The organism is Pseudomonas sp. LBUM1646, assembly GCF_059716165.1.
In genome coordinates, this window is sequence record NZ_CP166810.1 from 2,683,143 (window position 1) to 2,738,361 (window position 55,219).

Here is a 55,219-nt window from a genome sequence, read left to right on the forward strand (position 1 = left end):
CAAACCGGTGGCCGCCAGCACAAACACCCCGGAGCAGATTGACAGCAATCGCGCGCCTCGGGCATGGGCCTGTCGCAGGGCGCAGAGCAAGACTTCAGGCACCGGCGCCTGGCGGTCGCGCCAACCGGGGATGAGGATGGTCCGGGCCTGCTCCAGCAGTTCCATGCCGCCGTCCGCCAGCACCTGAATGCCGCCCATGGCGCGCATCGGGCCTTCATCCACGGCGACGATCTGATGTTCGTACCACGGGAAATCGAACTCCGGCCGGGCCAGGCCGAAGATCTCCACGGCGATGCCGAACTCAAAGGTGCAGAGGCCGTCGTAGGCCAGAATCGCGACTAATCCAGGGTTGGGCTGCATTTGGCGGAAAGTTCCCGGTGGGTGTCTTGTGCGCCACTGTAGCGGCAAGCGCCGGGCAGATAAAGTCTGCCTACACCCACCCAGACGTAGGACTACACCCCATGACCAGCCTGGTTCGCCAAATTCCTGCTGCCCCGTCCGCCATTGCCCTGATGCATTTCAGCAATCGCCTGACGTTTGAAACCGATTGTTCCGACGTTTATGGCAGCCAACAGGCCGGCGAAGTGGATTTCGTTCTGGTGGACACACGTGGCCCGCTGGCCTTCGAGCGTGGCCATGTGCCCGGGGCTATCAATATTCCGGGGCGGCTGATGACCGCCGACACGTTGGCGGCTTATCCGACATCCAGTGTGTTCGTGGTTTATTGCGCCGGCCCTCACTGCAACGGCGCCAACAAGGCCGCGGTGAAACTGGCGGCGCTGGGTTACCCGGTCAAGGAGATGATTGGCGGGGTGACGGGGTGGCTGGATGAGGGGTTTGAGTTGAGTGTTGAGGTGGCTCGGCCGGCCAGTGCGGTGGTCAGTTGCGAATGTTGAGGTAGCTGAAAAGATCGCAGCCTCGTTTCACTCGACAGCTCCTACAGGGGGGCGTGTTCACCCGCCTCGTTGCGACGAACGCCGAACCCGCAGGAGCTGCCGCAGGCTGCGATCTTTTGATCCTGCCTCTTCAACCCTCAGCCCACCACTGATCCAGCGCCCCCCGCAACCACTCAAACACCGCTGCATGCGCAGCGCTGTCGTCCTGGTCCCGTGGCAACGGCGAATCATCGCCAAAATGCTCGTTCAGCAGAATCACCGACTCGGCATTCCACTCCGGATGAAACTGCAACCCCACCCGCGTCGGCCCAACCCGATACATCTGCTGCTCACATGCCTCACTGCTGGCCAGCAACTGTGCGGCTGGCGGTAAATCGATCGCGTCTTCATGCCATTCCAGCACCTTCAGCGTCTGGCCATCAGCGAAGCGCACGCCCGTCCAGCCGGTTTCAGGACGGGCCATGCGCCGTACCTTCCCGCCCAGACTCAACGCCAACAACTGCGCCCCCAGGCAAATGGCGAACACCGCCGCGCCTTGCTCCAGGCTGGCCACCAGCCACTGACGCTCTGTTTCCAGCCACGCAGGTCCGGCGTTGGATTCGTAGGGCCCGCCCAACACAATCACCGGCCCCGCACCCACCGGCGGTAACTGCCCGAGATCGGCGCGAAAGACGTTCAGCGTGATCCCGCGCAACCTGGCCCATTCGGCAATGGCACCGGGGCCTTCGGCGGGGTGGTGCTGGATCAGGTTCAACTCGGGCATCAGGTTTCTCTTGTCGGGGGCTGGTGGCGCTCAATGTGCCGCAAAACAGCCTTCATCGCCAGTGAGGTTCCGCGCCTGTTTCCATTGCGACTATTCAGTCGGATCAGCACCCGAACTCCGTAGGTTTTATCTGAAACCGAGTCTTGTCCTACAGTCTTTGCACTGCCTTGGCGCACAGATTTAAACAGTCCAATAGGTCGGCCACTTTTCTATAAGTATTTGTCGCATAAACATAATTTGCTGGCCGAAAGCCACTCTAGACTGCGGGCCACTTCGGCTTTCATTCGCCGAAACTGCCAATCGAAAGCTGCCAATAAAAGCCTCCGCACACATGGAGTTATAAATGAAGAAGCTAGTGATGCTCGGTGCCCTGGCACTGTCGATGTTGTCCCTGACCGCTGTGGCCGAAGACGCCAAGCCGATCCGCATCGGTATCGAAGCCGGTTACCCGCCATTCTCGATGAAAACCCCTGACGGCAAACTCACCGGTTTCGACGTGGACATCGGCGACGCGCTGTGCGAGCAGATGAAAGTGAAGTGCGTGTGGGTCGAGCAAGAGTTCGACGGCCTGATCCCGGCCCTGAAAGTGAAGAAAATCGACGCGATCCTGTCGTCCATGACCATCACTGACGACCGCAAGAAAAACGTTGATTTCACCATCAAGTACTACCACACCCCGGCGCGCTTCGTGATGAAGGCAGGCACCGACGTGAAGGACCCGCTGACCGAACTCAAGGGCAAGAAAGTCGGTGTGCTGCGCGCCAGTACTCACGACCGCTTCGCCACTGAAGTGCTGCAACCGGCCGGGATTATCCTGGTGCGCTACGGCTCCCAGCAGGAAGCCAACCTGGACATGGTTTCCGGCCGCCTCGATGCGATGCTGGCCGACTCGGTCAACCTGGACGACGGTTTCCTGAAAACCGACGCCGGTAAAGGTTTCGCGTTTGTTGGCCCGACCTACGAAGACGCCAAGTACTTCGGCGGCGGCGCCGGTATCGCCGTGCGCAAAGGTGACAAAGAGCTGGCGGACAAATTCAGCACCGCCATCACCGACATCCGCGCCAACGGCAAGTACAAGCAAGTGCAGGACAAGTACTTCAACTTTGATGTGTACGGCGGCGAGTAATTCGGCCGTTTAAAAAAGTGGCCACCGTTAACGCGGTGGCCACTTTTTTTATGGCCTCATGATCTATCCTGCGAACACAAAACATCACATGTAGGCGCTGGCGAAGGCTGCGATCTTTTGATCTTGTTTTTAAGATCAAAATCAAAAGATCGCAGCCTTCGGCAGCTCCTACGGTCTACAGGACCTTTCGCTATGCAACGCATCGACCATCCACTGCCGTGGAGCCATTTGGGCACCGAACGCAGCCTCAGTGTGTTTCGTTATGGCGCGGGCACTCGCAAGGTGTACATCCAGGCCAGCCTGCACGCCGATGAACTGCCGGGCATGCGCACCGCCTGGGAGCTGAAACAGCGCCTGGCCGAACTCGAAACCCAAGGCCAGTTGCAGGGTGTTATCGAGTTAGTGCCGGTGGCCAACCCGATCGGCCTCGACCAGCACTTGCAAGGCGCGCACATGGGCCGTTTCGAACTTGGCAGCGGCAAGAACTTCAACCGCTCGTTCGTCGAATTGAGTGCGCCGGTGGCCGCATTGATCGGTGCTCAGTTGGGCGACGATGCCGAGGCCAACATCGCGCTGATCCGCCAGACCATGGGCCAGGTGCTGGACGGTCTGCCAGCAGCGGCTTCGCAACTGGAAGCCATGCACCGCTTGCTGTTGCGCCATGCCTGCGATGCTGACATCACCCTGGATTTGCATTGCGACTTCGACGCGGCGATTCACATTTACGCCTTGCCGCAACAGTGGCCGCAGTGGCAATCCCTGGCGGCGCGCTTGAAGGCGGGCGTGGGGTTATTGTGCGAAGACTCCGGGGGCAGTTCGTTCGACGAATCCTGTTCGACGCCGTGGTTGCGCCTGGCGCGGGCCTTCCCTGAGGCGGTGATTCCACTGGCGAATCTGGCAACGACCGTGGAACTGGGCAGCATGGGCGACACCCGGGTCGATCAGGCCCAGGCAAATTGCGAGGCGATTCTGGGCTTTCTCGCCGAACAGGGGTTCATCAAAGGCACCTGGCCGGCGGCGCCGAGCGAATGCTGCGAAGGCATGCCGTTTGCCGGCACCGAATACCTGTTCGCCCCGCACCACGGCGTTGTCAGCTTCCTGCGCGAGGCGGGCGAGTGGGTAGAGCAGGGGGATGCGCTGTTTGAAGTGGTCGATCCGTTGAACGACCGGGTCACGACCGTGAAGGCAGGGACCAGTGGCGTGTTGTTTGCGATTGACCGTGGGCGCTATACCCAGCCGGGGACATGGCAGGCGAAAGTCGCGGGGCGCGAGCCGTTTCGGGTTGGGAAGTTGACCAACGATTGATGACCATTTCTCACTGTAGGAGCTGCCGAAGGCTGCGATCTTTTGACTTTGATTTATAAAAGCAAGATCAAAAGATCGCAGCCTTCGGCAGTTCCTACAGGGTGATGTATCAGCTGGAAGAGGTGTTAGGGTGTCAGTCGAATCCTGCGCCCCTGTAAGGAAGGTTTATGCTGAAGTTTCTCGCTCTGTTCATGCTCCTGGCCTCCGCCACGGCCCACGCTCAAACCCCGCTGCACACCGATCTGCCGCTCAAGTACCTGGAGCAGGCCAACCCTGATTCCCACGATCAGCCGCTGGTGATTTTTCTCCACGGCTACGGCAGTAACGAGCGGGATCTGTTCGGGATCAAGGATGAATTGCCGACGCACTACAACTACCTGTCGGTGCAGGCGCCGGTGGCGTTGGAGGCGGACAGTTACCAGTGGTTTCGCAAGAAAGGCGACGGTGCTTATAACGGTGAGACGGATGATCTGAAGACCAGTGGCAAGGTATTGCTGGACTTCATCGCCCAAGCGGCGAAGAAATATCACACCGACGCCAACAAAGTGTTCCTGGTGGGTTTCAGCCAGGGCGCGATCATGTCCTACGAGGTGGCGTTGCGTCATCCCGAAGCGGTGGGTGGGATTGCTGCGTTGAGCGGGCGGATTCTGCCGGTGCTCAAATCCGAGCTAAAACCGGATGAAAAACGCCAGAAGCTGGCGATTTTCATCGGTCACGGCACCGTGGATAAGCGCTTGCCCTTTGTCGACGGCACCGAGGCCGACAGCCTGTTGCAGCGCCTGTCACTCAAGCCTGAGTTTCATGCCTACGAAGGCCTGGGCCACAGCATCAGCGCCGCCGAGATCCAGGATTTGAACGCCTGGTTGCAGCGTCTCAATCCCTGAGCTTTTACTTGCCTGTGATCTGCTTGACCAAGGTGTCGTGGCCAGCCTTGTCGGCCGGGCGAGAGATGATCTGAATCACCGCCATGCGGTTGCCGGAACCGGCCATCAGCGTGGTGTTGAGGGTTTTGCCGCCGCCCTGGGTGGCGGTGCTGTCGACCTGCCGCAGGCCCAGCCCGGTGCCTTTCATCGTCAGGCTTTTTTCGCTGAGCTTGGTGAAGTCCGGCAGGGCCTTGTGTTCTGCGGCGTCGAAGTCGGCGGCTGTGCTGTCGAGGAATTCGCCGTCGTTGTCTTTGACGGTGACGCCAGGTGCCAGGTTGTTTTCAGCCGCGATCACTACAGTCTTGGTGGTCTCGTTGGCGTACATGGTGCCGGTCGCACCGGTCGCGCCCGGCGGCAGCGGGTTGGCGGCGAAGCCCTTGGGCAGGGTGAATTTGAACTTGCCGCCGAGCATCGAGACTTTGATGGGCGCGGCGTCGCTGGTGGTGGCCTTGGCGGCATACACATTCATGGCCCCCAGGCTGGCAGCCACCGTCAACAACAGGACAACGGCTTTTTTACGGAACAATGACATAGAAACTCTCCAGGGATGGTCGCGCTAGAGGGCGATCATCCCATGGAATGCCCCCCCGTAGCAGCTGTCGAGCCCCAGCGAGGCTGCGTTCGGCGGCGAAGCCGTCGTGAAATCAGCCACCGCGGTGTTTCAGGATGACATTGCATGCCGGGTTTACGACGGCTTCGCCGCCGAACGCAGCCTCGCTGGGGCTCGACAGCTGCTACGGGGACCTGAAGGGTGAGAGTTAAGACACCTGATTCTGCGGAAACAGATTACGCCGGGTTTCTTCGTCGAATTCAGCCTTGAGCACCAGTTTCTCCTTCAGGCCATGGGCACGCAGGGCCGCCGGGCGAGCGCTGATTTCGTCGAACAGGCGCTTGACGTTCGGGTACGCCGCCAGCCCGCTCTCGCCGAGGATGTACGGCGCGTAGTTGGCCCAGCCCCAGAGCGCCATGTCGGCGATGCTGTAGGTGTCGCCAGCCAGGTACTGATGATCGGCCAGGCGCTGGTCGAGCACGTGGTAGTGGCGTTCGACTTCTTTCAAATAACGGTTTTTTGCGTAGGCCAGGTCTTCCGGCGCGTGATGCAGGAAGTGCACCGCTTGCCCGGAAAACGGCGACAGGCCGGTGGCGATGAACATCAACCAGGACAGCAACTCGGCCTGACCGGTCACGCTGGTCGGTAGGAAGCGCTGATGTTTTTGCGCCAGGTGCAGCAGAATCGCCTGGGAATCGAATACCGTAGCGTCGCCGTCCACCAGGGCCGGGACCTTGGCGTTCGGGTTGATCGCCAGGAACGCCGGTAAGTGCTGCTCGCCTTTGAAGGTGTCGACGCCGATCAGCTCGTAGGGCGTTTGCAGCTCTTCAAGCAACAGGGCAACTTTCATCGGGTTGGGCGAAGGGTGGAAAAAGAATTTCATCGGATAGGCCTCAGTCAGTGGGTTTGAACTGAGGCTGATGGTGGGCGGAACCTGTTCGATTGACGTACGAGGTTCTTGGTCTACTCGTTCGAGATGCTCGAACGAGTGGTCATTGCCGGTTTTGCCAACAAGCGTCGGGTCACCCCGAGCATGCCCACGGACACCGCCACGCCAAGGGCAAACGCTGCCAGGCCAAGGCTCGGTAAGGTCAGCGCCAGCACCAGGCAGAACGCCGCGAACGAGTACATACCGGTGGCGGTGGCGCGCAACAATGCGGCGGTGAACGCCGGGCCGCGGGTTTGCTGGGAGAACACCGCCATCACGCTGCCCAATACCGGGAACACCGCCAGCAAGCCGCTCCAGCGTTCGCCCACGGTACTGGCCAGCAGCGTGACGGCCAAGGTCAATAGCGCGCCGGCCACCATGCGCAGCAGCAGTTTGTCGGACTTGGGTCTGGGGCCTGAAACAATCGGCTGTACGGACGGGAACAGGTAAGGTGCGGCCAATAGGGCGATGGCGGCGGCGATCACCGAAAGCGTCAGGGACGGCGGGATCAGTGAGAGCACAACGGCCACCGTGGCCCACACCACCATGGAAATCGTCAGCGCCCAAGGCCAACCGGCCCGTTGCGCGACCTGAGCGTAAGTCACGCAGAAAGCAATCATGGCGAACATCGCGGACAAGGCAGCGGTCGCGGCTTGGGCGGCGAATATCTGGCCTTGCTCGATGGCGAGGAAAAACAGAATCGGCCCGACCACCACCGGCAACCCCGACAGCCAACCGGCCACGCTCGGTCCCCAGCGTTTGCCCGCCAGGGAAATCAGCAGCAGAAACCCGGGAATCACCAGCAACTTGAGCAGCAGCACGCACGCACCTCCGACCTGTGTGAGGCGGCAACGTTAGCATTGCAGATGGCGGATTGCTCTAGGAATAGCCGAATGTTGTATACAAAACGCGGTTCCCTCGTTGGCGCAGCCTTCGGCAGCTCCTACGCAGGTTGCGTGTATAGCCTGTAGAGGGTCGAAACGTCTAAGCTGCGCCTTTCCAATTGTTTCTGGATGTTTGAGTGAACTTCAGTTTTTTGCCCAAACTCGCCACGGCGCCGTTTTGCCCGCCGGAAGTGGCTGGCAGTGTTGCGGTTGATCCGAGCGCTTCATTCTTCAAGCGCCTGCTGCGTTTTGCCGGCCCCGGTTTGCTGGTGTCGATCGGTTACATGGACCCCGGCAACTGGGCCACGGCCATCGAGGCCGGTTCGCGGTTTGGCTACAGTTTGTTGTTCGTGGTGCTCTTGGCGAGCCTGGCGGGGATGGTGGTGCAGTGTTTGTGTTCGCGGCTGGGCATCGCCACCGGGCGGGACCTGGCGCAACTGTCCCGCGAACGCTACAGCACCCGCACCGCGCGCACCCAATGGGTGCTGGCGGAAATCTCGATCATCGCCACGGACCTGGCCGAAGTGCTCGGCTGCGCGTTGGCATTCCATCTGCTGCTGGGCTGCTCGCTGACCTTCGGCATTGCCCTGACCGCATTCGACACACTGCTGGTGCTGGCCTTGCAGAATCGTGGCTTTCGCCGGCTGGAAGCGATCATGCTGGTGCTGGTCGGCACCATCGGCGCGTGTTTCTTCGTCGAACTGCTGCTGATCAAACCCTACTGGCCGGACGTTGCCCGCGGTTTTACCCCGTCACTGTCGGCCATCGGCGATGCCGCGCCGCTGTACATCGCCATCGGCATTCTCGGGGCCACGGTGATGCCGCATAACTTGTACCTGCACACCTCGATCGTGCAAACCCGAATGATCGGCAAGGACCTGGCCAGCAAGCAGGACGCGGTCAAACTGGCACGCATCGACACCATCGGCTCCCTGGCCCTGGCGTTGCTGGTCAACGCGGCGATCCTGATTCTGGCGGCGGCCGCGTTCCACGGCACCGGGCACAGCGACGTGGTGGACATCCAGGATGCCTATCACCTGCTCGATCCGCTGGTGGGCGGGGCCTTGGCCAGCGTGCTGTTTGGTGTCGCGCTGCTGGCCTCGGGGCAGAGCTCGACCTTTACCGGCACCATCGCCGGCCAGGTGATCATGGAGGGTTACCTGAACCTGCGGATTCCCTGCTATCAACGGCGTTTGATCACCCGCGGGCTGGCGCTGATCCCGGCGTTCATCGGCGTGTGGCTGATGGGCGACAATGCGATTGGCAAGTTGTTGGTGTTGAGTCAGGTCGTGTTGAGCCTGCAACTGCCGTTTGCGTTGTACCCGTTGATCAGCATGACCAATGACCACAAGCTGATGGGGCCGTTTGTGAATCGACTGCCGACGCGGGTGCTGGCGTGGGGGTTGTTTGGGGTAATCAGTGCGGCGAATGCGTGGTTGATTTTGCAGTTGGTGGTTTGACGCCGATCGTTCCCACGCGGAGCGTGGGAACGAACGGTCAGCCGCCGAACGCGTCCATCACAAAATCAATAAACACCCGGGTCTTGGCCGGCATCAAGGTGCGGCTCGGGTAGTACAGCGAGATCGGTCCCGCATCCGCATGCCAGTCCGGCAGCAGGCGCACCAGTTCACCACGCTGGATCTGCGTGACCACATCGGGCAGCACCAGCAGCGTCACCCCGAGGCCGAGCAGGGCCGCTTCGCGCATGGCTGCCGGGTCATTGAGCACGATGTTTTCATTCAGGCTGGCGCTGGCTTCATGGCCCGCACCATCGCGCATCATCCACTGACGAATCCGCCCGGTACGAATGCCGCGCATCACGATGCCGGTGTGCCCAAGCAAGTCCGCCGGGCTGGTGGGCAGGGTGCGTCCAGCCAGATAAGCCGGTGACGCGACGGCAACCACATCCGCCGCCGCCAACGTCCGCGAGATGACCCCCGGCGTCAATTCGAAACCACCACCGATGGCCGCGTCATAGCCTTCGGCAATCAAATCCACCTGGCGATTTTCGAAGTGCCACTCCGGCCGAATCAACGGATAGCGCGCCAGGAACGCCGGTAGCAGCGGCAACACATGGCCGATGCCAAAGGTCGGCGCCAGGCTGACCTTGAGCACACCGGCCGGCTCGCCACGATCACTGCTTAGCGCACTGATCGCCGCCTGCAACCCCTGCAAATTGCCGCTGATACTCGCCAGAAAACTTTCCCCGGCCTCGGTCAGGGAAAGCTTGCGCGTCGAGCGCTGGAACAGCCGCACACCAATGTTGCGCTCCAGCATCGCCACGTTGCGGCTGACGGCGGCGGTTGTCAGCGCCAGCAATCGCGCGGCGGCGGAAAAGCTGCCGGTTTCGGCACTGCGCACAAAGGATTCGAGGTTGGCGAGGGTTTCCATGGAACGGCACCTGATACTAATGCTTGAAGATAATTCAAGGCATTACCAGCTAATCAAGACCTAATGGCAAGCGCAGTATTCACTCCAACGACAACCTGATCGGAGTGAACAACCATGAGCACTATCGGAATCATCGGCGCGGGCGCCATCGGCTCAGCCTTCGCCCGGGCCTTGTCCCGTCAAGGGATTGAATTGGTCATCGCCAATAGCCGTGGCCCGCAAACCCTGGCGGCGCTGGCGGAAGAACTCGGGCCGACCGCCCGTGCGGGTACCCGTGAAGAAGCGGCCGCACAAGACATTGTGCTGGTGGCGGTCAACTGGTCGAAATTACCGACGGCGTTGGGGGGGCTGCCGGATTTCGGCGGGCGAATTGTCCTTGATGCCAACAACTCGATTGAGGCGCCAGCGTTCAAGGCGGTGGATTTGCAGGGCCGTACATCCAGCGAAGTATTCACCGAATGGGTGCCCGGAGCGCGGGTGGTGAAGGCGTTCAATCACCTGGCGGCGCGGTTGCTGGAGAGTGATCCGGCGGCGGAGGGGGGCAAGCGCGTGTTGTTTTTATCAGGGGATGATGCCGAGGCGAAAGGGCACGTAGCGGACTTGATCGAGCGCCTGGGGTTTTGCGGGATTGATCTTGGGGAACTGAGTGTCGGCGCGCGGCTGGCACAGTTCCCGGGTGGGCCATTGCCAACGCTGAACCTGGTGAAGTTTGGCTGAGTGTTATGCGATCGGTGTAGCAGCTGCCGAGCCCCGGCGAGGCTGCGTTCGGCGGCGAAGCCGTCGTAAAATCAGGCAGTGCGGTGTTTCAGGATAACCGCGTATGTCGGGTTTGCGACGGCTTCGCCGCCGAACGCAGCCTCGCTGGGGCTCGACAGCTGCTACGAATAGGGCGTTGTGGCAGAAACTCTAATTTGATAACCCGGTGCGACGTGAGTCGCACCGGGTGTTTTGCCAGACAGCGAACGGATATTCGTGGGTCCCCGCGCTGTCTGTTGAACGCTAGAACGATCAGAGTGAGGACTAGCGTTCGATTGCCAGTGCCACGCCCTGACCACCACCGATGCACAGGGTGGCGAGGCCTTTCTTGGCGTCGCGCTTGATCATTTCATGCAGCAAGGTCACCAGCACCCGGCAACCCGAGGCACCTATCGGATGGCCCAGCGCAATGGCGCCGCCGTTGACGTTGACTTTGTCCAAGTCCCATTCCAGGTCCTTGGCCACCGCCAGGGATTGCGCGGCGAAGGCTTCGTTGGCTTCGATCAGGTCCAGTTGGTCGATGGACCAGCCAGCCTTGGTCAGGCAACGGCGAGTGGCCGATACCGGGCCGATGCCCATGATTGCCGGGTCGACGCCCGCGTTGGCGTAAGCGGCGATTTTCGCCAGTACCGGCAGGCCCAGGGCCTTGGCTTTTTCGGCGCTCATCAGGATTACAGCGGCGGCACCGTCGTTCAGGGACGAGGCGTTACCGGCGGTCACCGAACCATCCTTCTTGAAGGCCGGTTTCAGTTTGCCCAGGGCTTCGGCGGTGGTGCCGGCCCGTGGCTGTTCGTCGGTGGCGAAGGACAGCGGATCGCCCTTGCGCTGCGGGATCAGGATCGGCGTGATCTCATCGACAAAACGCCCGGCTTCGATGGCTGCCGTGGCTTTTTGCTGGGAGGCCGCGGCGAAGGCGTCCTGTTGCTCGCGAGTCAGGCTGTACTTGTCAGCCAGATTCTCGGCGGTGATGCCCATGTGGTAATCGTTGAACGCATCCCACAGGCCGTCGCTGATCATGGTGTCGACGATTTGTGCGTGACCCATGCGCAGACCGGTGCGCGCGCCGGGCATCACGTAGTTGGACAGGCTCATGTTTTCCTGGCCGCCAGCAATGATCACCTCGGCATCGCCGCAGCGAATCGCCTGGGTCGCCAGGTGCAGGGCTTTCAGACCCGAACCGCAGACCTTGTTCAGGGTCATGGCCGGCACGGTAAACGGCAGGCCAGCCTTGATTGCCGACTGGCGCGCAGGGTTCTGCCCGGCACCGGCGGTGAGTACCTGGCCCATGATCACTTCATCGACCAGAGCCGGGTCCAGACCAGTTTGCGCCAGCAACTGACGGATCACCGCAGCGCCCAGATCAACGGCGGACACACCGGCCAACGCACCCTGGAAACTGCCGATGGCGGTACGGGTGGCGGCAACAATAACGACGTCTTGCATGGAATGATTCCTCACTGGGCAGCGAACTGCATTTCCGGTACGTGATCCGGCACGATCAGTTTACCGGCGGTCTTGGCGACAATCTCTTCGACGCTCACGCCTGGCGCACGTTCTTTGAGAATGAACGCGCCGTCCTTGATTTCGAGGTAGGCGAGGTCGGTCAGCACGCGTTTGATGCATCCGGCGCCGGTCAGCGGCAGGCTGCATTTGGCCAACAGCTTGGACTCACCGTCCTTGGACGCGTGGGTCATGATGACGATGATGTTGTCTGCGCCGGCCACCAGGTCCATGGCGCCGCCCATGCCCTTGACCAGTTTGCCGGGGATCATCCACGAGGCGATGTTGCCTTCGACGTCGACTTCAAAGGCACCGAGCACGGTCAGGTCGACATGGCCACCGCGGATCATCGCGAAGGATTCGGCCGAGGAGAAAATCGAAGCGCCGATCCGTGCGGTCACGGTTTGTTTGCCGGCGTTGATCATGTCGGCATCGATGGTTTCTTCAGTAGGAAAAGGACCCATGCCGAGCAGGCCGTTTTCCGACTGCAGCATGACTTCCATGCCTTCAGGGATGTAGTTGGCGACCAGGGTCGGAATGCCGATGCCCAGGTTCACGTAGAAGCCGTCCTGCATTTCGCGGGCGACGCGTTGAGCCATTTGTTCGCGGGAAAGTGCCATTGTTGTTATTCCTTCATTCGGTCCGGGGGCAGGGGATCACTTACGCACGGTGCGCTGTTCGATGCGCTTCTCGAACGTGCCGCAAATGATCCGGTCGACGTAGATGCCAGGGGTGTGGATCTGCGACGGGTCCAGCTCGCCGGGTTCGACGATTTCTTCGACTTCGACCACGGTGATCTTGCCGGCGGTGGCGGCCAGCGGGTTGAAGTTCTGGGCGGTGTGGCGATAGATGACGTTGCCGAAATGGTCGGCTTTCCAGCCTTTGACGATGGCGAAGTCACCGGTGATGGACTCTTCCATCAGGTACTTGCGGCCATTGAACTCACGCACTTCCTTGCCTTCGGCAACCGGGGTGCCGACGCCAGTGGCGGTAAAGAAGGCCGGGATGCCGGCGCCGCCCGCGCGCATTTTTTCGGCGAGGGTGCCTTGAGGGGTCAGGTCGACTTCGATGGCGCCGCTGAGCAGTTGCTCTTCGAACATCTTGTTCTCGCCCACATACGAGGCCACGACCTTGCGGATCTGCCGGTCTTCCAGCAGCACGCCGAGGCCGAAACCGTCGACGCCGCAGTTGTTGGAAACCACGGTGAGGTCACGGGTGCCTTTGCGCTTGATCTCGGCGATGAGGTTTTCCGGAATGCCGCACAGGCCGAAGCCACCAGCGATCACGGTCATGCCGTCTTCAAGGCCTGCGAGGGCTTCCTCGTAGGAACTCACGCGCTTGTCGAAACCTGCCATATGCACCTCTTTTATTCTTTATGGGCGGCTGGCTAGCCGTAGTGGAAGTGAGTGTCGCGCCGGGCCATTCATTTGTTAAGTTGATTTTTAAGGTTGATTGATAGATAAAACTCACTAATCGCTGCTTCAATCTTGCAGCTTGAGGCTTATAGCTTACAACTGGAGCAAAGCGACTTGACCATCAAGCAGATCCGCGCCTTCCTGGCCGTGGCCCAGAGTCTGAGTTTCGCCGTGGCCTGCGAGCGGTTGCACCTGTCGCAATCGGCGTTGAGCCTGACCATCAAGGCCCTCGAAGAAGGTTTGGGCGGGCGCCTGTTCAGCCGTAATACACGCAACGTCGCGCTGACCCCGGAGGGCGAATCGCTGGTGCCGCTGGCTCGCCGGCTGATCGCCGATTGGGACAACGCCGAGGACGAACTGCGCCAGCGTTTCACCCTGCAGCGCGGGCGCGTGACCGTGGCGGCAATGCCGTCGTTTGCCGGCAACCTGCTGCCGCCGATCCTCAAGACCTTCCGCGCGCGTTACCCGAAAGTCAACGTCACGGTGAACGACGTGATCAACGAGCAGGTGCTGGAAATGGTCCGGGATCGGCAGGTGGAACTCGGCGTGTCGTTCGAGCCGGCCCACAGCACGTCGCTGGAATTCACGCCGTTGTACATCGACCGCTTTGTCGCGGTGGTGCCCCATGATTCACCGTTGGCGAAACTGGACGAGATCGACTGGGAAACCTTGTTGAAGGAACCGTTCATCACCCTGCAACGACCGTCCACGGTGCGGGTGATGCTCGAAGAACACTTGCAGGCCCGGGGTATGAAGTTGCCGGTGGAATTTGAAAGCCATCAACTGGCGACGGTCGGCCGGATGGTTGCCAGCGGTTTGGGCGTGAGCGCGGTGCCGGCGCTGTGCGTGCAGCAAATGCAGGAGTCGGGCGCGCACTGCATCACCTTGCGCGACCCGGTGGTGGAACGGGCGATTGGCGTGTTGACCAAACCGGGGCATGAGCTGTCGGCGGCGGCGCAGGCGTTGTTTGATATTTTCAAGGAGGCCAACCTTGGCCAGCGCCTCATGCCTTGAGAACGGAACACGGCTTCTGCGTGATCGCGTGATCGTTCCCATGCTCTGCGTGGGAATGCCGCCGGGGACGCTCTGCGTTCCGCTTCCGGATGTGACGCAGAGCGTCACGGGATGCATTCCCACGCGGCGCGTGGGAACGATCAGAGGGTAAGGTGTTGTGTCAGCAAGGGCAGGAGTTTTTCGCAGGAACCTTCAATTTTCATATCGAGGATGTCATCCGCCCGGGTTTTGCCCAGATTGATCGCAATCAACGGCTTGCCCTGATCCACCACCGCCCGGCACAAGCGAAACGCCGAATACGCCATCAACGACGACCCCACCACCAGCAACCCCGCCGCTTGCTCAACCGTCGCCATGGCCTTGGCCGCCGTCACCTGCGCGACGTTCTCGCCAAAAAACACCACATCCGGCTTCATCCGCTCTTCGCCGCAATGCGGGCAATGCGGCACCTGAAACCGCGCCTCAAACGCTGGGTCGAGCAGGGTATCGCCATCCGGCGCCTGCACCGCATCGACGCCCGCCAGGTACGGATTTTGCGCTTCCATCAGTTGCTGAATGGCATCGCGTTCACTGCGCTGGCCGCAGTCCAGGCACAACACTCGGTGCAGGCTGCCGTGGAGTTCGATGACGTCGTGGCTGCCGGCCTGGTCGTGCAGGGTGTCGACGTTCTGCGTGATGAGTCCGTCGATCTGCCGCGCACCTTGCAAACTGGCCAACGCTTCGTGTGCCGCGTTGGGACTGGCCAGGCGCACCCGTGGCCAACCGAGCATCGCCCGTGCCCAGTAACGGCGCCGGGACTCGGGGGCGGCGAGGAACTCCTGATACATCATCGGTTGTCGGCCACGGCGCACGCCCTGGTTGTCGCGGTAGTCCGGAATGCCCGACGGGGTGCTGATGCCGGCGCCCGTCAGGACCGCGAATGGCTGGTGGGCCATTAACTGCTGAAGACGGTCGAGTTGTTCGCGGATGGGGCTGCCTTGCATGTTCAACACTCCGGGAAGGCCTTGAGTGTTTGCAGGGTAGCATTTGCCGATCACGACGCGACGCCCGCCGATAACGCAACTTGTAGCAGCTGTCGAGCACCGCGAGGCAGCGTTCGACGGCGAAGCCGTCGTGAAATCAGGCAACGCGGTGCATCAGGTGCACCGCGTGCGCAGGGTTTACGACTGCTTCGCAGCCGAACGCAGGCTTCGCCAGCTGCTACAAGTTTCGCGTTCCCCCCGGTGTTTATTTACGGGCTTCAAGAATCAGGTTGAACGGCGTTTCCGTGGCCCGGCGGAAATGCTTGAACCCGGCCTCGGTAAACACCTTGCGCAACCGCGCTTCACCGGCCTGGGCGCCGAGCCCGAGGCCGACTTCCTGGGACAGCGAGTTCGGGGTGCAGATGAACGTCGAGGCGGCGTAGAACAGCCGACCCACCGGATTGATGTTGTCGTCGAGGGAATCGTTGGCGTAAGGCTCCACCAGCAGCACCGTGCCGTCCGGTTTCAGCGAATCGTAGGCGTGCCGCGCCGCGCCTACCGGGTCGCCCATGTCGTGCAGGCAGTCGAAGTAGCAGACCAGGTCATAGTCGGTGCCCGGATAACTTTTCGCCGTGCCCTGGAAGAACCGCGCCCGACCGGACACGCCACCGGCCTCGGCGCGCTGGGTGGCCACGGTGACGGAGGGCGCGTGGTAGTCGAAGCCGACAAAGCGCGAATCCGGGAACGCCTGGGCCATGATCACCGTGGACGCGCCATGGCCACAGCCGATGTCCGCGACCTTGGCGCCGGACTCAAGTTTGGCGACCACGCCTTCCAGCGCCGGCAACCATTCGGCGACCAAATGTGCCTTGTAGCCGGGTCGGAAGAAGCGTTCCGTGCCACTGAACATGCACGGATGGTGTTCGCCCCAGGGCAGGGCGCCGTCGCCGCGAAAAGCATTGATCAGTTTGTCCTTGTCATGGAAAAACGACGCGACCACCCCGATACCGCCGGCGATGTACACCGGCGAGTCTTCGATCGCCAAGGCCAGGGCTTGCTCTTCGGGCAGGCGGAACTGGCCGTCCTGGTGTTCCATGTACCCGGAAGCGGCGTGGGCGCTGAGCCATTCGCGCAGCAGGCGGGGGTGGCAACCGGTCTTCTCGGCGAGGGTTTCGGGGCTGATCGGCTGGCTGTCGGCCATGGCCCGGTACAGGCCGAGTTCTTCGCCGAGAATGACATTGGCCAGCATCGCGGCGCCGCCCATGTCGTTGACCAGTTTGCCCATGAAATCGTTAAGTCTGGCCTCGTCCATCACGTGTGCTCCTGTGGCAGGATCACGGTCCAGAGGCCTTGTTTGTCGAGGCGTGCGCCACTGGGCGGTGGTCGTGGGAATGGACAGGACGCTGACGGCGTCCTGCGTGCGTTAAGTTTAGTTCGGCCCCCGCGCACTGCGGTGTGGGGCGACGAAAGCCACATGGCCCACAATCCCTTTAGGAGCAAGGCCTGCCCGCGATGGCGGCGTGTCAGTCGACAAAGATGTTGCCTGGGATACCGCCATCGCGGGCAAGCCTTGCTCCTACAGAACTTGGTGTGGTTGGGTGTTGTGTATCGCAGTGTGTACGGTGCGGCGGTTGATACATGCGCTGCCGATTTCTGCAAAAGCCGAACACAGGTCCGATACATCTCATTGGTTAACTCGACGCTCATTTATCCACACAGAATGAGATCGACATCATGCAGACCTCTGATTTATCAACGAAGGCCAGCGTCGGCCTCGGCCTGCGTCGCGGCCTGATGAAAGACCTTCAGGCCGCCCCGGCTGGAAATTTCGACTTTCTGGAAGTCGCCCCGGAAAACTGGATCGGCATTGGAGGTGCCCATGGCGCGGCGCTGCGGGCCTTGGCCGAGCGCTATCCGTTGTCTTGCCACGGTTTGTCCCTGTCGTTGGGCGGGTCGGCGCCGCTGGACGTCGGTTTTTTGCAGGAGGTGCGGGGTTTTCTCGATCACTACAACGTGCCGCTGTACAGCGAGCACCTGAGTTATTGCAGCGATGACGGTCATCTGTACGACCTGCTGCCGCTGCCGTTTACCGAAGAAGCGGTGCACCACGTGGCTGCGCGGATTCGTCAGTCCCAGGACATTCTCGGCCGACGGCTGGCGGTGGAAAACGTCTCCTATTACGCCGCGCCCCGGCAGGATATGGATGAGCTGACTTTCACCAATGCGGTGCTGCGGGAAGCCGATTGCAACCTGTTGCTGGACGTCAACAATGTGTATGTGAACTCGATCAATCACGGCTTTGATCCGCAGGCTTTTCTGGCGGGGATCGATTCGGGGCGGGTGGTGGCGATGCACGTCGCCGGGCACTTCGATGAGTCCGATACGTTGAAAATCGACACCCACGGCGCCTCGGTGAAACCGGTGGTCTGGTCGTTGCTGGCCGAGGCTTACGCACGTTTTGGCGCACAACCGACGCTGCTGGAGCGAGACTTCAACTTCCCGGCGTTTTCGGAGTTGGTGGCCGAGTTGCAGACCATTCGCCGCTTGCAAGGCGTGGAGGTGAACCGTGGATAAATCTTCGCTGCATCAGCAACAGGATGCCCTGACCCAATATCTGCGCGATCCCGAGCACTGCGCGCCGCCAGCCGAAATGGATGCCGCGCGGGTCCAGGTTTATCGGGATCTGGTGTTCAACAATCTGTCGTTGTTGCTCAGCGGGACGTTCCCGGTGCTGGTGAAGATTCTGGGGGATGAGGAATGGTGCGCACTGGTGCGGATCTTCCTGCGGGACTACCGCGCTCGCACGCCGAAATTTGGTGAGATCGCCCAAGAGTTTGTCGCGTTTCTGGCGTCTGAACCGCAAGGGCTAAGCGAAGGGGATTGGCCGCCGTTCATGGTCGAACTCGCGCATTACGAGTGGGTCGAGATGGCGTTGCAACAGACTGACGACGAGCCGTTGCCGATAAGCGATGCCGAGTTGTTGCTGGAGCGGCCATTGCGGGTTTCGCCACTGGCCTGGCCGTTGGCGTATGGCTGGCCGGTGCAGCTGTTGGGGCCGGATTATCGGCCTCATGCAGCGCCGGATCAGCCGACGTTGTTGCTGGTTCGAAGGACTGAGGACTGGAGCGTGAAATTCTCCGAATTGAGCCCGTTGGCATGGCGGTTGTTGCAGCGGATTGGGGAGTTTCCCGAGTTGGAGGGGCGTGCGCAGCTGGAAGGGCTGGCGGTGGAGGCGGGGGCTGCTGGGGCCAGCGAGTTCATGGACAACGGCTGGGCGTTGTTGCGGCAGATGCATGCCGAAGGTGTAGTCGCCTGATCGTTCCCACGCTCCGCGTGGGAATGCCTCAACGGACGCTCCGCGTTCGGCTCTGGATGGGACGCGGAGCGTCCCCGGCTGCATTCCCACGCGGAGCGTGGGAACGATCAGGTTAGAAGTCTGGAGCGTGGGAACGATCAGGTTAGAGGTCTGGAGCGTGGGAACGATCAGCTCTCAACGAGGCAATTTGAGTTCTGCGCTGAGGCCACCGCCTTCACGATTACTCAACGTCAATGATCCCCCGATCGCCAACGCCAACTGCTGCGCAATCGCCAACCCCAACCCGGTCCCGCCGGTGCTGCGGTTGCGTGAGTTTTCCACGCGATAGAACGGCTCCATCACCTGGGCCAATTCCTCTTCGGCAATCCCCGGCCCGCGGTCCATGACTTTGACCGACAAGCTGCCATCGGTTTTTGCTTCGACCTGCAACTCGGCGGCCCCGGCGAATTTCAGGGCGTTGTCGGTCAGGTTCACCAGCACCCGGCGCAAGGCGTGGGGGCGGGTGTCGATCACGGCGGCGCTTTTGCCGCTCAGTTGCACGTCCTTGCCCATGTCCTGATAGTCGAACACCAGGCTGTCGAGGAACGAATCCAGATCAGTGCGCCGGCTCTCTTCGGTGGCACCATGGATGCTGCGGGCATAGGCCACGCCTTCGCGCACCAGGTGCTCCATCTCACTCAGATCGTTCCAGAGTTTGTCCTTCTCGCTGGAATCGTCCATGAATTCGGCGCGCAGTTTCATGCGGGTGATCGGGGTTTGCAGGTCGTGGGAAATCGCCGCCAGCAGTTGCATGCGTTCTTTCAAATAAGCGGCAATTCGCGCCTGCATGGCATTGAACGCCATGGCCGCATGGGCGACTTCGGTCGGTCCTTTTTCATCGAGGTGTACGGCGTGGGTGTTGGGGTCCAGAGTTTCTACCGCCGTGGCGAGGCGGGTGAGGGGGCGAATGGCGATGCGCACGGCCAGCCAGGTGCAGGCGAGCATCAGCGCCAGCTGCCCCAGCAGCGCGATCGGCAGCCACGGCGACAACGGCACCATCGCCGGCCGCACATCGATAGTCACCGGGCTGCCGTCCGCCAGTTTCAGGTGCACCTGGAAGTGTTTCTGCGGGCCGGGGATGTCGGTCACGGTCATCGGGTAATCCTTGCCGATGGCGTCTTTGATCGAGGTCACCGCGATGGGCGTGTCGCGCATGGCCGTGCCCGGTGAGCCGTCGTCCAGCATGTAACGGTAGTTGCGCCGCTCCAGTTGCTGCAACCAGCCCGCCCGTTCTTCAGCCGGCAAGCGGTCGAGGATGGCGATGGAGGTCGAGACGTCGGTTTCCAGATTGCCGAGCATGGTGTTTTTCGCGCTTTCGTAACGCTCGTAGTACTGCGCGCCGAAGGACAACGCTTGGGCGAGAATCAGGCCGACCAGGAAGATCAGCGACAGCCGTGAGGCGAGGGTGCGCGGCCAGCGCAGTGCGAGATTCATGCGGGCGCTCCCTGTACTTCAACCGGCAGGGAAAACACGTAACCCTCGCTGCGTACGGTCTTGATATAAGCCGGCTCCCGCGCATCGTCGAGCAAGCGCTGGCGCAAGCGGCTTACCAGCAAATCAATGGAGCGGTCGAATAGATCGGCGTCGCGGCCCTGGGTCAGGTTCAGCAACTGATCGCGATTGAGCACCCGTTGCGGATGGTCGAGGAACACCCGTAGCAAGCGATATTCCGCGCCGCTGAGGGCAACCATGGTGCCGTCGGCGTCGAGCAGGTGCCGGGCGGAAGTGTCCAGGCGCCAGCGCCCGAAGGCCAGCAGACGCCCGCTTTCGGTCACCACCAGGTTCGGCGGCAGCATCCGCGTGCGGCGCAGTACGGCGTTGATCCGCGCCAGCAGCTCACGGGCGGCGAACGGCTTGACCAGGTAATCGTCGGCGCCCATTTCCAAACCGATGATGCGGTCGGTTTCGTCGTTGCGCGCGGTGAGCATCAGCACCGGCGTGGCCTTGTGTTTGCCGGCACGCAACTCGCGGCAGAGCATCAGCCCGTCGTCGCCGGGCATCATGATGTCGAGCACGATCAGGTCCACCGGCGTGGATTCCAGGAACGAACGCATTTGCCGGCCATCTGCGACGACGGTGGTGCGCAGGCCATTCTTCTTCAGGTAGTTGCCTACCAGCTCCCGAATCTCGCGGTCATCGTCGACGATGAGAATGTGATCGACATGTTCCATGGGGCCAAGCCTCTAACAGTGGGGGATGTCGCGCAGTCTATCGAGCCTTGGCCCGTTCGCCCGCAGCCCTTTGTATTGCAGTGTATCTGGCGTCTCGGCGGATACATACAGACGCAAAAACGCGATTTTTTCGGGGTTTTGTATCGCTGTGTATCGGGCGGCGGTTTTGATACGTAACGATTGACTCAGGGGTTTTCCCGACACAGACGGGATACCTCGCAGGCTTCTAATGGGTTCCATCGAGGCAAACCAACCTGCCTCGGACCAACTAATCATTGAAGCCTTGAGGAAACCGCCATGAACACCAAAGCCATCTACGCCGCTTGCCTGTTTGCCGCCCTGAACATCTGCACCTTGTCGGCCCGTGCCGAAGCCGATGTCACCCCGCAAACCTACACCTACGGCACCCATCTGGACATCCAGAAAGTCGTGTCGCTGACACAGGACACCGGTCCTTCCTGCGGGATTGTGAATGCCCGGCTGACTTACCTCGATTCCCAGGGCAAGACCCAGGCCCTGGACTACAGCAAGTTTTCCGATGACTGCCACGACGGTAACTGAGCCAGCCTCTCAATCCCACTTTGAAACAGGAAGAACATCATGAACAACGTGACGCGTTATCTGACCGCCATTGCCTTCTCCGTCGCCGGCGTCGCCGCCCATGCCAACGCGGCGGTTGAAAAGGTCGCCTGTGGCAGTGCCACTTGTTTTCAACTGACCCCACTGGAGAAGGGCGCTGCGGCGCTGGCGGAGGATGGTTATAGCCGCACGCCGCAAGGGGAAGCGGTGGCGGAGAACGGCTCCAGCCGCACGCCCCAGGGACAGTTGCTGGATAGCCAGACTGTTTGAGGCGTCATCAAGAACCACCCCTCGCCCCAGCCCTTCCGAAACGTCGGACCGCCCCACTGGGGAGAGGGTTAGGGTGAGGGGTGGATTTCGAGCCTAACCACTAAATCTAGGAATCCCCCATGTTTCTCATCGCATTCCTGGGCGGCATTTTGACCGTCCTCAGCCCGTGCATCCTCCCGGTCGTGCCGTTCCTGTTCGCCGGCGTCGAGCGCACCCGTTCCTCGATCCTGCTCACCCTCGGCGGCATGGTCCTGACCTTCGCCCTGATTGCCAGCCTGGCCGTGGTCAGCAGCGAATGGGTGGTCCAGGCCAACAACACCGGTCGCCATGTGGCGCTGTTCGTGATGGTGCTGTTCGCCCTGTCGCTGATTTCCGCCCGCATCGGTGGCTGGCTGGCACGTCCGTTCGTGTTGCTGGGCAATCGCCTCGACCCCAACACCCGCAAAATGTCCGGCCCGCTGAGTTCGCTGATGATCGGCGTCGCCACCGGTTTGCTCTGGGCGCCATGCGCCGGGCCGATCCTCGGCGTGATCCTCACCGGCGCGATGCTGCAAGGCGCCAACGCACAAACCAGTCTGTTGCTGGTGGCTTACGGCCTGGGCAGCGCCTTGTCCTTGGGCACGCTGATCTTCGCCGGTCGCGGGTTGGTCAATCGCTTGAAAGCGTCGATCCCGGTCACCGGTTGGTTACGTCGTGGCGCAGGGGTTGCCGTCCTGGCAGCGGCTGCGGTGATCTCCACCGGCGCTGACAAAACCCTGTTGGCCGGCACCTCGTCCGAGGGCGTCAGCAGCGTCGAACAAGGGCTGCTGGAAAACGTACCGAAAGTGGTCGATTACTTCGTCAGCAAGGTCAAGGCCGACACCTCGATGGACAATGCCAAAGGTGCGATGCCCTCACTCAACGGCGCGGTGGAGTGGCTCAACTCGCCGGCCCTGACCAGCGAATCCCTCAAAGGCAAAGTGGTGCTGATCGACTTCTGGACCTACGACTGCATCAACTGCCAGCACACCTTGCCGTACGTGAAGGATTGGGCGAAGAAATACGAGAAGGACGGCCTGGTGGTGATCGGCGTGCACACCCCGGAATACGGCTTTGAACGCATCATCGATAACGTCAAGGATCAGGTGAAGAAACTCGGCATCACCTACCCGGTGGCCATCGACAACAACTACGCGATCTGGCGCAACTTCGACAACCAGTACTGGCCCGCCCACTACCTGATCGATGCCAAGGGCCAGGTGCGTTACACCCACTTTGGCGAGGGTCGCTACGACACCCAGGAACAGATGATCCAGCAGTTGCTGCAAGAGGCCAAAGCGCCCGCCGCGTAACCCTTCAAATCAAAGGCTCACAGGTCTCGCACCATGAGCCATTGTTGTTTGTCCCAGGCATGAAAATTTTCCAGTACCGTCCAGCCACGCTTGGCGTAGTAGTCGTTCTTGTCCTGGGTGTGCAGGTACATTCGCGCCACACCCTTGGCTTTCGCCTCAGCGCAAATCCCTTCGATCAAGCGTTCCGCCAGGCCTTGGCCCCGCGCCTCCGGGCTGATGAACACACAGGCCAGCCACGGGCCGAGATCCGCTCGATGGGCCAGGTCAGCCTTGGCCAGGGCCGCTCCACCCAACAGTTGATCCCCCTCCAGCGCAATCAGGCATTGCCAGTCGCCATTGCTTTGACCGTCAGCAAACTCCCGCTGCCAATCCGCCAAGGGTTGCGAGGCGTATTCGTAATGAAATTGCCGGTGAATCCACGCAGCGAAGGTGTCGCTGTGCTGCAGGTGATGGGCGAGCCAGTCCAGGCGGGGCATGGGTGAATCCTTTCGAAGAGGTATGCCCCATGAGAGCCGATTTCAGGGTGGACAGGCAATCCCGGGTTTTGCATCAACGACGGCCTGATTGCGTCGCCATGCCGCCGGCGGAGCACCAAATTCGCGGCGAAAGGCTCGACTGAACGCCGTGTCGGTCTGATAACCGACTTCCTCGGCAATCCGCGCCAATGAGGTGTTACTGCGGCGTAACAGGTTGGCGGCGAGCAACATCCGCCATTGGGTCAGGTACTGCATCGGTGAGCTGCCCACCAGTTGCTGGAAACGCTCAGCGAGGACCGACCTTGAGGTGCAAGCGGTACGTGCCAGTTCTTCCAGCGTCCAGCAATGACCAGGGTTCTTGTGCAGTGCGTTGAGGGCGCCACCAACAATCCGGTCGCCGACGCCCGCCAGCCAACCGGTGCGACCTTCGGCCTGTTCGTTCATGTACAGGCGCAACACCTCGATGAACAGCACCTCGGCCAGTTTCGCCAGCACACCTTCGCCGCCAGGCCTGGGCGATCGAGCCTCGGCCAAGGCGTAGCGGACCGATGATTCCAGCCACATACCGGCATTCGAACCGCGCACGTTGACCCTGATCACAGCCGGCAACCCCGTCAGCAGCATGCCCGCCAACCGCGTATCGCACGCCAGGTAACCGCACACCAACCGCGTGACGGCACCGCCACCGCCATAACTCAATTGCCGCGGCCGGCGCGCCAGTACCACGTCCAGCCGCGCACCACTGGCCGGCGCAATGCCCGGTGTCGAGCACATGCGATGGGCATCGCCCTGGGGGAAAACCACCACGTCGCCGGCGTTCAGCAGCAGTGGCGGGTCGTTACCCAGTTCGACATAGCACTCGCCTTCGGTAATCAGGTGGAAAATCACCACCCGCTCAGCACCGGGCTCCAGAAACGGTGCGGCGGTATCGGCACTCGGCGACTGGTAGCACCAGGGCGCGGTGAACCGGGCGTTGATGAAAATCGCACCGACCAGGTGGACAACACGCAGGGTTTGCGAGAGCGCGTCCATGGTGATTTCTCGTAGGAACGGGTGCTGTTAAGTGTGAGCCCGTCGCCGCGCGGCGTGAAACCTCCGGACGATCGGGCAGTGTTGGCCGACGATCGGGCAGGACGCCAGCACGCGCCAGCGCGATAGTTGGTGTACAGGGTCACTGCCGACCCTGTGTCCATAACAAGAAAAGAGAGGTTGCTATGCCGAAGTTCGTCATAGAGCGGGACATTCCGGGTGCCGGAGCACTGTCCGATCGGGATCTGAAAGCCATCTCGCAAAAGTCCTGCCGGGTCTTGCGCGATTTACCTGAAGTGCAATGGCTGCAGAGTTACGTCACCGGCGACAAGATCTACTGCGTGTACATCGCGCCGAACGAAGAGCTTGTCCGGGAACATGCCAGGCAGGGCGGTTTTCCGGCCAACAGCGTTTCACAGGTCATGAACATCATCGATCCCACCACGGCGGAGTAGTTTTCCGTCAGAGCCTGGACTGTGTTTCAACCCGCGAGGGAGCCACATTTCATGAGTACACCCATTGATCTTACTGCCCTGAAAAACCGTCAGATGGCCGCCTGGGCCAGTGGCGATTACGCCGTGATCGGCACCACGTTGCAAATTGTCGGCGAACAACTGGCCGAAGCCTGTGACTTGCTGTGTGACGAGGAGGTGCTGGACGTCGCCGCCGGCAACGGCAATGTCACACTGGCCGCAGCCCGGCGCGGCTGCAAAGTCACGTCCACTGATTATGTCGCGGCGCTGCTCGAGCGTGGTGAAGACCGCGCCAGGGCCGAACGGCTGGAGGTGATTTTCCAGGTGGCCGACGCTGAAGCGCTGCCCTTCGAGGATGCCAGTTTTGACGCCGTGCTCTCGACCTTCGGCGTGATGTTTGCGCCGGACCAGCCCAAGGCCGCTGCGGAACTGGGACGGGTCGTTCGCCCCGGTGGCCGCATCGGCCTGGCCAACTGGACACCCGAAGGCTTTGTCGGCCAGATGTTCAAGATCCTCGGCGGCCACCTGCCGCCACCGCCCGGGGCACTCCCGCCATCGAACTGGGGCAATGAAGCCTGGTTGCGCACGCATTTCGATGAGCAGGATTTCCTGACCCAGGTGACGCGCCGCACCTTCAACTTCCGCTACCGCTCGGCCGCGCACTTCATCGACACGTTCCGCAGCTGGTATGGGCCGGTTCACAAGGCGTTTGCGGTGCTGCCGGTAGACGGCGCCATGGCGCTGGAAAGGGACTTCACCGAGTTGCTGAACAGCCTGAATCGGGGCGGCGAGGCATCGCTGGTGGTGCCGAGTGAATACCTGGAGGTGGTGATCTCACGGCGTTTGTGACGGGTAATGCAGTCAATGCAGGAGCGGCCGAAGGCTGTGATCTTTTGCTCTTGATCTTTTTCGGACCCGCTGAAGATCAAGACCAAAAGATCGCAGGCTGCGCCAGCTCCTACAGGGGTTGGGGTGGCAGTAAGTTTCAGAGCCGTCCGGCCAAGTCTCTTGGCACCGGGATGTTCGCCTCCACCTTTTTGCCCATGCTGATGCGCGGCTCCACCGCATAGCCCAGCGATTCATAAAAGCTCTTCACGCTTTCATTGGCGCTGACAATCTGCAAATTGATTTTCATGCAGCCGCGAGCCGTCAATGCTTGCTCGGCGTGACGAACCAGTCGAGCGCCCAGCCCCTGTCGGCGCTGTGCCGGATGCACCGCAACCGAATACAACCAGCCACGATGACCGTCGTATCCCGCCAGCACGGTGCCAACGACCACATCGCTATTCAGCGCCACAAAAAACAAACCATCGGCGATGGCCAGTTTCTTGTCGATCACCAGGCTTGGGGTGTTGTGCGCGGTTTCATAGCCGAACGCGGTTTCCCAGAGTTCGATGACAGAGGCTCGATGCTGTTCGTTGGCGTAATCAACGATGGGGATCATGGTCAGTCCTTTGAATGGGATGGGCTGACGCTATCGTCATGCGTGGTGTACTGTCCACTCCCTGCGAAACAAGTGCACCCGATGACCGCCACTGCTTTAATCGAGGCGCCGGACAATCAGGACGCCCGCGCAATGGGTGCTTCGAATGCAACAACACTGCAGAACCTGCTCGCCCGCCGGCGCAGTGTCAGGAGTTACACCGACGAAACTGTCCCTTTGAGTGCCTTGCTCAACATCCTGTCCGCCGGGCAAGGCTGCACATCCACGGAGGGAAAACGTGCAACGCCCTCGGCACATGCCTTGTAACCGCTGACGCTGGGCACTCATTGGATACCGATTTTCGACACTGGTAGGAGCCACTTCGCACCATGAAAAATACCGATGCACTCTTTCAACCTGATCGCAGTGATGCTTTCGCCGAGCCCGCCATGGCGCGTGCAGCCATTGCTTGTATCGAAGCATTCACCGACGCCTTCAACGCACGGGACCTGGCGGGTATGGATCGCTGTCTTCATTTTCCTCACGTCATCCTTTCCGGGGAAAACCTGGTCATCTGGGACCGCGCGGGAAAGTTGCCGAATGATTTTTTTAGTGAGCTGACGCGTCAAACGGGCTGGGATCATACGGTTTACCAGGACAAACGTGCTGTCTTGGTGAGCCCTCGCAAGGTTCATCTGTATGTGCGGTATTCACGCAATCGTGCGGATGGGTCCGTCATCACGCTTCATGAAAATCTGTGGGTGGTGACTTGGGACGAAGACCGCTGGGGGATAAAACAGCGTTCGTATTGAGTGACTGGCCATCGCGTTCGCGAGCAGCTCGCTCCCACACTCAATCAGGGATCAAGCGCCGCTCCATGATGATGGTGCGTTCGGCACCATGGAATTCATCGCGAACTTTTTGAAACCCCAGCTTCAGGTAAAAGCCTTCGGCGGTAATGGAGGAGGGGACGCGCAAGATTTCGATGTGTGCATCGCTGGCGATGGATTGAAGCGTTGCCATCAGCTTCCTGCCGAGTCCAAGTCCTTGATGGACTGGGTGGACGAACACGCTGCGCACAACGTCGCGGTCGAGACTGGCGGTCGCAACGACCTGGTGGTCAAGGGTCGCCACAAAGATCTGGCGTTGGTCCATCAAGGCGAGGATTGATTCGGTAGAAAAGCTTTTCTCCACCTGCGCAATGATGTCGGGCGGGTAGTCTCGGGCATTGGATTGGCGCAGGGACTGGATGATGATCTGGCTGATGGCTGCTGCATCTTGCCGGGTTGCACGTCGAATCGGGTTGTTCACGTTCTCACGTCTCCTTGTGACTGATCTGCGCCCCCCGTGCTTGCAGCAGTTCGCGCAAAACGGAGCGGTGGCAATGCGCCTCATCCTCGCAGTAACACCCCACCGCCAGCGCCGTTTGATGGGACAACGCCGCCAACAAATCCAACAGGTGACTGGGTGCAGGGTGGTTCATCTCGGCCTTGAACTTGCGCTTGAACGCGTCCCAGGCCTTGGCGTCCTGCGCCGCTTGGGCTTGGGCGACCAGTTCCGGGCTAGGGGACAGCAGTGGCTGCCAGACATCATAAAAGTCACGGCTGGCAAACTCGGCTTTCGGTACGCCGCGAGGTGGGCGGCGTACCGTGCCGATGCGCAGGCCTTCATCGGGCCTGCGCGGTGAGCCGAGCCTGACGATGCTAATGGCCATGGGCGTTTACTTGTGCCGTGAGCTGTCAAACCACTCCATCGCCGTGCGCCAGATGCAGATGCCCAGGAAGTACGCCGACATCAGCAGCCAAAGCCCCATCACCATCGGGTTGATCACCGGATGGTTGACCACCAACGACAAACTGCAGAGCAGCCAGATGGCGGTGACCGCGATGTTGATCGGCATGAACTTGCGCACGCGGAACGGGTGGAGGAATTTCATCCGGGTCACGGTCAGCAGGGCCAGGCCGATGACGGTGAGCAGCGTCACCCACGGCGACGGGCCAATGATGTACAGGCACAACGCGACCACGTTCCACGCGGCGGGGAAGCCCTGGAAGTAGTTGTCCTTGCTTTTCATGTTGACGTTGCAGAAGCAGAACAGCGATGAGACCAGGATCAGCGACACGGTCAACAGCAGCGTGTAGTCCGGCAACGGGATGTAGCGGTAGATGAACAGCGCCGGGATGAACACGTAGGTCAGGTAGTCGATGACCAGGTCCAGAATCGAGCCGTCGAAACTCGGTAGCACCGATTGCACGTTGACCTTGCGTGCCAGCGCGCCGTCGAGGCCGTCGACAATCAGCGCCACACCCAGCCACAGCAGGCAATGGGTGGCCTGGTTTTCCAGCAGCGCGAGGGTGGCCAGGAAGGCCGTGACCACGCCAGTCGCGGTAAAGCCATGGGCGCCCCATGCTTTGAGCCTGGCAATGTGTAAGGTTGATATCACGGGGGCGTTCTCCAAAAAGTGAAGCAAGCCAGTCAGCACCCTTCTATTGGGGGCGTCGGCAAACCGGGTCGGGTTGCAGGTATCGACCGGGAATCCGGGGATAAGGTTCACCACCTATGAATCTTAGCTGTGCTGTGGAAAAAAAACCCCGGTTAAATCTGGCGGATGACTTAATGATGACGCTGCTGGCACCTCGCCACATGTTTACAACGCTTTGCTCATGAACACCCGGCTGGTGCCCTCTGGCATGCACGGCACCTCGCCAAATCGCTGCCAGCCCTGCTTCTCGTAAAACGCCGGGGCTTGAAAACTCAAGGTGTAGAGCACCGCAGAACGACAGCCGCGACGGCGGCCTTCGTCCTCATAGGCTTTGAGCAGTCGAGCGCCCAGCCCGGAGCCGCGCAGCGCCTCGGGCAAGTAGAACAAATCGAGAAACAGCAGGCCCAGAGACGTCCGCCCGGTTATTCCCCCCAGCACCTGTTGGGTGTCAGGGTCGCGAACCGTCACCGCCAGCGCCTGCCGGTCGCTGACCCCGGTGGCCTGATCATTGAAAGCGCTGAGCCCGGCGCTGAGCACGTGCTCGACTTCGGGTTCGATCACGTCGCTGACGACGATTTGATGCTGATCCATGGCGGGGCTGATCCTCTGGGAAACGGGTTAGCGAGGGTAGAACACTCGCAGCCGATGGTCATCGGGGTCAAGCGCGACGAAGGTGCGGCCGAAATCCAGCTCAGTGGGTGGTTGCAGGATGCTCAAGCCCAGGCTCGACCATTGGCCGAACAGCGCATCGACCTCTGCGGCCGATTCCACCGGAAACGCCAGCTCCATACCGCCGCCGGTCATCCCGGCGGCAGGTTCGGCGGTGTGCCGCGACCAGAGCCCCAGTTTGTAGCCGTCCTCTAGCACGAACAGGGCGAAGGTCGGGGATTCTTCCACGGGTTTGCGGCCCAGCAGGAATTCATAGAACCGTGCACTGACCGCAGGGTTTTCGACGAACAGTAGCCAGTAGCGAGGTGTGATCATGGGGCTGCTCCGAATGATGTGGCACGCAGCATAAAAGGCCGCACCGTCAGTTTCTGTCAGGAGCGTGAGCGCTCGGGCGTTGCGCCTGTTCACGTCGGCCAAACGGTGCTGGCGCAATGGCCGGCGCGGGCTATCGTTGCCTGACTGAGTTACGCCTGATAAGAGAGGTCGTCGTCATGAACACCAGCGATTTGCTCGAACAACTTTTGCGGGCCGGCCAAGGCTCGATGTCGCAACAGGGCGGCGGTGCCGCGCCATCCCAGGGAGGCTTGGGCGGACTCGGCGGGTTGCTCGGCGGCCTGTTGGGCGGTGGTGCCGGGTCAAGTGCCGGCGGTGGCGGGTTGGGTGGCTTGCTCGGTGGTTTGCTGGGCGGTGGCTCTGCCTTGGGCGGTTCGACCCAGACCCGTTCATCAGGCGGCACCAACTACGCGGCACTGGCGTCCCTCGGGATGATGGCGTTTCAGGCCTATCAAGCCTGGCAACGCAGCCAGGCCTCGGCGCCGCAACAGGCGCCGCGCACGGTGGACCTGCTGTCCGGTCCGGAAGTCGAAGACCACAGCCACGCGGTGCTGCGCGCGTTGATTGCCGCTGCCAAGGCGGATGGCCGGATCGATGACCACGAGAAACAGATGATCAGCACCGAAATCGGCCGCCACACCGACGACCCGCAATTGCAGCAATGGCTTGACGATGAAGTCGCCCGACCACTCGATGCCACCGACGTGGCGCAATCAGCCACAGACCCGGCCATCGCCGCGGAAATGTACCTGGCCAGCGTGATGGTGGTGGACGATCAGCAAGACGCCGAGCGCAGTTATCTGGATGAACTGGCGGCGGCCCTGAAGATTGCTCCCGAGCTGCAGGTGCATCTGGAGCAGCAGGCCAAAGGTGGTGCGGTGTAGCGTCTGTCATAAAACCTGTGGCAAGGGCGCAAGCTCCCTTGCCTCAGGCTATTCATCGTTCGTCCAATCGCTGACTTGAACAAATCACCCCAGCCAGGTCATTCGATCCCTTAGAATCGCGCCTCGGTCGAGAAACGGTTCAGGGAAGCAGTAAATGACACTCAAGGTATTGGTGATCGGTGGTTACGGAAACTTTGGCAGCATCGTGTGCCGGCATTTGGCGGTGATGCCAGGCATCGCTCTGGTGATCTCCGGGCGTGACCCGCAAAAGTTGTCGGCCCAGGTCGAAGCGTTGAAAACCCTGTCAGGCAAAACCTGCGAAGGCTGGTGCGGCGATGCCATGGGCGCCGGTTTCAAGTCCGCCCTGGAATCGCTGGGCATTCAACTGGTGATCCACACCGGCGGCCCGTTCCAGGGGCAATCCTATGCCGTGGCTGAGTCGTGCATCGACGCCGGGGTCAATTACTGCGACCTGGCGGATTGCCGCACCTTCGTCAACGCCATCGGCGTACTGGATGCCCGAGCCAAAAGTGCGGGCGTGGCGATCCTTAGTGGCTGCAGCTCGGTGCCGACGCTCTCGTCAGCCATCATCGATCAGCACCGTTCGCGGTTTAAGCGCATTGATTTGATCGAGCATGGCATTTCCTCCTCGGCGAAGATGCCCGGGCTGTCCACGATCACCGGGGTGCTGGCCTACGCCGGCAAACCGATCAAGCAGCTCAAGAACGGCCAGGTACACGAAGTGTTTGGCTGGCAGGACCTGACATTGCGCACTATGCCGCAGATGGGAACGCGGGTACTGGCCAACGTCGACGTGCCGGACATGGACATCTTCGCCAGCCGCTACGGCGCCCATACCTTGCGGTTCAAGGCCGGCGCGGGGCTCAAGCTCGGTAATGTGGCCACCTTCCTTCTGGCCCAGGCCCTGCGCACCGGGCTGGTTCGCGACCATGCGCTCTGGGCCGCGCGCTTGCATCGCTGGGGCTGCGGGTTCGAGCGGTTTGGCGATGGCAAAAGTGCGATGTACATCGATGTCCAGGGCCTCGGCCTGGACGAAAAACCGTTGTCCCTGACCGTGCAACTCACTGCGTTCAACGACAAAGGGCCAGAGATTCCGAGCTGCGCCGCCGTCGCCCTGGCAGCAAAAATGCTCCAGGGCTACGTGCCCGCACCCGGCGCACGCCCGTGTGTCGGTGAAATCAGCGTCGATGAATACATGGCCGCTATCAACGACCCGGACAATCTGCAAATGTCCGTGGTGTTTTCTGACGAGCAGCGCTGAACATGCTCTACCTCGGCCTCAAATATGCCCACATCATCGCCGCGATCTTCCTGTTCGGCTTCGGCATGGGTTCCTACCTTTATTTGATCGCCGCCAGCCGCACGGCCAACCCGTTGGTCATCGCTCATGTGGCGCGGATGGTGGTGTGGTTCGACACCTGGATCACCACGCCGGCAGGTTTTCTGCAAATCATCACCGGGTATGGCCTGGTGAAACTCAGCGGCTTGCCCCTGACCACGGAATGGGTGCTGACGGCGCTGGTGATCTTCCTGTGCACGGGGGCGCTGTGGCTGCCGGTGCTGGTGCTGCAAAAGCGTTTGCAGGTGTTGGCGATGAGCGCGGTCGAAACGGGGCAGGGGCTGGCGGTCGAGTACGACGCCGTCTACCGCAAGTGGTTCTGGATGGGGGTGCTGGGGTTTCTCGGGATGTTCGTGATTGTGCTGATCATGGTGACCCGCATGACGCCGGGGCAGTGGCTTGGAATGTTGAGCTAAGAACACCCTGATCCCCCGTAGGAGCTGCCGAAGACTGCGATCTTTTGACCTTGATCTTTTGGATATCGACGTCCAGAAAATAAAGGTCAAAAGATCGCAGCCTTCGGCAGCTCTTACAGGAACGCGTAAGGTGCTTTTTTACTGATCACCCTTGGTGTTGTTCTGGATATCCTGCAGGGCTTGTGTGGTGAGCGAGATGCAGTCTTTTTTGCCTTCCTCGGTGCCTTTGGCCTGTGCAGCCTTGGCCAGTTTTACGGTGTCGTCAATACTGTCTTTCAGATCGGAACTCTGTGCTTCGGTGCTGACTTGAGCATCCTTGATTTTTTGCAGATTGACCGTACACAGGTCGTCCGCAGCGAATACCGAAGGTGCCAGCAGTGCAGCGGCGACGAACAATCCAGCAAGTGCAGAACGCTTCATGGAAATCTCCTCAATGGAAAGTTCGGTGCCATGGCGTGTGAGCCTTGGCACCGAGGCAATATCAAGCCCTGAGAACAGGGCCTGGAAAATGACTATAGCTAACCATGGCAAAAAGGCCGGTAGCGCTTACCCTCTGTCAACGAATGAACGCCTGCAAATCAGCAGTCAGCTTGTTGATCGCCGCTTTGAAATCGTTGGTGGTGATCTTCTGGCTCGAGTTCTTCAATTGTTCGCCGAACACCTTGCGCACCACTTTGGCCACGATCTGATTGTTGCTGGCGTCCACCAGTTCGGCTTCCAGGAACAGCGTGGTGTCCTGGCTGCGATGGCCTGAGGCGGCGCTCACCCCGCCAACCACGGCGGCGACCGGGACCACTTCATACCATTGCATGCCTTCATTGGAGGCGCTGACACCGGTTATCGCCGCCCGCAGCACCAGGGTTTTCGAACCCGCCGGGGCTTTTTTGGCGCTAGGTACGACGCGGTACTTCTGGCCCAGCACACCCTTGGCGCTGTTGGTCATGTAGGTCTGCAATTCTTCCAGAGTGCGCTGGTCGACCCGTTCGTTGGGTTTCGGCGCCGGGTAGAGTTCCAGCTTCATGAAGGCCACGGTGTCATAGGCGTTGGGGTTCCACGACGGGCTGACCCAGCGCATGGCTTTCTCGCCACTGGTAGTGGTCACCTCCTGGAGATTGTTGTAGTTGGGCAGGAAGCCCGAGTATTGCTCCTTATCGGTGACCTTGGAGGTACAACCGCCCAGCAACAGGCTGGCCAGCGTGGCGCCGATTAACACGTTTCGGGACAGGTTCATGGTGGTGGGTGCTCCGTGGGGGGAAGTCGTTATTTTTTTGATAACGGTAGTTCAAAAACGCCAGGTCATATTGCCGGTCAATGCTTGAATCCAGGCGTTGTCGAACTGACCGGAAGTTCGCACGCCTGATACGGATTTCGTTTGGTCCACGGACATGTCACCCAACCAGACCAGTGCCCAACTGACGTTGACATCGGTGTCCTTGTTCAGGGCATAAGTGGCCCCGGTGCCCAGGCGCCAGGATTCACCCATGGGCGCGTTGAGTGTGCGGTTGGCGTCCGACACGGCACTGCTGTCATAGGCCACGCCGATATTCCACAACCACTCACGACTCGCCTGATATTGCGCGCCCAGTGCCAGTTGCCAGGTGTCTTTGTAATGAGCGTTGACGGTGGTCGATTGTGAGCCGAGCGCGGTGGTGTCGACCTGCACCGCGACATCGCCGAACTGCGACCAATCCTGCCAGTTCACCGAGGCGAGCAGGGCCCATTGCGGGTCCAATTGCTGGAACAGGCTCAGGGTGGCCGTCTGCGGTACTTGCATATCGAGCTGGGTGTTCAAGCCATTCAAACGGTCCAGGCCCGGGCCGGTGCCATGAACGTTGAGCCGGTCTTCGAAATCCAGATCCACCTTGGTGGTGTAGGCCAGGCCAATGCGTGTGCCCGGTTGCGGGGCGTAGATCACCCCCAGGTTGGCGCCGTAGCCCCAGGTGGTGTCTTCGTATTTGAACTGGCCGTCGCTGCGGTCGGTGACACCGAATGGCGAGCGGTCGATGGCGGTCTGGGTTTGCAGCATGCCGTACATGGCTTTCACCCCGACGCCGACCGACCATTGATCGTTAAAGCGATAGGCCACACTGGGTACCAGGGACAGACCGGCGAGGCTGGCGTTCTGCGCGAAGTAGCGCCCTGACCAATCGTTATCGTAATTGGCCGCCAGACCGAAGTCGCCGTAAGAGCCGAACCCGACGCTCCAGTGCTCATCCAATTGATGGCTGACAAAGAAGCTGCCGCCGGGAATCGGATCGAGGGCATTACCACTGCCGCTGCCCGTGCCGTTGGTGTTGGCGTCGCGATCAAATTTCAGGTTGCCATAGAGCACCTGCAAGCCACCGGTGATTTGCGTGCCGGGCAGGTAGCTCAACCCCGCCGGGTTGCTGGCGATGGTCGATGGCCCCTGGGCCCGGGCGGCGGCACCGGCGTTGGCCAGGCCGACGTTATCGGTGCCGATTTCGTAAAGCAGGATGCCGCCCGCGTAGACCGGTTGGCTGCATAGGGCCAACAGCGTGAGGGCGGGCAGGGCGGTTGTTTTTGTCTGCATGGGTCACCTCGACAAACGTCCACGAGTGGCCACTGTGGCCACCCGTGAACTTGACGGCTTATTTGCCCATGGCCGCGCGGGCCGCTTCGATTTTGGCTCTCACCGCTTCGAGGTTGAAGCTCGCGCCTTTTTGCATCGGCGGATACTCAACCGCTGTTTCGGCCAGTTTCACTACCTGTTGCTGGACGAACACAAAGCGCCAGAACTGGAACTTGAACCACTCGAAATATTCCAGCGAACCGTTGGCCGCCATGCCTTCCGGCCACCCGGCGCGTTCGAACGGGTCCAGACGCAGATTGGTCAGGATCGGCATGTCCAGCGTGACTTTGGCCCCCAGCCAGCCGCCCGGCTGGTCGATGAAGCGGTACTTGAAGTCATCGATACGGATCGCCCCCAACGTGCTTTCGCCAAAATAGAAAATCTCATGGCGATTGGACGGCCCCTTGCCGGTGATCATCGGCGTCTGGTCGTAGCCATCCAGGTGCACCTTGTAGGTGCGGTCGCCCAGCTGTTTGCCTTTGAGCAATTCCGCCGAAATGTTCGGGTTACCGGCCGCCGCGACGAAGGTCGGGAACCAGTCCATGCCGGACATGATGCCGTTCCCGATGGTGTTCGGCGGCACCTGGCCCGGCCAACGAACAATCGCCGGCACCCGGAAACCACCTTCCATCACCGTGCCTTTGCCCATGGCAAACGGCGTAGTACCGCCATCCGGCCAAGTGAAGTTTTCTGCGCCGTTGTCGGTGGTGAACACCACGATGGTGTTGTCATCCATGCCGTCTTTTTTCAGCTTGGCCATGACCTCGCCCACGATGTCGTCGAGTTGCGCCATGCCGGCTTCCTGCTCCGACCAGCCATTTTGCGCATTGCGCGTGGCTTCGTACTTGTCGGACAGGTGCGTGACGATGTGCATGCGCGTCGGGTTGAGCCACAGGAAGAACGGTTTGTTGTCTTGCTTGGCCTTGTCGACAAAGGCAAAAGCCTTGTCGCGGATTTCGTCGTCGACGGTTTTCATCCGCTCCGGATAGAGCGTGCCGGCGTCTTCGATCTTCTGTTTGCCGACCTTGCCCCAGCGCGGCATCACGGTAGCGTCATCGGAGGTGGTAGCCCAGCTGTGGACCATGTTGCGTGGGCCGACGGTATCGAGCAGTTCCTTCGGATAATTGGGGTGCGCCGGGTCTTCCATGGCATCGAGGTGATAGAGATAACCAAAGAATTCATCGAAACCATGCACGGTCGGCAGGAATTCGTTCAAGTCACCCAAATGGTTCTTGCCGAACTGGCCGGTGGCGTAGCCCATGGATTTCAGGGCGGTGGCGATGGTCACGGCTTCGGCGGGAATGCCGATGGGCGAACCGGCTTGGCCGACGGTGGTCATGCCCGTGCGGATGGGCAGTTCACCGGTGATGAAATTGGCGCGCCCGGCGGTGCAACTGGCCTCGGCGTAGTAGTCGGTGAAGCGCATGCCTTCGGCGGCGAGTTGATCAAGGTTCGGCGTGCGGCCGGCCATCATGCCCTGGTTGTACACACCGATATTGGACCAGCCGATATCGTCGCCCATGATCACTACGATGTTCGGGGGCGGTTTGTCGGCCGCTTGGGTGATAACGGGGAGGACCATTGCAGTCAACAACATTGAAACAGCGAACAGCGAGGAGAATTTTTTCCGATTCATGTCGAGCTCCGTGCACTGGTATTGCGTGCTGAGACGAGCCCCCCGGCCGTCCTGAAAGTTGGATCCCCCGCGAAGAGCGTAGATATGAATTGTGAAATAGCCAGTAATTGAAATTTGCAGCCAAGCCCATGTTTCATGGGGTTTACAGCCTGTTTAACGATTCAGATGCCGTGTGACATTTAAACCGGTCAAGGGCGGCGCCTGCCAAGCCTCCAAAAAGCCGTTGGCAGGCGCTGTTTACGCTTTCAACTGATTTTGCGCAGCGCCCCCTGCCAGTATTTTTCCCGCACTTGCCGGCGCAATACCTTGCCGACCACCGACGTCGGCAATTGATCGACAAACACCAACGACTTCGGAGCCTTGTAACCACCCAGTCGCGTCCGGGTTTGTGCAATCAACTCGTCTACCGTGACCGTTTCACCCTGGCGCAGAATCACCTCGGCGTGCACCGCTTCACCCCATTCCGGGTGCGGAATGCCGACCACTGCCGCCATCAACACCGCCGGGTGCGCGGCGAGGGCGGCTTCGACTTCCACTGCGTAGACGTTGAAACCGCCGCTGATGATCATGTCCTTGAGCCGGTCGACGATGTACAGGTAACCGTCGCCATCGATATAGCCCAGGTCGCCGGATTTCCAGGCGCCGTCGTCGAACTCCGCCGCCGTGGCTTCCGGGTTCTGGTAGTAACCCTGGATGATGGCTTTGCAGCGAATGCGGATTTCACCGGTTTCGCCAACGGCGAGCGGGTTGCCGTCGGGGTCGGCTATGAACACTTCGACACCGGGGGTAGGGCGTCCGGCCGAGGACAAATGCTGCAACGCCGCGGCATCGCCGGGTTGGTGGGCCGCCTTGTCCAGCGAGGCGATGATCATCGGCGATTCGGTGGCTGCGTAACCCTGGACGAAGATCTGTCCGAAACAGGCGACCAGTTCGCCGAGCTTGTCCGGGCTCATGGGCGCGGCACCGTAGATCAGCGTGGTCAGGGACGAGAAGTCCTTAGGAGCCGCTCGCTGCAACTCCAGTAACCGGTAAAGCACCGTCGGCACCAGGAACGAATGGGTGACCTGCTCGCTTTCTACAATCTGTCGCCAGCATTCCATGTCCAACTGGTTCAGCGTGATGTTGGTGCCTCCGCCATAGACCGTAGGAAAGAACAGCATCAGCGTGCCGTGGGACAACGGCGAGACATGCAGCAAACGGGTGGCGCTGTTCAACCCCAGATCGGTGTTGATGAACGCCGCATCGCGACAGGCCATCCAGTTGTCGATCGAGTACATCGCGCACTTGCCCTTGCCGGTGGTGCCACCGGTGAAGCGCAACATGCAGATGTGCTGGTCGGTATCGAGGGTCACGTCGTTGTCGAGATCGGACGCCGCTTCGACCATCGGCCAGAAGCTGTGAACGCCGGCCAATGTGGCTTGCTCGGCAGTGGGCGGGTCCATCACCACGATCTCGCAGCCGCGATGACGCAGCATGCCGTAGTAACTGTCCAGCAGCCGGGTTTCGATAAACACGACTTTGGGTTGAACCAGATCGATCTGTCGCGCGTGCTCGTCGAGCGGGTCGCGCAGATTGGTCATCACCACCGTGCCTTCCTGCTTGAAGGTGCTGGGAAACATCATCAGGCTGAGATTGTCGTTCTCCAGGATCAGCATGAAGCGTTCGCCCGCGCGAACGTGCAGCATGTTGCGCAGGACATCCGCCACGCGATTGGTCAGCAGGTGGTATTGCTCGTAGGTGTAGCGCCGATTGCGCTCGATGTTGACGATGGCCTCTTGCTCGCGGTGATGCAGGGCGAGCAGGCGCATGATTCGGCAAAAATTCATTTTCATGGTTCATCGCTCCGGGTAAACGAATTACCGGGCACGCATGCGCGATGCAGCGTCGAGTCGGATGGTTTCGCCGTTGATGTAGGCGTTCTCGATCAGGAAGGCGCAGCAATGGGCGAATTCGCGCATGTCACCGAGGCGCTTGGGCGCTTCCATTTGCTCTTTGAGCGAGTTGAGGATTTTCTCGTCGAGCCCGGCAACCATGGAGGTCAGGAACAGACCGGGAGCGATGGCGTTGACTCGCACACCAATGGCACCCAGCTCACGGGCGGCAGGCATGTTCAGGCCAATCACGCCAGCCTTGGTCGCCGCGTAGGCGCACTGGCCAACCTGACCTTCATACGCCGCGCCCGACGAAACGTTGATCACCACGCCACGTTCTTCGCCGGCCTCGGCTTCGTTGTTGGCCATGTGCTCGGCGCACTTGGACATGACGTTGAACACGCCGTTGAGGTTGATCGCCGTCGCTTGGGCGAAACGCGCCAGTGGTGCTGCCTTGCCTTCCTTGCCCAATACTTTGAAACCGGTCGGCACCGCGGCGCCGTTGATGCACACATGGATCGCGCCGAAACGGGCGATCACGGCGTTTACTGCGTTTTGCACCGAGGTTTCGTCGCTGACGTCGGTTTGCACGAACATGGCCCGGTCGGGGCCCAGTTCGGCCACGGCTTTTTCCCCGGCCTCGACGTTGAGGTCGAAGATCGCCACGCGCGCGGCTTTTTCTTCGATCAGGTAGTGAGCGGTGGCCAGGCCCAGGCCTGAAGCGCCGCCAGTGATGACCACGACTTTGTCTTGAATACGCATGTGAGTGTCCCTGTTCGCTGCCCGGCCCAAGAGGGGCCGGGTTGTTATTGTTGGAGGTCGAACCGACGGTGGATCAGAACGCGTTGACCCCGGTCAGGGCGCGGCCAATGATCAGTTGCTGAATCTGCGTGGTGCCTTCGGGGATCGGCACGATGATCGCTTCACGGGCCAGTTTCTCGACCAGGAAGTCGGTGGTCACGCCGGCGCCGCCGTGAATCTGCACGGCTTGACGGGCGATGGTCACGGCGGCTTCGCAGGCGAAATACTTGGCCATCGCTGCTTCCATTTCCGCCGGGATACCGGCACCGATCATCTCGGCAGCGCGGTAGGTCAGCAGGCGCGCGGCGTCGACGTTGGTGGCCATTTCCGCGAGCATTGCGCTGATCAACTGGTGACCGGCGATGACTTTGCCGTGCTGCTTGCGCTCCTTGGCGTAGCGCACCGCTTCTTCCAGGGCACGGCGGCCGATGCCCAAGCCTTGCGCCGCAACAAACACCCGGGAACGTTCAAAGAACGACAGGGTGTTTTTCAGCGCTTCGCCTTCGTTGCCGATGATGTTGCTGGCCGGCACGCGTACGTCATTGAGGAAAATCTGCGCGGTGGACTGGCTGTTCCACGCCATTTTGTGGATGTTCTGTACTTCGTACGGATGTTCCTTGCGGTCCAGCAGGAAGTGCGTCAGGCCCTTGCGCGGGTCATCGCCGGTGCGGCAGGTGCAGATCAGGAAGTCAGAGTAGGAGCCGTTGCTGATCCAGGTCTTCTCACCGTTGATGATGAAATCATCCCCGTCGCGGCGGGCGCGGGTCTTGATTTCCAGCACATTGGAGCCGACGTCCGGTTCGGAGATGGCGACGCTGACGAACAGGTCGCCGCTGATCAGCCCCGGCAGGTAACGTTCACGCAGGTGATCCGGGGCGAGTTTCTCCAACATTTGTGCGCCGAACGAGTTGATCACCACCGGCGTCGACAGGTCCACCGAGCAGGCGGCGACCTCTTCGAAGAGCATGATCATGGTCGGCCAGTCCAGACCGAGGCCGCCGTGGGCTTCGCTGACGGCGCCGCTGATCATGCCGAACTCGGTGAGCTGGCGCATGACCTCAGCCATCTTCTCTTTCGGGATGAACTTGTCGCGGTATTCCTTGTTGAAAATCGGCTCGATCTTGTCGGCCAGGAAACGCCGGAAACTCTCAACGGCTTCGAGTTGTTCCGGGGTGCGCATAACGTGTCCCATGGGGTGCTCCTTAATTGTTTTTGTGGGCGAGGATGTTGACGGCGACCACGGCTTCTTCAATACCGAACAGGCCACCGCCGTTTTCCTGAATGGCGATGCGCGCGCCTTCAACCTGGCGCTTGCCGGCTTCACCGCGCAGTTGCGTGACCAGTTCATGGAGTTGCCCAAGGCCTGTGGCGCCGATCGGATGGCCCTTGGATTCGAGGCCGCCGGACGGGTTGATCGGCATCCGGCCACCGACGGTGAAATCACCGCGCTCGGCCGCCGGGCCACCTTCGCCGAACGGCACCAGCATCAGCGACTCGGCGTTGAGGATTTCGCCGATGGCCGAGGCGTCATGGACTTCTGCGACGTCGACGTCGGCGGGGTCGATGCCGGCGAGGGCGTAGGCCTTTTTCGCCGCCAGGTGCGCGACGATTTTTTCCGGCTCATCGAGACCACGATTGGTGCCGGTTTGCACCACGCTGGCCAACACCCGAACCGCTCGGTCGCCGGCGTTTTTCAGGCGTTTGAGACCTTCGGCGTTGCACAACAGGACAGCAGCGGCGCCATCGCTGATCGGCGAACACATAAGGGTGGTCAGCGGGTAGCAGATCGGTGGCGAGGCCAGCACTTCGTCGATGCTGAAGGCCTGCTGGAACTGCGCCAGCGGGTTGTGCACCGAGTGCTGGTGGTTCTTCGCCGCGACGGCGGCGATCTGCCGCTGCGTGGTGCCATAACGCAGCATGTGGTTACGGCAAATGGCGGCATACACGTCCATGAACACGCTGTATGGGCGCTCGGAAACGGTGCCCGGCGGCGGCACGATGCCTTCGCCCATGGCCAGTAAGGTGTGTTTGTTTTGCTCGACGGTGGAGACGTCCCAGCCGCCGTCGAACACGGCAAACATCTTGGCTTTGTCGGGAATGTTCATCTTCTCGGCGCCGACCGCCAACGCGATGTCGCACTGACCGGCGCGCAACGCCAGGGTGGCCAGGTTGAATGCCGAAGAACCTGAAGCGCAGGCGTTTTCGACTGAAAATACCGGCACGCCTTCAATGCCGATACGGCGCATGGCGATCGGGCCGGGAATACCGGTTTGACCCTGCAACATGCCGTTGGTCATGGTGCTGTAATACACCGAACCAACGTCAGCCGTGGTCGCGCCGGCATCCTTCAACGCCAGACCCACTGCTTCCTCGACCATGTCGTAGACGCTGCGCTCCAGCAAACGGCCAAACGGCGTCATGCCAACGCCCACTACATAAATATCGTTCATTGTCTGTTCCTGAAAATGGCGGGGACGTGGCGGCCTAGTGGCCCTTGAAGTTCGGTGCGCGTTTTTCGCCAAAGGCCTGTAAGCCTTCCTGAAAATCCGCCGTGCGCAGGTGCTGGCGCAGCATCACTTGCTCATGCTGCAAGGCGTCGTCGCGGGATTTGTCGGCGGAGGCGCGGGCGACTTCTTTCATGCGGCGCAGGGCAATCGGGCTCTTTTTCGCGATCTGATTGGCCAGCGCCAGGGCGGAGTCGGCGAGCTCGGCGTCGGCGTGGACTTCACACACCAGGCCATAGACTTTCATTTCCGTGGCCGACAGGGATTTGCCGGTCATCAGTAAATACATCGCGATGTTCAGCGGGATCAGTCGTGGCAGCACCGCAGCGCCACCGGCACCCGGATAGACGCCGAAGTTGGCGTGGGCATCGGCCAGGGTCGCGGTTTGCGCAGCCACCACGATGTCGGCGCACATCGCCAGTTCCAGGCCGCCGGCCATGGTGATGCCGTTGAGGGCGGCGATCACCGGTTTGGGGAAATTGCGCAATTGGCCGAAGACGCTATTGGCCCGGTCGAGAAAGTCCGGTTCGCCCGCAGGCAGGCTGGCGCCGGCCAGCACTTCCTTGAGATCGGCGCCGGCACAGAAGGCCGGACCGTTGCCGGTGAGGATCACGACCCGCAGTTCGTCATTGAGGGCAATGTCATCGAGGCAGCGTTCGAGCTCGGCGAGTGTCGCCAGGTTCAGCGCGTTCATGGCCCGGGGCCGGTTGAGCGTCAGGCGCGCCACCGGGCCGACGATTTCATACAGCAAGACCTCTTCACTCATGACAACTCCCCTTTATTGTTCTGCGCACGGTTGGCGTCGTTGATGAGCCGATAGTAGGAACGGCGTGCAAGGGGACGCAGGTCATTGCAACGAAAGCGCTTGTCCGCAGGGGAGTGCGCATGTCCTGAAAGATGAAGAGCACTTTGTGGCGAGGGGGCAGTGGTATTTACGAAGACAGACGATTTGATCGAGAAGACCGGCAAGTCACAGGTGCTTGCTTGCACCATCGCAGCGGCCATTCAAATAACAATGAGAGAGACCCTGCGATGAAAACTTTACGTGTCGTGCTGACGGTGTCGGTGTTGGCGGTCAGCATTGCCGGGGCTTTGCACTGGTCACGGGGTCAGGCCGGGGTAAATGGGCCGGCGGCCGACAACAGCGCAGGCGAAGGCGGTCAGAAAGCGGCGACGGCGGCGACCATCGCCGTCAACGCGGCCACGGCGCACAGCATGCCGCCGGTGGATGAGCAGGTGGAAGCCGACATCCAGCACGGCTTTATCGCCAACATTCCCGACGCCGAAACCACCGCCGCCGACGGTCATGTGGTGTACAGCCTCAAGGGCTACGAGTTTCTCGGCAGCGCTGATGCTCCGGCCACGGTCAACCCGAGCCTGTGGTTGCAGGCGCGCAAAAGCATGGCCGCCGGGCTGTTCAAGGTCACCGAGGGCTTTTATCAGGTGCGCGGTCTTGACCTGACCAACATGACCATCATCGAGGGCAAGACCGGCCTGATCATCATCGACTGCAACCTGGCCACCGAAGTGGCGCATGCGGCCCTTGAGTTGTATTACCAGCATCGACCGCGCAAACCGGTGGTGGCGGTGTTCTACAACCACAGTCACGTCGACCACTTCGCCGGGATTCGCGGCATCGTCGATGAAGCGGACGTGAAGTCAGGCAAGGTGCAAATCATCGCCCCGGCCGGGTTCATGGAAACTGCCGTCGCCGAAAACGTCATGGCCGGCAACGCGATGAGTCGCCGCGCCGAATACCAGTTCGGCACCACGTTGCCGCGCAGCGCCCAGGGTCAGATCGATCTTGGCGGCGCCAAGGCCTTGTCCAACGGCACCATCACGATGATCCCGCCGACCCTCGAACTCAGCCAGCCCGTGCAAAGCCTGACCATCGACGGCGTCGAAATCGTCAACATGCTGGCCCCCGGCACCGAGGCGCCAGCCGAGTTCATCCATTACTTCCCGCAGTTCAAAGTGCTTGATACCGGGGAGCTGGCGTTGCCGACCCAGCACCAGTTGTTGACGTTGCGCGGGGCGACCATCCGCGATGGCCTGGCCTGGTCGAAATACCTCAACGAAGCCCTGCACCAATTCGCCCCCGGCGCCGACGTGCTGGTGGGGCAGCATGGCTGGCCGGTGTTTGGGCACGAGCGCGTGGTCAACTATTTGTCCAAGCAACGGGACATGTACAAGTGGCTGCACGACCAGTCCCTACGCCTGATCAACAAGGGCTACAAACCGGTCGAGATCGGCGAATACATGCGCAGCCATGTTCCGGCGAGCTTGGCCAGCGAGGCATTCACCCATGGCTTCTACGGTTCGGTGCAGCGCAACGCCAAGGCTGTGTATCAGCAATACATGGGTTGGTACGACGCCAATCCGGCCAATATGGATGCGTTGTCCGACGGCGATTACGGCAAGAAGTTTGTCGAGTATGGCGGCGGTGCCGAGGCTGTGTTGACCCGAGCCCGAACCGATTTTGCCAACGGTGAATACCGCTGGGTGGCGCAGGCCATGAGTCATTTGGTCTACGCTGATCCTGGCAACAGCGCGGCGCGGGAACTGGCGGCTGATGCCCTGGAACAATTGGGTTATCAAGCCGAGTCAGCGGTCGAGCGCAACAGCTACCTGGCCGCCGCCATGGAGCATCGCAGCGGCGGCAAGAAAATCGCCTCGCCGCTGCGCACCGCCAGCCCGGACATGCTGCGCGCGCTGACCATCGACAAGATTTTCGATTACCTGGGTGTGCGCCTCAAAGCCCCGGATGTCGAGGGTAAGCACGTTGTCCTGAACTGGAACTTCACCGACATCGGCACCTCGGGCAAGCGTTACACGCTCAACCTGGAGAATTCGGCGCTGACCTATATCGCCGATTACAACGCCGATAACGCCGATGCCACCATCACCCTTACCCGCGAAACGCTGAACGCGATCCTGGCGGAGAAGATGTCGCCCATCGAGGCTGTGTTCAAAGGCGACTTGAAGATCGAGGGCAGCAAACTGGCGGTGTATGACGTGCTCGGTTCGCTGGACAAATTCTCCCCGGACTTTGAGCTGGTCGGGCCCAATGCGCCTGCACGCTAGACGCACTGTGCAGCAGCCTGCCTCCGGCTAGTAGCAGCTGCCGAGGCACGAGGCTGCGTCCGGCTCATGTAGCAGCTTGCGTCCGGCTCATGTAGCAGCTGCCGAGGCACGAGGCTGCGTTCGGCTGCGAAGCAGTCGTCAAACCTGAGCACGCGGTCTTCCTGAAACACCGCGTCGGCTGATTTCACGACTGCTTCGCAGCCGAACGCAGCCTCGTGCCTCGGCAGCTGCTACAAGCCGAACGCAGCCTCGTGCCTCGGCAGCTGCTACAAGCCGAACGCAGCCTCGTGCCTCGGCAGCTGCTACAAGCCGGACGCAGCCTCGTGCCTCGGCAGCTGCTACAAGCCGGACGCAGCCTCGTGCCTCGGCAGCTGCTACAAGCCGGACGCAGCCTCGTGCCTCGGCAGCTGCTACAAGCCGGACGCAGCCTCGTGCCTCGGCAGCTGCTACATGAGCCGGACGCAGCTGCTACAAGCCGGACGCAGGCTTCGACAGCTGCTACGAAGAGTACGTTTGTCGTGCATTACGGCAAGCCGTGCTCTTACACAAAGGCATTTCGATCCAGGAGAACCTGACCATGCACGCTGCGCTACACAGCTCTGAAACACAGGCCGATACGCTCACCGAACGGGTAGCTGACGTGCTCGCCCGCCAACAGGCCGCGACCTTGTGCGAAGGGCCACCGTCGGCAGATGTGCGCATTGCGCGGATCAACCGGGTCATCAAGCTGTTGCTGGACAACCAACAGCCGCTCTGTGACGCCTTGGCCAAAGACTTCACCTGGCGCAGCCACGACCAGTCGCTGATGGCCGATGTGCTGCTGCCGGTCCAGGGGCTCAAATACGCCCGTGACCATGTGCTGCGCTGGATGCGTCCGCAGCGGCGCAAGGCCGAACTGGGCAGCGGTTGGTTGGGCGCCCGGGCCGAGATTCGTTATCAGCCGCTGGGCACCATCGGCATTATCTCGCCGTGGAATTTCCCCATCGCCATTGCGTTGGGGCCGCTCGCCGAGGCGCTGGCGGCGGGTAACCGGGCCATTTTGCTGTTTTCCGACCAGTCCCCGGCGACGGCAGGGCTGCTGATTGAATTGCTGGCCGAGCAGTTCGATGACACCGAAGTCGCTGCCTTTATCGGCGGTGCCGAACTGGGGGCAGCGTTCTCGGCCATGCCGCTGGATCACCTGGTGTTTACCGGCAGCCCCCGGGTTGGACGGTTGGTGATGCGCGCGGCCGCGGAAAACCTGACGCCGCTGACCCTGGAGCTGGGCGGCAAATCGCCGACCATCATTGGTCGCGGCGCAAACCTGGAAAACGCTGCCCGGCGGATCTGGGGCGGGAAGGGCATCAGCGCCGGACAAGCCTGCATCGCCCCGGACTATGTGCTGGTGCACGAGGATGATTGCGAGCGGCTGCTGAGCTGTATGCAGGTCGAATTGCGCCGGTTGTTCCCGACGCTGCTGAACAACCCCGACTACACAGCCATGGCCACGCCGGGGCAATACCGACGGATGCAAGCCTGCCTGCAAGATGCCCGCGAGCGCTGCGTGCGGGTGATCGAGGTCAACCCGGCCAACGAGGACTTGAGCGTGTCACGCAAAATCGCCCCGACGCTGCTGGTGGATCCGCCGGACACCACGTTGGCGATGCAAGAGGAAGTGTTCGGCCCGCTGCTGCCGATCCGCACCTACCGCGACATCAATGAAGTGCTCGCCTACATCAACGCCCGTGCGCGCCCCCTGGCGCTGTACTACTTCGGCGACAACCGCGCCGAGGCCCGGCATGTGCTGGAACGCACCCATTCGGGCGGCGCGTGTATCAACGAAGTCATGCAGCACCTGTTCCAGAACGATTTGCCCTTTGGTGGCTGTGGGCACTCGGGTTTTGGGCGTTATCGCGGTGGTTACGGGTTCAAGGCATTCAGCCTGGAGCGCTCGGTGTTCACCCCACCGTTGTGGGACGTCATGGGTGTGTTGCGACCGCCCTACGGCAAGCTGTTTCGACGGGTGATGGGCGCGTTGTTGAAACCCTGATTTCAACGGTAGGAGCAAAGCTTGCTCGCGATAGCGGTCAGACATTCAATGTGGATGTTGATTGTTACATCGCCATCGCCAGCAAGCTTTGCTCCTACAAAAAACTAGGAAACCTTGATGATTGCGATGAAACCGCTTGCCCTGACCCTATTGTGCCTGGGGTTTGCCAGCCACGGCCTGGCCGCCCCCAAACCCCCAAACATCATCGTCCTAGTCGCCGACGACTGGGGCTACAGCGACGTCGGTTCCTTCGGCAGCGAAATCGCCACGCCAAACATCGACACCCTGGCCCGGGAAGGCGTGCGTTTTTCCGATTTCCACGTCACCGCATCCTGCTCGCCAACCCGTTCGATGCTGCTGACCGGGGTCGACAACCACCGCAACGGCGTCGGCAACATGCCGGAAACCATGCCCGACGAACACCTGGGCAAACCTGGCTATAGCGGTGAGCTCAACGACACTGCGATCACCGTGGCCAGTCAGCTCAAGGACGGCGGCTATCACACCTACATCACTGGCAAGTGGCACTTGGGCAAAACCGCCGACACCTTGCCGAACAACCGCGGCTTCGAACGGTCATTCATTCAGGCCGACAGCGGCTCCGACAACTGGGAGGAGCGGCCCTATGCGCCGCTTTACGACAAAGCCGCGTGGTTCGAGAACGGTCAGCCGGCGCATCTGCCCAAGGATTACTACTCCTCGACCTTTATCGTCGACAAGGCCATGGAATACATCGCCAAGGATCGGCGCGACGGTCAGCCGTTTTTCGCCTACCTCGGCTTCCAGGCCAATCACGTTCCGGTGCAGGCGCCCAAAGAGGTCATCGACAAGTACCGTGGCCGTTATGACCAGGGCTGGACCGCGTTGCGCCAGGAGCGTCGGGATCGCGCCATAAAACTGGGGTTGATCCCCGCCGACACCGCCATGCAAACCATGGCCAGCACCGCTGATTGGGAGGCCCTCACGCCCGAAGAAAAACGCTACGAAGCCCGGCGCATGGAGGTCTACGCCGGCATGGGCGAAACCATGGACCGAGAGATCGGCCGCTTGATCGCCCATCTCAAAGCCACCGGCGACTACGACAACACGGTGTTTGTATTCCTCTCCGACAACGGCAGCGAACCCACCGATCCCTACGCGATTCCGGCGATCCGGTTGTGGCTGGAAATGAACTACACCCGCCAGCTCGATCGTCTCGGCAGCAAAGGTGCGTTCACCAGCATCGGCCCGAGTTGGGCCAGCGCCGCCGCATCGCCTTTGAGCGGCTACAAATTCTTCGCCGGCGAGGGCGGGTTGCGTACGCCGTTGATCGTGTCCGGCGTGCCGGCCATGGCAACCAATCGGATTGTCAAAGCGTTCACCCATGTAACGGACATCGTCCCGACGTTGCTCGATGTGGCCGGGATTGCGCCGCACGCCGGTAACTATCAGGGCAGGGCCGTCGAGCCGCTGATCGGCAACAGTCTTGTGCCGGTGCTCAAGGGGGCAACGGATCGCGTGCACCCTGAAGACCAGGCCATCGGTTATGAACTGTCCGGCAGTGCGGCGCTGTTCAAGGGTGATTACAAACTGGTGAAAAGCCTCAAACCAGTGGGCAACGAGCAATGGCACCTCTACAACATCGCCAGCGACCCCGGAGAAGTGAACGACCTGCAACGGCAAATGCCTGAGCGCTTTATCGCCATGCAAGCCGACTACGCCGAATACGCCCGGATCAACGGCGTGCTGCCGATGCCCGCCGGTTATGACTACATGCGCCAAGGGCAGTTGTACGCCCTTAAGCACGTGGTGATCCCCAAACTCAAGGCTGCCGCGCCGCCGATACTGGCAGTGCTGGTGGTGTTGGTGGGTGTGCTGGTGTGGCGTCGTCGGCGCAAACGGGCGGCTAAATGATGATCGATGAGAGTGATGAGTGGGGCCGTCGGTTGATTCACCGGCGCAAGGTTGAATGCCAGGGCTTTTTGCGCGCGGATGGCTTGTGGGATATCGAAGGTCGATTGAACGACAGCAAGACCCATCCGGTGACCCTGGCCGAAGGCCGGACCGTCGCGCCAGGGCAAACGTATCACGGTATGTGGATGCGGCTGACCGTGGACGATGACTTCATCGTGCGTGAAGTGCAGGTGTCGATGCCTGATGTGCCAACCAGTGAATGTCGTGGCGCCATGCCGGCCTATGAAAAGCTGTTGGGGGAGCGAATCGGGGCGGGGTTTTCGCGGCGGATCAAGGAGTTGTTCGGTGGCATTGGCGGGTGCGTGCATTTGACCGAATTGCTGCTGCCGATCGCCACCACGGCGTTCCAGACCATTCCCATGGCCCGCGCCATGGTCGCGCCGCGTACGCCGGAAGATGTGGAGGCTTATCGCAATGCCACGGGTGGGTTGCTCAATACCTGTCATGCGTTGCGCGAGGACAGTCCGGTGGCGGTGTTCCTGAAAAAATGAGGCAGGTCTCTTCGGCCCCATGTCACTCAATGGCCAACACACAACCGAGGTAGCAGCTGGCGAAGCCTGCGTTCGGCGGCGAAGCCGTCGTGGAATCAGGCAGCGCGGTGTTTCAGGACGACCGCGCGCTCAGGTTTCACGACGGCTTCGCCGCCGAACGCAGGCTTCGCCAGCGGCTACAAAGAGTGCGTTGCCGCAAATTCTGAGTTGCTGGCTGGCAGCACCTGCCGGTGGTTTTTTAGATCAGTCGCCGGATCTGTTCTTCGCTCAAGCCTGCTCCGCGCAGAATGCGGGTGCTGTGTTCGCCTCGGGTCGGAACATTGCCGACTGCCGAAGGCGTCGCCGAAAACCGTGGCGCCGGCGCCGCCTGCAGCACGCCTTCCTTACGCGAATAAACCCCACGTTCGACCATGTGCGGATGCACCATCGCTTCGGCTGGCGTCAGGACCGGGGCGAAGCAGGCGTCGCTGCCTTCCAGCAGGTCGACCCAGTGCTGACGCGGCTGGCTGGCAAACACCGCCGCCAATCGCTCGCGCAATGCGCCCCACAGCCGTGGGTCGTAGGGCTTCTGGAAATCTGGATCGTCGCCCAGCCCCAGTTTGTTGAACAGCAGCGCGTTGAACTGCGGTTCCAGCGCTTGCACGCTGACGAACAGGCCATCGGCGCAGGCATAGGTGCGGCCCCAATGGGCGCCATCGAGCAATCCGCAGCCACGTTCCAAAGGCTGTTGCCCGGCAGCATGCGCCGACAGCAACAGGTTCATCAGATTGGCGCTGCCGTCGACAATCGCCGCGTCCACCACCTGGCCGACGCCACTGGTGCTGGCATTGATGATCCCCGCCAGAATGCCCATCGCCAGGTACAGCGCGCCGCCGCCCAGATCACCCACCAGAGTCGGTGGCGCCATCGGTGGCTGGCCGGCCTCGCCGCTGAACCACAGGGCGCCGGACAGGGCGATGTAGTTCAAGTCGTGACCCGCCGCCTGGGCCAGCGGACCTTGCTGTCCCCAACCGGTCATGCGTCCGTAGACCAAGCGCGGATTGTGTGCCAGACATACTTCGGGGCCGAGCCCCAGGCGTTCCATGACGCCGGGGCGCATGCCCTCGATCAGCGCATCGGCGCCTTCGATCAGGCGCAGCACTGCTTCGATGGCTTCGGGATCCTTGAGGTCCAGGGCTATCGACTGTTTGCCGCGATTGACGATGGCGTGCGGGCCCAGGTCGAGCAGGTCAGCGCCCTTGCTGCCGGCACGCTCTACCAGAATCACTTCGGCACCCATGTCCGCCAGCAACATGCCGCAAAACGGCCCCGGCCCGATGCCGGCAATTTCGACGATACGAACGCCGTCCAATACGCCCATGTGCGTACTCCTGTGGATGAGTGGAAATTTTGGGGAGGAAGGAAGATCAAAAGATCGCAGCCTTCGGCAGCTCCTACGTTGATCGTGTCGAGCACAAGTCCCCTGTAGGAGCTGCCGAAGGCTGCGATCTTTTGACGTTAACGACGCAACAACAACGCCGTCATCACTCCGTGAAACACCACCGCCGGCCAGAGCAACAACCCGCTGCTGACGAACACACCGACGTAGGCCAGGTACAGCGCAATCGCCCCGTTGTAGACCTGCATCGCACGAACCGCCGCGTCCCCAACAGCCCGCGGCCAACAAGCAATCCCGAGCGCAATCAGCGCAATCCCGAAAAACCGCGCAAACAGATTGGTCACCTCGGTCCCGACGATGCCCAACAACACCGTGCTCACCAGACCGGGCGTGAGCAGCAAGGCCACACCGGTGGCAAGTTCGACGACGGCGGCAACTGTCAGCAACTTAGGCGTGGTGATGAACGGCGCTGGGTTCATGATCGTCCCTTTGAGTGATAGCGGCATTGGCCGCGCGGTCCTGGCGGATAAACTCGGCGGCTTTTTCGCCGATCATCACGGTCGCGGCCGTGGTGCTGCAGCCAATGATAGTCGGCATGATCGAGGCGTCGACCACGCGCAAGCCTTCCAGGCCGTGCACCTTCAGCCGTGCATCGACCACCGCCATGGCATCGGCGCCCATTTTGCAGGTGCCCACCGGGTGATAGAGCGTATCGGAGCGGTCGCGCAGCACCTGTTCGATCTCGGCATCGGTGTTCATCGGTGCATCAATCACGCCCCGAGGGTCGAGTGCTTTGAAGGCCGGGGTCGCCATGATTTTTTCAATCACGCGGTAACCCTTGATCAGCGTCTTGATGTCATCGGGATGAGTCAGGAACGCCGGATCGATCAGCGGCGGCACCATCGGGTCGGTGCTGGCGAGGCTGAGTTGGCCGACACTTTTGGGGTGCAGCAGGCAGGCATGCACGCTCAAGCCGTGACCGCGATACAGCGTGCGCCCATGGTCGGCAAACATGGCGATGGTCAGGGCCAGTTCGATGTCGGCCTGCTTCAGCGCCGGGTCGGTCTTGACGAAGGCGCAGGCCTCGGCAAAGTTAGTGGTCAACGCGCCGCTGCGATGGCGCCAGTAGCGCAATGCGGCTTTCGTCAGGTCCCAGAAACCGGCCAGCGACAGGCCGATCAAGTGACGCGACTTGACCCGGTAGGAGTGCACGTAATCGATATGATCCACCAGGTTGCGGCCAACACCGGGCAGTTCATGCACGATGGGAATATCGAATTTCAGCAGTTCACCTTTCGGGCCGACGCCGGACAACAGCAACAACTGCGGCGAGTTGAAAGCGCCGGAACTCAGGATCAACTCATGCCGGGCACGCAGGGTGCGCTTGATGCCGTTCTGCAGGAACTCGATACCCACCGCGCGCTTGCCGTCGAACAGGATCCGGGTGGCATGGGCGTGGGTTTCGACGATGAGGTTCTGGCGCTGGCGATTCGGTGTCAGGTAAGCCTTGGCCGCGCTGCAACGCTGTCCGTCCTTTTGCATCACTTGCACACGACCGAAGCCTTCCATGTTCGCGCCGTTCTGATCCGGGCACGCTGGATAGCCTGCTTGAATGCCGGCCTCGACAAAGGTTTCGCCAAACGGGTTGGGCGAGGAATGGAAGCGCACGTTGAGCGGGCCGTTCTGGCCGTGCAACGGGTCGCTGAAATTTTCGTTGTGCTCGGCGCGCTTGAAGAACGGCAGCACGTCCTGATAGCTCCAGCCCGGGTTGCCCAAGGCTGCCCAGCGGTCGAAATCCTGCGGGTGGCCACGGTGATAAGCCATGGCATTGATCGAAGAACTGCCGCCCAGGGTCTTGCCCCGTGGCTGATAACCGACCCGGCCATTCAACCCCGACTGCGCCACCGTCTGGTACTGCCAGTTGTTGATCGCGGTCGGCACCATCGCGGCGACGCCAGCGGGCATGTGCACCAGCGGGTTGCTGTCCGGGCCGCCGGCTTCGAGCAGGCACACCGAAATGTTCGGATCTTCCGACAAGCGACTGGCAACGACGCAACCGGCAGCGCCCGCGCCGACTACGATGTAATCAAATTGCGTGATCTCGTTCATGCGTTCTTCTCTTTATTCGCTGCACAACTTGAAAGCATTGTGGGCAGAACGCCGGGACGCCACCGGTCAATTGAATGAATTCGAAGGTCAGCCGGACAGGTGACTAACACGCCAAGCACCGGAATATCCCGGACACAGGCCTGGTGGGTCATTGACCGATGCAGGGCCTGCGGTGAACATCGGCTTTCGCATCCCCAACAGGCAGGCACATGTCAGGTTCAGAAATCGATAGGCCCGGCACCGAAACATCGCTGCGTGAAGACGCGTTGCAGCCCACCACCATCGGCAGCTACACCGTGGCCATCGCCCGCGCGCTGGACGCCAGTGGCGTGGACAGCAAGCGGATTTTCACCGCCATCGGCATTCCGCTGGACGTCTCCACCGACCCGATGACCCGCCTGCCGGCCGCGACAATGACGAAGTTGTATCGCGCCTGCGTCGATGTAACCAACAACCCGTATTTCGGCCTGACCGTGGCCAAGCACATTCACCTGACCCACTTGCATGCCTTGGGTTATTCGTTGGCGGCCAGCGGCACGTTGATGGATTTCTGTCGGCGCCTGGAGCGCTATTTTCGCCTGGTGTCCCAGGTCGCCAAGGCCAGTCTCGACCAGTCTGGCGAGCAGGTGTTGATGCGCTTCGATCACCTGCTCGCCCTCAGTAGCGAAACCGAAGATGCGTTTTTCGGCTTTCTGATTCGCACCATGCGCTTGCTCTACACACAGGAATTCAAACCTCTGCGCGTGGAATTGTGCCGGCCGATGCCCCATGAAGGCGCCGGACCGTATGAGGCGTTGTTCCGGGCACCAGTGTTGTTCGGGCAGGCAAGCAGCCTGCTGGTCTTCGACAAGGCTGACCTGGACCAGGCGCTCAGCGGTTCCTGCCCGGAACTGGCTCAGGTCAACGACAACATCATCATCAGTTACCTGGCGCGGCTGGACAAAAGTGACGTGATCACCGGCGTGACCCAGAAAATCATCGAGTTCCTTGCGGACGGTGACTGCAGCCGCGAAAAGGTCGCCAGTGCGCTGTGCATGAGCCCGACCAAACTGCAGCTCAAACTGTCCCAGCGCGGCACGCATTTCCAGCAACTGCTCGATGACACGCGCAAGGAACTGGCGTGCAGTTACCTGCGCCAGGCCTCGCGGCCGGTGACCGAAATCACTTTCCTGCTGGGTTTCAGCGACACCAGCAACTTCACCCGCGCCTTCAAGCGCTGGACCGGACTGTCGCCGACGGACTTCCGTCAGCAGTTCTGAGCCTGCCAAGCCTGCGCTCGACTTGTATCCGCTGCCGAGCCTGCTTTCGGTTTGTAGCAGCTGCCGAGGCACGAGGCTGCGTTCGGCGGCGAAGCCGTCGTCAAGCCCGAGCACACGGTCCCTCTGAAACACCGCAGCGCCCGATTTCACGACGGCTTCGCCGCCGGACGCAGCCTTCGGCAGCTGCTACACGAGCCGGACGCAGCCTTCTCCGGCTCTGAATCAACCGCAACTGGCGAAGCAATCGGCCATGTAGCAGCTGCCGAGGCACGAGGCTGCGTCCGGCGGCGAAGCCGTCGCAAAACCCGAGCACACGGTCCCTCTGAAACACCGCAGCGCCTGATTTCACGACGGCTTCGCCGCCGGACGCAGCCTTCGGCAGCTGCTACACGAATCGGACGCAGCCTTCTCCGGCTCTGAATCAACCGCAACTGGCGAAGCAATCGGCCATGTAGCAGCTGCCGAGGCACGAGGCTGCGTCCGGCGGCGAAGCCGTCGTCAAACCTGAGCACGCGGTCCTCCTGAAACACCACAGCGCCTGATTTCACGACGGCTTCGCCGCCGGACGCAGCCTTCGGCAGCTGCTACACGAGTCAGACGCAGCCTCGTGCTTCGGCAGCTGCTACACGAGCCGAACGCAGCCTTCTCCGGCTCTGAATCAACCGCAACTGGCGAAGCAATCGGCCACGTAGCAGCTGCCGAGGCACGAGGCTGCGTCCGGCGGCGAAGCCGTCGTCAAACCTGAGCACGCGTTCCCCCTGAAACACCGCAGCGCCTGATTTCACGACGGCTTCGCCGCCGGACGCAGCCTTCGGCAGCTGCTACACGAGTCAGACGCAGCCTCGTGCTT

The 55,219-nt window shown here is 61.2% G+C and carries 56 protein-coding genes and 1 pseudogene (1 of these 57 running past the window's edge); 24 read left to right on the forward strand and 33 right to left on the reverse strand.

Annotated features, from left to right (window positions below; translation table 11 throughout):
* Positions 1-360, reverse strand: the 5' end (the start) of a protein-coding gene (ftrA, locus tag ACA071_RS12325; RefSeq protein ID WP_497644594.1) for a transcriptional regulator FtrA. It extends 609 nt beyond the left edge of the window; only the first 360 of its 969 coding nucleotides appear in the window; it begins with the start codon at positions 358-360; its stop codon lies off the left edge, out of view.
* 101 nt (positions 361-461) lie between these two features.
* On the opposite strand from ftrA, the gene ACA071_RS12330 reads away from it, so the two are divergent.
* Positions 462-896, forward strand: a complete 435-nt coding sequence (locus tag ACA071_RS12330; RefSeq protein WP_497644595.1) for a rhodanese-like domain-containing protein — start codon at positions 462-464, stop codon at positions 894-896.
* Between the two features lie 130 nt (positions 897-1,026).
* On the opposite strand, the gene ACA071_RS12335 is transcribed toward ACA071_RS12330, so the two are convergent.
* Positions 1,027-1,659 carry a type 1 glutamine amidotransferase gene (locus ACA071_RS12335; protein WP_497644596.1) on the reverse strand — a complete coding sequence of 211 codons (633 nt, stop codon included), beginning with the start codon at positions 1,657-1,659 and terminating at the stop codon, positions 1,027-1,029.
* Between the two features lie 343 nt (positions 1,660-2,002).
* Between ACA071_RS12335 and ACA071_RS12340 the strand changes: the two genes are divergently transcribed.
* The 3 genes from ACA071_RS12340 (at position 2,003) to ACA071_RS12350 (ending at position 4,974) form a co-directional block, all read left to right on the forward strand.
* On the forward strand, positions 2,003-2,785 hold the full coding sequence (locus ACA071_RS12340; RefSeq protein ID WP_497644597.1) for an ABC transporter substrate-binding protein: 783 nt from the start codon (positions 2,003-2,005) through the stop codon (positions 2,783-2,785).
* Positions 2,786-2,977: 192 nt separating this feature from the next.
* Positions 2,978-4,090, forward strand: coding sequence for a M14 family metallopeptidase (locus ACA071_RS12345; RefSeq protein WP_497644598.1), 1,113 nt, complete (start codon positions 2,978-2,980; stop codon positions 4,088-4,090).
* Positions 4,091-4,257: 167 nt separating this feature from the next.
* Positions 4,258-4,974, forward strand: a complete 717-nt coding sequence (locus ACA071_RS12350) for an alpha/beta hydrolase (protein WP_497644599.1) — start codon at positions 4,258-4,260, stop codon at positions 4,972-4,974.
* A 4-nt stretch (positions 4,975-4,978) separates the two neighbouring features.
* Here ACA071_RS12350 and ACA071_RS12355 read toward each other — a convergent pair whose 3' ends face one another.
* The 3 genes from ACA071_RS12355 to ACA071_RS12365 all read right to left on the reverse strand — a co-directional run bounded on the left by ACA071_RS12355 (position 4,979) and on the right by ACA071_RS12365 (position 7,312).
* Positions 4,979-5,545: a DcrB/PsbP domain-containing protein gene (locus ACA071_RS12355; RefSeq protein WP_497644600.1), complete on the reverse strand. Its 567-nt coding sequence runs from the start codon at positions 5,543-5,545 to the stop codon at positions 4,979-4,981.
* Positions 5,546-5,771: 226 nt separating this feature from the next.
* On the reverse strand, positions 5,772-6,446 hold the full coding sequence (locus ACA071_RS12360) for a glutathione S-transferase family protein (RefSeq protein ID WP_497644601.1): 675 nt from the start codon (positions 6,444-6,446) through the stop codon (positions 5,772-5,774).
* A gap of 80 nt (positions 6,447-6,526) precedes the next feature.
* Positions 6,527-7,312 carry a hypothetical protein gene (locus ACA071_RS12365; RefSeq protein ID WP_497644602.1) on the reverse strand — a complete coding sequence of 262 codons (786 nt, stop codon included), beginning with the start codon at positions 7,310-7,312 and terminating at the stop codon, positions 6,527-6,529.
* 200 nt (positions 7,313-7,512) lie between these two features.
* Between ACA071_RS12365 and ACA071_RS12370 the strand changes: the two genes are divergently transcribed.
* Entirely contained in the window at positions 7,513-8,835 is a 1,323-nt protein-coding gene (locus ACA071_RS12370) for an Nramp family divalent metal transporter (protein WP_497644603.1), read from the forward strand.
* A gap of 37 nt (positions 8,836-8,872) precedes the next feature.
* Here ACA071_RS12370 and ACA071_RS12375 read toward each other — a convergent pair whose 3' ends face one another.
* Positions 8,873-9,766, reverse strand: a complete 894-nt coding sequence (locus ACA071_RS12375) for a LysR family transcriptional regulator (RefSeq protein WP_497644604.1) — start codon at positions 9,764-9,766, stop codon at positions 8,873-8,875.
* A 114-nt stretch (positions 9,767-9,880) separates the two neighbouring features.
* On the opposite strand from ACA071_RS12375, the gene ACA071_RS12380 reads away from it, so the two are divergent.
* Entirely contained in the window at positions 9,881-10,483 is a 603-nt protein-coding gene (locus ACA071_RS12380) for an NADPH-dependent F420 reductase (protein WP_497644605.1), read from the forward strand.
* Positions 10,484-10,786: 303 nt separating this feature from the next.
* On the opposite strand, the gene ACA071_RS12385 is transcribed toward ACA071_RS12380, so the two are convergent.
* From ACA071_RS12385 to ACA071_RS12395, 3 genes are read right to left on the reverse strand one after another with little or no spacing between them, the layout of a single operon-like run.
* Positions 10,787-11,965, reverse strand: coding sequence for an acetyl-CoA C-acetyltransferase (locus ACA071_RS12385; RefSeq protein WP_497644606.1), 1,179 nt, complete (start codon positions 11,963-11,965; stop codon positions 10,787-10,789).
* 11 nt (positions 11,966-11,976) lie between these two features.
* Positions 11,977-12,642, reverse strand: coding sequence for a CoA transferase subunit B (locus ACA071_RS12390; RefSeq protein WP_497644607.1), 666 nt, complete (start codon positions 12,640-12,642; stop codon positions 11,977-11,979).
* Between the two features lie 36 nt (positions 12,643-12,678).
* Positions 12,679-13,377, reverse strand: coding sequence for a CoA transferase subunit A (locus ACA071_RS12395; protein ID WP_497644608.1), 699 nt, complete (start codon positions 13,375-13,377; stop codon positions 12,679-12,681).
* Between the two features lie 174 nt (positions 13,378-13,551).
* Between ACA071_RS12395 and ACA071_RS12400 the strand changes: the two genes are divergently transcribed.
* Positions 13,552-14,451 carry a LysR family transcriptional regulator gene (locus ACA071_RS12400; RefSeq protein WP_497644609.1) on the forward strand — a complete coding sequence of 300 codons (900 nt, stop codon included), beginning with the start codon at positions 13,552-13,554 and terminating at the stop codon, positions 14,449-14,451.
* A gap of 140 nt (positions 14,452-14,591) precedes the next feature.
* Here ACA071_RS12400 and ACA071_RS12405 read toward each other — a convergent pair whose 3' ends face one another.
* Both ACA071_RS12405 and ACA071_RS12410 read right to left on the reverse strand, forming a co-directional pair.
* The gene (locus tag ACA071_RS12405) at positions 14,592-15,434 is read right to left on the reverse strand and encodes an NAD-dependent protein deacetylase (RefSeq protein WP_497644610.1); all 843 of its coding nucleotides are present in this window, start codon (positions 15,432-15,434) and stop codon (positions 14,592-14,594) included.
* A gap of 244 nt (positions 15,435-15,678) precedes the next feature.
* Complete coding sequence (locus ACA071_RS12410; RefSeq protein WP_497644611.1) at positions 15,679-16,725, reverse strand: class I SAM-dependent methyltransferase; 1,047 nt, start codon at positions 16,723-16,725, stop codon at positions 15,679-15,681.
* A gap of 422 nt (positions 16,726-17,147) precedes the next feature.
* Here ACA071_RS12410 and ACA071_RS12415 point away from each other — a divergent pair, with 422 nt between their 5' ends.
* Together ACA071_RS12415 and ACA071_RS12420 are read left to right on the forward strand one after the other, a co-directional pair.
* Positions 17,148-17,987, forward strand: a complete 840-nt coding sequence (locus ACA071_RS12415) for an HvfB family MNIO-type RiPP peptide maturase (RefSeq protein ID WP_497644612.1) — start codon at positions 17,148-17,150, stop codon at positions 17,985-17,987.
* Positions 17,980-18,729, forward strand: a complete 750-nt coding sequence (locus ACA071_RS12420) for an HvfC family RiPP maturation protein (protein WP_497644613.1) — start codon at positions 17,980-17,982, stop codon at positions 18,727-18,729. The genes ACA071_RS12415 and ACA071_RS12420 overlap by 8 nt, the downstream gene beginning before the upstream one ends.
* Positions 18,730-18,903: 174 nt before the next feature.
* On the opposite strand, the gene ACA071_RS12425 is transcribed toward ACA071_RS12420, so the two are convergent.
* Together ACA071_RS12425 and ACA071_RS12430 are read right to left on the reverse strand one after the other, a co-directional pair.
* A complete protein-coding gene (locus ACA071_RS12425) occupies positions 18,904-20,202 on the reverse strand; it encodes an ATP-binding protein (RefSeq protein WP_497644614.1) in 1,299 nt (432 codons plus the stop codon).
* Positions 20,199-20,939 carry a response regulator gene (locus ACA071_RS12430; protein ID WP_497644615.1) on the reverse strand — a complete coding sequence of 247 codons (741 nt, stop codon included), beginning with the start codon at positions 20,937-20,939 and terminating at the stop codon, positions 20,199-20,201. Before ACA071_RS12430 ends, ACA071_RS12425 begins: the two co-directional genes overlap by 4 nt.
* 297 nt (positions 20,940-21,236) lie before the next feature.
* Between ACA071_RS12430 and ACA071_RS12435 the strand changes: the two genes are divergently transcribed.
* From ACA071_RS12435 to ACA071_RS12445, 3 genes are all read left to right on the forward strand, one after another.
* The gene (locus tag ACA071_RS12435) at positions 21,237-21,500 is read left to right on the forward strand and encodes a DUF2790 domain-containing protein (RefSeq protein ID WP_497644616.1); all 264 of its coding nucleotides are present in this window, start codon (positions 21,237-21,239) and stop codon (positions 21,498-21,500) included.
* 39 nt (positions 21,501-21,539) lie between these two features.
* The gene (locus tag ACA071_RS12440) at positions 21,540-21,788 is read left to right on the forward strand and encodes a hypothetical protein (protein WP_497644617.1); all 249 of its coding nucleotides are present in this window, start codon (positions 21,540-21,542) and stop codon (positions 21,786-21,788) included.
* A 119-nt stretch (positions 21,789-21,907) separates the two neighbouring features.
* The gene (locus tag ACA071_RS12445) at positions 21,908-23,119 is read left to right on the forward strand and encodes a cytochrome c biogenesis protein DipZ (protein WP_497644618.1); all 1,212 of its coding nucleotides are present in this window, start codon (positions 21,908-21,910) and stop codon (positions 23,117-23,119) included.
* Between the two features lie 17 nt (positions 23,120-23,136).
* Here the strand turns inward: ACA071_RS12445 and ACA071_RS12450 are convergent, their stop codons facing one another.
* Positions 23,137-23,595, reverse strand: a complete 459-nt coding sequence (locus ACA071_RS12450; protein WP_497644619.1) for a GNAT family N-acetyltransferase — start codon at positions 23,593-23,595, stop codon at positions 23,137-23,139.
* Between the two features lie 42 nt (positions 23,596-23,637).
* Positions 23,638-24,627: an AraC family transcriptional regulator gene (locus tag ACA071_RS12455; RefSeq protein ID WP_497644620.1), complete on the reverse strand. Its 990-nt coding sequence runs from the start codon at positions 24,625-24,627 to the stop codon at positions 23,638-23,640.
* A gap of 182 nt (positions 24,628-24,809) precedes the next feature.
* Here ACA071_RS12455 and ACA071_RS12460 point away from each other — a divergent pair, with 182 nt between their 5' ends.
* Positions 24,810-25,079, forward strand: coding sequence for a DUF4242 domain-containing protein (locus tag ACA071_RS12460; RefSeq protein WP_169370347.1), 270 nt, complete (start codon positions 24,810-24,812; stop codon positions 25,077-25,079).
* A gap of 51 nt (positions 25,080-25,130) precedes the next feature.
* Complete coding sequence (locus ACA071_RS12465) at positions 25,131-25,946, forward strand: class I SAM-dependent methyltransferase (protein ID WP_497644621.1); 816 nt, start codon at positions 25,131-25,133, stop codon at positions 25,944-25,946.
* A gap of 136 nt (positions 25,947-26,082) precedes the next feature.
* Here the strand turns inward: ACA071_RS12465 and ACA071_RS12470 are convergent.
* Positions 26,083-26,547 (reverse strand): annotated as a pseudogene (locus ACA071_RS12470) (GNAT family acetyltransferase); the annotation flags it as partial.
* 75 nt (positions 26,548-26,622) lie between these two features.
* On the opposite strand from ACA071_RS12470, the gene ACA071_RS12475 reads away from it, so the two are divergent.
* Both ACA071_RS12475 and ACA071_RS12480 read left to right on the forward strand, forming a co-directional pair.
* Positions 26,623-26,847: a hypothetical protein gene (locus tag ACA071_RS12475; protein ID WP_497644622.1), complete on the forward strand. Its 225-nt coding sequence runs from the start codon at positions 26,623-26,625 to the stop codon at positions 26,845-26,847.
* Positions 26,848-26,909: 62 nt separating this feature from the next.
* Entirely contained in the window at positions 26,910-27,332 is a 423-nt protein-coding gene (locus ACA071_RS12480; RefSeq protein WP_497644623.1) for a hypothetical protein, read from the forward strand.
* A gap of 40 nt (positions 27,333-27,372) precedes the next feature.
* Here the strand turns inward: ACA071_RS12480 and ACA071_RS12485 are convergent, their stop codons facing one another.
* The 5 genes from ACA071_RS12485 to ACA071_RS12505 form a co-directional block, all read right to left on the reverse strand.
* Entirely contained in the window at positions 27,373-27,831 is a 459-nt protein-coding gene (locus ACA071_RS12485) for a GNAT family N-acetyltransferase (RefSeq protein WP_497644624.1), read from the reverse strand.
* Between the two features lie 4 nt (positions 27,832-27,835).
* On the reverse strand, positions 27,836-28,234 hold the full coding sequence (locus tag ACA071_RS12490; protein ID WP_497644625.1) for a DUF488 domain-containing protein: 399 nt from the start codon (positions 28,232-28,234) through the stop codon (positions 27,836-27,838).
* Positions 28,235-28,240: 6 nt separating this feature from the next.
* Positions 28,241-28,963, reverse strand: coding sequence for a phosphatidylcholine synthase (gene pcsA / locus ACA071_RS12495; protein WP_133835912.1), 723 nt, complete (start codon positions 28,961-28,963; stop codon positions 28,241-28,243).
* 204 nt (positions 28,964-29,167) lie between these two features.
* Positions 29,168-29,593 carry a GNAT family N-acetyltransferase gene (locus ACA071_RS12500; protein ID WP_497644626.1) on the reverse strand — a complete coding sequence of 142 codons (426 nt, stop codon included), beginning with the start codon at positions 29,591-29,593 and terminating at the stop codon, positions 29,168-29,170.
* A 27-nt stretch (positions 29,594-29,620) separates the two neighbouring features.
* Complete coding sequence (locus tag ACA071_RS12505; protein ID WP_497644627.1) at positions 29,621-29,986, reverse strand: VOC family protein; 366 nt, start codon at positions 29,984-29,986, stop codon at positions 29,621-29,623.
* Positions 29,987-30,162: 176 nt separating this feature from the next.
* Between ACA071_RS12505 and ACA071_RS12510 the strand changes: the two genes are divergently transcribed.
* From ACA071_RS12510 to ACA071_RS12520, 3 genes are all read left to right on the forward strand, one after another.
* Positions 30,163-30,888, forward strand: coding sequence for a tellurite resistance TerB family protein (locus tag ACA071_RS12510; protein WP_497644628.1), 726 nt, complete (start codon positions 30,163-30,165; stop codon positions 30,886-30,888).
* A gap of 154 nt (positions 30,889-31,042) precedes the next feature.
* Positions 31,043-32,170 (forward strand): saccharopine dehydrogenase family protein, encoded by a 1,128-nt coding sequence (locus ACA071_RS12515; protein WP_497644629.1) that lies wholly within the window; start codon positions 31,043-31,045, stop codon positions 32,168-32,170.
* A gap of 2 nt (positions 32,171-32,172) precedes the next feature.
* Positions 32,173-32,664 (forward strand): DUF2269 family protein, encoded by a 492-nt coding sequence (locus ACA071_RS12520; RefSeq protein WP_497644630.1) that lies wholly within the window; start codon positions 32,173-32,175, stop codon positions 32,662-32,664.
* Between the two features lie 138 nt (positions 32,665-32,802).
* Here ACA071_RS12520 and ACA071_RS12525 read toward each other — a convergent pair whose 3' ends face one another.
* The 9 genes from ACA071_RS12525 to ACA071_RS12565 all read right to left on the reverse strand — a co-directional run bounded on the left by ACA071_RS12525 (position 32,803) and on the right by ACA071_RS12565 (position 42,832).
* Positions 32,803-33,084 carry a PA2433 domain-containing protein gene (locus tag ACA071_RS12525; protein ID WP_497644631.1) on the reverse strand — a complete coding sequence of 94 codons (282 nt, stop codon included), beginning with the start codon at positions 33,082-33,084 and terminating at the stop codon, positions 32,803-32,805.
* A 136-nt stretch (positions 33,085-33,220) separates the two neighbouring features.
* The gene (locus ACA071_RS12530) at positions 33,221-33,895 is read right to left on the reverse strand and encodes a DUF3313 domain-containing protein (protein WP_497644632.1); all 675 of its coding nucleotides are present in this window, start codon (positions 33,893-33,895) and stop codon (positions 33,221-33,223) included.
* A gap of 51 nt (positions 33,896-33,946) precedes the next feature.
* Positions 33,947-35,215 carry an OmpP1/FadL family transporter gene (locus ACA071_RS12535; RefSeq protein WP_497644633.1) on the reverse strand — a complete coding sequence of 423 codons (1,269 nt, stop codon included), beginning with the start codon at positions 35,213-35,215 and terminating at the stop codon, positions 33,947-33,949.
* A gap of 58 nt (positions 35,216-35,273) precedes the next feature.
* Positions 35,274-36,890, reverse strand: a complete 1,617-nt coding sequence (locus ACA071_RS12540; RefSeq protein ID WP_497644634.1) for an arylsulfatase — start codon at positions 36,888-36,890, stop codon at positions 35,274-35,276.
* A 245-nt stretch (positions 36,891-37,135) separates the two neighbouring features.
* Positions 37,136-38,722 (reverse strand): class I adenylate-forming enzyme family protein, encoded by a 1,587-nt coding sequence (locus ACA071_RS12545; RefSeq protein ID WP_497644635.1) that lies wholly within the window; start codon positions 38,720-38,722, stop codon positions 37,136-37,138.
* 24 nt (positions 38,723-38,746) lie between these two features.
* The gene (locus ACA071_RS12550; RefSeq protein WP_497644636.1) at positions 38,747-39,523 is read right to left on the reverse strand and encodes an SDR family NAD(P)-dependent oxidoreductase; all 777 of its coding nucleotides are present in this window, start codon (positions 39,521-39,523) and stop codon (positions 38,747-38,749) included.
* Positions 39,524-39,596: 73 nt separating this feature from the next.
* Positions 39,597-40,754: an acyl-CoA dehydrogenase family protein gene (locus ACA071_RS12555; protein ID WP_497644637.1), complete on the reverse strand. Its 1,158-nt coding sequence runs from the start codon at positions 40,752-40,754 to the stop codon at positions 39,597-39,599.
* Positions 40,755-40,764: 10 nt separating this feature from the next.
* Positions 40,765-42,012 (reverse strand): thiolase family protein, encoded by a 1,248-nt coding sequence (locus ACA071_RS12560; RefSeq protein WP_497644638.1) that lies wholly within the window; start codon positions 42,010-42,012, stop codon positions 40,765-40,767.
* A gap of 34 nt (positions 42,013-42,046) precedes the next feature.
* On the reverse strand, positions 42,047-42,832 hold the full coding sequence (locus ACA071_RS12565) for an enoyl-CoA hydratase/isomerase family protein (RefSeq protein ID WP_497644639.1): 786 nt from the start codon (positions 42,830-42,832) through the stop codon (positions 42,047-42,049).
* Between the two features lie 266 nt (positions 42,833-43,098).
* Here ACA071_RS12565 and ACA071_RS12570 point away from each other — a divergent pair, with 266 nt between their 5' ends.
* From ACA071_RS12570 to ACA071_RS12585, 4 genes are all read left to right on the forward strand, one after another.
* Positions 43,099-45,150: an alkyl/aryl-sulfatase gene (locus ACA071_RS12570; RefSeq protein WP_497644640.1), complete on the forward strand. Its 2,052-nt coding sequence runs from the start codon at positions 43,099-43,101 to the stop codon at positions 45,148-45,150.
* A 577-nt stretch (positions 45,151-45,727) separates the two neighbouring features.
* The gene (locus ACA071_RS12575) at positions 45,728-47,179 is read left to right on the forward strand and encodes a coniferyl aldehyde dehydrogenase (RefSeq protein WP_497644641.1); all 1,452 of its coding nucleotides are present in this window, start codon (positions 45,728-45,730) and stop codon (positions 47,177-47,179) included.
* Between the two features lie 117 nt (positions 47,180-47,296).
* Positions 47,297-49,072 (forward strand): arylsulfatase, encoded by a 1,776-nt coding sequence (locus ACA071_RS12580; RefSeq protein WP_497644642.1) that lies wholly within the window; start codon positions 47,297-47,299, stop codon positions 49,070-49,072.
* A complete protein-coding gene (locus ACA071_RS12585) occupies positions 49,069-49,623 on the forward strand; it encodes a DUF2889 domain-containing protein (protein WP_497644643.1) in 555 nt (184 codons plus the stop codon). The genes ACA071_RS12580 and ACA071_RS12585 overlap by 4 nt, the downstream gene beginning before the upstream one ends.
* Positions 49,624-49,861: 238 nt before the next feature.
* Here ACA071_RS12585 and ACA071_RS12590 read toward each other — a convergent pair whose 3' ends face one another.
* The 3 genes from ACA071_RS12590 to ACA071_RS12600 form a co-directional block, all read right to left on the reverse strand.
* Positions 49,862-50,983, reverse strand: coding sequence for a CaiB/BaiF CoA transferase family protein (locus ACA071_RS12590; RefSeq protein ID WP_497644644.1), 1,122 nt, complete (start codon positions 50,981-50,983; stop codon positions 49,862-49,864).
* 137 nt (positions 50,984-51,120) lie between these two features.
* Positions 51,121-51,480: a hypothetical protein gene (locus tag ACA071_RS12595; RefSeq protein ID WP_497644645.1), complete on the reverse strand. Its 360-nt coding sequence runs from the start codon at positions 51,478-51,480 to the stop codon at positions 51,121-51,123.
* Positions 51,449-53,110 carry a GMC family oxidoreductase gene (locus ACA071_RS12600; protein WP_497644646.1) on the reverse strand — a complete coding sequence of 554 codons (1,662 nt, stop codon included), beginning with the start codon at positions 53,108-53,110 and terminating at the stop codon, positions 51,449-51,451. The genes ACA071_RS12595 and ACA071_RS12600 overlap by 32 nt, the downstream gene beginning before the upstream one ends.
* A 209-nt stretch (positions 53,111-53,319) precedes the next feature.
* Here ACA071_RS12600 and ACA071_RS12605 point away from each other — a divergent pair, with 209 nt between their 5' ends.
* Positions 53,320-54,369, forward strand: coding sequence for an AraC family transcriptional regulator (locus ACA071_RS12605; protein WP_497644647.1), 1,050 nt, complete (start codon positions 53,320-53,322; stop codon positions 54,367-54,369).
* Positions 54,370-55,219 lie beyond the last annotated feature (850 nt).

What these genes read in the sequence shown, in the direction of transcription:
- ACA071_RS12360 (WP_497644601.1), bottom strand. Translation starts at nt 6,446, where the DNA reads ATGAAATTCTTTTTCCACCCTTCGCCCAACCCGATGAAAGTTGCCCTG.
- ACA071_RS12385 (WP_497644606.1), bottom strand. Translation starts at nt 11,965, where the DNA reads ATGCAAGACGTCGTTATTGTTGCCGCCACCCGTACCGCCATCGGCAGT.
- ACA071_RS12395 (WP_497644608.1), bottom strand. Translation starts at nt 13,377, where the DNA reads ATGGCAGGTTTCGACAAGCGCGTGAGTTCCTACGAGGAAGCCCTCGCA.
- ACA071_RS12500 (WP_497644626.1), bottom strand. Translation starts at nt 29,593, where the DNA reads ATGGATCAGCATCAAATCGTCGTCAGCGACGTGATCGAACCCGAAGTC.
- ACA071_RS12350 (WP_497644599.1), top strand. Translation starts at nt 4,258, where the DNA reads ATGCTGAAGTTTCTCGCTCTGTTCATGCTCCTGGCCTCCGCCACGGCC.
- ACA071_RS12440 (WP_497644617.1), top strand. Translation starts at nt 21,540, where the DNA reads ATGAACAACGTGACGCGTTATCTGACCGCCATTGCCTTCTCCGTCGCC.
- ACA071_RS12355 (WP_497644600.1), bottom strand. Translation starts at nt 5,545, where the DNA reads ATGTCATTGTTCCGTAAAAAAGCCGTTGTCCTGTTGTTGACGGTGGCT.
- ACA071_RS12410 (WP_497644611.1), bottom strand. Translation starts at nt 16,725, where the DNA reads ATGGACGAGGCCAGACTTAACGATTTCATGGGCAAACTGGTCAACGAC.
- ACA071_RS12565 (WP_497644639.1), bottom strand. Translation starts at nt 42,832, where the DNA reads ATGAGTGAAGAGGTCTTGCTGTATGAAATCGTCGGCCCGGTGGCGCGC.
- ACA071_RS12535 (WP_497644633.1), bottom strand. Translation starts at nt 35,215, where the DNA reads ATGCAGACAAAAACAACCGCCCTGCCCGCCCTCACGCTGTTGGCCCTA.
- ACA071_RS12335 (WP_497644596.1), bottom strand. Translation starts at nt 1,659, where the DNA reads ATGCCCGAGTTGAACCTGATCCAGCACCACCCCGCCGAAGGCCCCGGT.
- ACA071_RS12555 (WP_497644637.1), bottom strand. Translation starts at nt 40,754, where the DNA reads ATGGGACACGTTATGCGCACCCCGGAACAACTCGAAGCCGTTGAGAGT.
- ACA071_RS12520 (WP_497644630.1), top strand. Translation starts at nt 32,173, where the DNA reads ATGCTCTACCTCGGCCTCAAATATGCCCACATCATCGCCGCGATCTTC.
- ACA071_RS12430 (WP_497644615.1), bottom strand. Translation starts at nt 20,939, where the DNA reads ATGGAACATGTCGATCACATTCTCATCGTCGACGATGACCGCGAGATT.
- ACA071_RS12570 (WP_497644640.1), top strand. Translation starts at nt 43,099, where the DNA reads ATGAAAACTTTACGTGTCGTGCTGACGGTGTCGGTGTTGGCGGTCAGC.
- ACA071_RS12405 (WP_497644610.1), bottom strand. Translation starts at nt 15,434, where the DNA reads ATGCAAGGCAGCCCCATCCGCGAACAACTCGACCGTCTTCAGCAGTTA.
- ACA071_RS12580 (WP_497644642.1), top strand. Translation starts at nt 47,297, where the DNA reads ATGATTGCGATGAAACCGCTTGCCCTGACCCTATTGTGCCTGGGGTTT.
- ACA071_RS12425 (WP_497644614.1), bottom strand. Translation starts at nt 20,202, where the DNA reads ATGAATCTCGCACTGCGCTGGCCGCGCACCCTCGCCTCACGGCTGTCG.
- ACA071_RS12550 (WP_497644636.1), bottom strand. Translation starts at nt 39,523, where the DNA reads ATGCGTATTCAAGACAAAGTCGTGGTCATCACTGGCGGCGCTTCAGGC.
- ACA071_RS12480 (WP_497644623.1), top strand. Translation starts at nt 26,910, where the DNA reads ATGAAAAATACCGATGCACTCTTTCAACCTGATCGCAGTGATGCTTTC.
- ACA071_RS12560 (WP_497644638.1), bottom strand. Translation starts at nt 42,012, where the DNA reads ATGAACGATATTTATGTAGTGGGCGTTGGCATGACGCCGTTTGGCCGT.
- ACA071_RS12510 (WP_497644628.1), top strand. Translation starts at nt 30,163, where the DNA reads ATGAACACCAGCGATTTGCTCGAACAACTTTTGCGGGCCGGCCAAGGC.
- ACA071_RS12465 (WP_497644621.1), top strand. Translation starts at nt 25,131, where the DNA reads ATGAGTACACCCATTGATCTTACTGCCCTGAAAAACCGTCAGATGGCC.
- ACA071_RS12380 (WP_497644605.1), top strand. Translation starts at nt 9,881, where the DNA reads ATGAGCACTATCGGAATCATCGGCGCGGGCGCCATCGGCTCAGCCTTC.
- ACA071_RS12525 (WP_497644631.1), bottom strand. Translation starts at nt 33,084, where the DNA reads ATGAAGCGTTCTGCACTTGCTGGATTGTTCGTCGCCGCTGCACTGCTG.
- ACA071_RS12515 (WP_497644629.1), top strand. Translation starts at nt 31,043, where the DNA reads ATGACACTCAAGGTATTGGTGATCGGTGGTTACGGAAACTTTGGCAGC.
- ACA071_RS12530 (WP_497644632.1), bottom strand. Translation starts at nt 33,895, where the DNA reads ATGAACCTGTCCCGAAACGTGTTAATCGGCGCCACGCTGGCCAGCCTG.
- ACA071_RS12540 (WP_497644634.1), bottom strand. Translation starts at nt 36,890, where the DNA reads ATGAATCGGAAAAAATTCTCCTCGCTGTTCGCTGTTTCAATGTTGTTG.
- ACA071_RS12455 (WP_497644620.1), bottom strand. Translation starts at nt 24,627, where the DNA reads ATGGACGCGCTCTCGCAAACCCTGCGTGTTGTCCACCTGGTCGGTGCG.
- ACA071_RS12415 (WP_497644612.1), top strand. Translation starts at nt 17,148, where the DNA reads ATGCAGACCTCTGATTTATCAACGAAGGCCAGCGTCGGCCTCGGCCTG.
- ACA071_RS12330 (WP_497644595.1), top strand. Translation starts at nt 462, where the DNA reads ATGACCAGCCTGGTTCGCCAAATTCCTGCTGCCCCGTCCGCCATTGCC.
- ACA071_RS12435 (WP_497644616.1), top strand. Translation starts at nt 21,237, where the DNA reads ATGAACACCAAAGCCATCTACGCCGCTTGCCTGTTTGCCGCCCTGAAC.
- ACA071_RS12575 (WP_497644641.1), top strand. Translation starts at nt 45,728, where the DNA reads ATGCACGCTGCGCTACACAGCTCTGAAACACAGGCCGATACGCTCACC.
- ACA071_RS12605 (WP_497644647.1), top strand. Translation starts at nt 53,320, where the DNA reads ATGTCAGGTTCAGAAATCGATAGGCCCGGCACCGAAACATCGCTGCGT.
- ACA071_RS12450 (WP_497644619.1), bottom strand. Translation starts at nt 23,595, where the DNA reads ATGCCCCGCCTGGACTGGCTCGCCCATCACCTGCAGCACAGCGACACC.
- ACA071_RS12475 (WP_497644622.1), top strand. Translation starts at nt 26,623, where the DNA reads ATGACCGCCACTGCTTTAATCGAGGCGCCGGACAATCAGGACGCCCGC.
- ACA071_RS12545 (WP_497644635.1), bottom strand. Translation starts at nt 38,722, where the DNA reads ATGAAAATGAATTTTTGCCGAATCATGCGCCTGCTCGCCCTGCATCAC.
- ACA071_RS12590 (WP_497644644.1), bottom strand. Translation starts at nt 50,983, where the DNA reads ATGGGCGTATTGGACGGCGTTCGTATCGTCGAAATTGCCGGCATCGGG.
- ACA071_RS12390 (WP_497644607.1), bottom strand. Translation starts at nt 12,642, where the DNA reads ATGGCACTTTCCCGCGAACAAATGGCTCAACGCGTCGCCCGCGAAATG.
- ACA071_RS12490 (WP_497644625.1), bottom strand. Translation starts at nt 28,234, where the DNA reads ATGGCCATTAGCATCGTCAGGCTCGGCTCACCGCGCAGGCCCGATGAA.
- ACA071_RS12340 (WP_497644597.1), top strand. Translation starts at nt 2,003, where the DNA reads ATGAAGAAGCTAGTGATGCTCGGTGCCCTGGCACTGTCGATGTTGTCC.
- ACA071_RS12345 (WP_497644598.1), top strand. Translation starts at nt 2,978, where the DNA reads ATGCAACGCATCGACCATCCACTGCCGTGGAGCCATTTGGGCACCGAA.
- ACA071_RS12460 (WP_169370347.1), top strand. Translation starts at nt 24,810, where the DNA reads ATGCCGAAGTTCGTCATAGAGCGGGACATTCCGGGTGCCGGAGCACTG.
- ACA071_RS12505 (WP_497644627.1), bottom strand. Translation starts at nt 29,986, where the DNA reads ATGATCACACCTCGCTACTGGCTACTGTTCGTCGAAAACCCTGCGGTC.
- ACA071_RS12585 (WP_497644643.1), top strand. Translation starts at nt 49,069, where the DNA reads ATGATGATCGATGAGAGTGATGAGTGGGGCCGTCGGTTGATTCACCGG.
- ACA071_RS12375 (WP_497644604.1), bottom strand. Translation starts at nt 9,766, where the DNA reads ATGGAAACCCTCGCCAACCTCGAATCCTTTGTGCGCAGTGCCGAAACC.
- ACA071_RS12600 (WP_497644646.1), bottom strand. Translation starts at nt 53,110, where the DNA reads ATGAACGAGATCACGCAATTTGATTACATCGTAGTCGGCGCGGGCGCT.
- ACA071_RS12595 (WP_497644645.1), bottom strand. Translation starts at nt 51,480, where the DNA reads ATGAACCCAGCGCCGTTCATCACCACGCCTAAGTTGCTGACAGTTGCC.
- ACA071_RS12445 (WP_497644618.1), top strand. Translation starts at nt 21,908, where the DNA reads ATGTTTCTCATCGCATTCCTGGGCGGCATTTTGACCGTCCTCAGCCCG.